The organism is Kitasatospora sp. NPDC096128 (assembly GCF_040303105.1).
Classification (GTDB): Bacteria; Actinomycetota; Actinomycetes; order Streptomycetales; family Streptomycetaceae; genus Kitasatospora.
On the sequence record NZ_JBEOSP010000005.1, the window covers coordinates 56,728 to 114,398 of the forward strand.

The following is a 57,671-nucleotide window of genomic DNA, read 5'->3' on the forward strand; positions in this document are numbered from 1 at the left end:
CACGACGTGATGTCCAGCCTCTACGTGCTCAGCCCGCTCGCCCCCGCCGCCCGGATCGCCGACACCCTCCACGAGGCGCTGGCCGACCGCGGCCTCCTGTACGGGGTCAGCGTGCTGCCGCAGGACAGCGGCGCCTGGCTGCGGCTGCTCGACTCGGACACCCGTGCCTGCGCCGCCGCACTGCGGGCGGCCTGGGACGCCGTCCGGCGGCTGCTGATCGGCGCCCCGGCGCCGGAGCTGCGGAAGACCTGACGGTGGGGACGGGCCTTCAGCGGCCGCTGTCGGTGAGCCGGGCGATCTGCCGGTGGCTGAGTTCGACCGTGCGGTTCATGTGCCGGAGGAGGAAGGCCAGTTCGTCGGCGCTGTCCTCGGCGAAGACGGCCGCCCAGTCGCGGCCGAGCTCGCGCCACACCTCGCCGAAGCGCTCCAGGGCGTCGGGGAGGACGGCGACCAGCACCCGGCGGCGGTCGGCCTCGTCCCGCTGCCGGGTCACCAGGCCCGCCTTCTCCAGCCGGTCGACGAGTCGGGTCGCCGAGCCGCTGGTGAGCCCGGTCAGCTCGGCGATGCGGCCGGTGGTGACCGGGCCCTCCTCCAGGGTGAGCAGGTTGAGGCACTGGACGTCGGTCGGGTGCATGCCCAGGTGGTCCGCGACGGCCTGGTTGAACAGCACGTAGGAGGCCAGGTAGCGGCGGGAGGCCGGCCAGAGCTGGGCCATCAGTTCGTCGCGGAGGGGCGTCATGGAGCCAGGGTAGCCGGAATCAAGCCAATCGGTTGCGCCGCGCAGAGATCTCTTCCTATGTTGTCTGCATGACGCAGACAATTGATCGACTCCCCGTTGCCGTCACCGGTGCCACCGGCGCCCAGGGCGGCGCCGCCGCCCGCGCCCTGCTCCTGGCCGGACGCCCGGTCCGCGCCCTCACCCGCGACACCGGCTCCCCGGCGGCCCGCGAACTCGCCTCCCTCGGAGCCGAGTTGGCCCGCGCCGACTTCGACGATCCGGCCTCGCTCGGCACCGCCCTCGACGGTGCCGGAAGCCTCTTCGCGATGTCAACCCCGTTCGGAACCGACTTCGACACCGAGGTCCGCCAGGGGATCGCCCTGCTCGACGCCGCCCGCGCCGCCGACACCGTCCGCCACGTCGTCTTCACCTCCGCCGCCAACGCCGACCGCCCCACCGGCATCGGGCACTTCGAGAGCAAGCGCCGCATCGAACAGCACCTCGCGGGCCTCGGGCTGCCGTGGACCGTCCTCGGGCCGGGCGCCTTCCTGGAGAACTACGCCAACGAGTGGACCCTCGAGTCGCTGCGCGAAGGCGTCTTCCGCCTGCCCATGCCGCCCGGCCTCCCGCTCCCGGTGATCGCCGCCGAGACCATCGGCGCCTTCGCCGCCCACGTCCTGACCCACCCGGACGGCTACGCCGGCCGCCGCATCGACATCGCCGCCCAGTGGCGCACCGGCGAGCAGATCGCCGCCGCCATCGCCGCGGCCGGCGGACGCCCGATCCGCTTCGAGGAGGTGCCGCTGACCGTCGTGGCCGGCCAGTCCGAGGACCTCGCCGCCATGTTCCGCTACTTCCAGGAGGTCGGCCTCGACATCGACACCGACGCCCTGCACGCCGAGCACCCGACCGTCGACTGGCGCACCCTGGAGGACTGGGCGGCCGGGCAGACCTGGGACCTCTGAGCCGGGCCGCACGGGAACCCGAGGGCTCCGCCGGACAGTCCGTAGAGTGGCCGGATGGGATCGAGGACACCGCGCGGCATCCACGTCGACGGCCGTGACTACCGCTGGACGGTCCGCCTCCGGGACGCCGCCCACGTGGACGTGCGGGTGTGGCTCGACCGGCCGGGCGGCCCCTACCGCCGGCTGATCGCGACCCGGCGCTTCGACGACCCGTGGCTGCACTACGGGGTCCTGCTGGGAGCCCCGCCGGAACGCATCGCCGAGGTCTTCCAGTTGGAGCCGGTCAAGCCGGCCCTGGTCGCCGACCTGATCCGGGCGGGCCACGCGGCCGGCTGGCGGCCCGAGGAGAAGGGCGCGGCGCTGCTCCTCCCGGCGGAGTGAGCAGCGGAGTGCGGGGCGGAGTGAGCGGCGGAGTACGGGGCGGAGCGGACGGCCGACGTGCGCCGGGAAGTGCCCCGAGTGAGCCCGGCGGGATCGCGCCAGCCCGGCGCGGCCCGCATCGGCACAGCTCAGGGCCGGTGCCGGGACGGTCGTGACGGGCCACGGCCGTCCCGGCACCGGCGCCCGGTGGCCGGTTCCGGTCGGAGCGGCCGTCCGGGTGCCGAGGATCCGCCCACGCACGTCCGCCCCCGCTGCTACACCCGATGGACGGGCAGCGGCGCATCGGGCGCCCGGGCCCGAACTCGGGAGGCACAGTGGCGAATCGGAGCGGAGACGACCGGATCCGGGTGCGCGGGCACTACCGCCGCCGACCCGCCCCCGGCGGCGGCGCCGTCAGGGGCAGCGGCTGGCTGATCGCCGGCGCGCTGGCCGCCTTCTGGTTGTGGGGCCACTTCGTCGGCTTCGCCGACACCCCACCGCAGCCCGCCCCGCAGCCCGCCCCGCAGGGCACCACCGCCCCGACCGCGGTCGGCGCCCCCTGATGGCCCGCCCGGTCCGCCCGGCACGGTCGACGCGTCCGGCCCGCCCGGCTCGGCGGGTGCGTCCGATCCGCCGCCCGCGCGGGGCGCGGGAGCAACTCGCCGCGCTCCTGGTGGCGGTGGCCGTCGCCGTCCTGGTCGTCTCCGCAGTCCAGACGCTGTTGCGGTCCTGGGTCTTCCTCGCGGTGGTCGCCGCGCTCGCCCTCGCCTCCGCCGCCTGCGGGCCCGTCCTCGACCGGGCCCGGACCCGGCACCTCGCCGCCCTGCGGATACCGCTCGCCACCGTGGACGCCATGGACGACCGGACCTTCGAGTACGCCCTGCGGGACCTGCTGGTCCGCGACGGCTGGAGCGCCGAGAAGGTCGGCGGGCAGGGCGACCAGGCGGCGGACGTGATCGGCCACCACCCGGACCACGGCCGCATCGTCGTCCAGGCGAAGCACACCAGGGTCGCGGCGAAGGTCGGCGTGCACGTCATGTACGAGGTGAAGGGCACCGCCGGCCCCGCCCACGGCGCCGACGTGGCGGTGGTGGTGACCAACGGCGGGCTCACCAGGAGTGCCATGGCCTGGGGCGACCGGCACGCCGTCCACTGGCTGGACCGGGCGCGGCTGGAGGTGTGGGCGGCGGCCGGAGTGCCGTTGGCGGAGGTGCTGGGCCTGCGCAGACGCCGGTGACCGGTCGGTGGGCGGCCGGTGACCGGTCGGTGCGACCCGGCGGTGTCACGGCTGACGGACGGCCCCCCTACGATGACCGTCATGAATTCTGGGGGGCCGGGGCTCCACATCATCGACGAACGCTTCGAACTGCTCGAGCGGCTGGGCGGCGGCGGCATGGGACTGGTGTGGCGGGCACGCGACACCCTCCTGCACCGCGAGGTGGCGTTGAAGGAGGTGCGTTCGCCCGATCCGGCCGAGCTCGCGGGCGACCCGAGGGCGGCGGCGGTGCTGCGCGAGCGGGTCCTGCGGGAGGCCCGGTCGCTGGCCCGGCTCAACCACCCCAACGTGGCGACGATCCACCACATCGTGGACCGGCCCGAGTACCCGCACCCCTGGCTGGTCATGGAGCTGGTGACCGGCGGCTCCCTGCACGACCGCCTCGCGCAGGGCCCGATGGCACCGCTGGAGGCGACCCGGCTCGGCCGCGGGGTGCTGTCCGCGCTGAGCGCCGCCCACGCGGCCGGCATCCAGCACCGCGACGTCAAGCCCGGCAACGTCCTGCTGCGCCCGGACGGCACCCCGGTGCTCACCGACTTCGGCATCGCCGCCCTGTCGGAGGCGCCGAGCCTGACCACCACCGGTGCCCTGATCGGCTCGCCCGAGTACATCGCCCCCGAGCGCGTCCGGGGCGAGGAGGGCAACCCGGCCTCGGACCTGTGGTCGCTCGGGATGATGCTGTACGTCGCGGTGGAGGGGTACCACCCGCTGCGGCGCGCCACCACCCTCGCCACGCTCGCCGCCCTGCTCGACGAGCCGGTGCCGGCGCCGGTGCGGTCCGGGCCGCTGGGCCCGGTGCTCGCCGGTCTGCTCGTCCGGGACACGGCCGCGCGGCCGGACGCCTGGCTGCTCGACCGGCAGTTCGCCGAGGCGGAGGCCGCGGCGGCGGCGGAGGCGCAGGCCGGCGCCGTCGGCACCATACGCCTGTACCCGCCCGCCGGCACCGTCCCGCCGCAGGCCGCCGGGCACCCCGCCGGCCAGACCTTCGGGCACCCCACCGGCCAGACCTTCGGGCACCCCGCCGGCCAGACCTTCGGGCCGCCGCAGACCGTCGTCCAGCAGCCGAGCGACGCGAGGCCCAAGGCCCGTTCCGTCAAGCTGCGGGCCGCGCTCCGTTCGGGCTCCGCACTCCTGGTCTCGGCGCTGATGCTGACGGTGGGCTACGTCATCCAGCACTACGCGGGCGGCAACAGCGGGAGCGACACCAGCGCCCCTCCGGCGGCCTACCCGGGCCTGCTCACGCCGGCCGGCGCCCGCAGCGTGATCCAGTCCATGGACCGGAAGTCGGGCGGCCGCGCCGTCCTGGAGTTCACGCTCCGCCAGGACTCCGGGGACGCCCTCGTCGCGACCGCGGCGAACCCGACCCTCTACGACAGCCTCTCCTACCGCGACGGCAAGGCCACGCCCGGCATCCGGACCGGCACCGTGGCCTTCGGCGAGAAGCCGCTGGACCTCCGGAGCGTCAACTGGGACGCCCTCCCGGCGCTCCTGCAGCGCGCCGACGCCGACCTCGGCGTCGCCCACCCGACCAGCCACTACATCACCCTGCACAACGCCCAGGGGATGGGCGACACCGAACCGTCCCTCCTGGTGTACGTGGCGGACGCCTACGGCGGCGCCTACCTCACGGCGGACTTCGACGGCACGGTCCTGAAGACGTACCCGCGCAGCACCGGCTGACGGTCCGTCAGGTACGGAAGGGGTCGGTCCAGCGCTCCACGAACTTCCGCTGCCAGGGCGTCTCCACGGCGTGCCGGCTGTAGTGCTCCCGCACGTACCGGACCGCCTCCGCCGCCGGCACGCCGTCCAGCACGGCGATGCAGGCGAGGGCCGTGCCGGTGCGTCCGCGGCCGCCCGCGCAGGCGAGTTCCACCCGCTCGCCCGGGCAGCGCTCCCAGGCCTCCCGGAAGGCGTCGGCGGCGTCCGTGCGGTCCGACGGCAGCCGGAAGTCGGGCCAGCGCACCCAGCGGCTCTCCCAGGGGAGCGGCTTCGGCTCGCGCCCCAGCAGGTAGACGCCGAAGTCGGGTCGGGGGCCGGGCGGCAGCGGGTTGAGCACGCCGCGGCCGCGCAGCAGCCGCCCGGAGGGCAGTCGGAGCACGCCCGGGGCGTCCGGGTCCCAGCTGGTGAGGGAGCCTTCGGTCATGTCGTTGGTGTCGCCTTTCGGGGTCGGCGGGTGCGGCCTTCCGGTGTTCGGCGGTCGCCGCTCGAGGGTCCGCGGTGTCTCCGCTCAGACGTCGGCGTGCCCGACGAGCTCCAGGCAGCGCGCCCAGAGTTCGGCCCGGGCCCGCAGGTCGTAGGCCTGGCGGTGGGCGCGGGCTTCGCGCAGCCGGTCGTAGTAGCGGCCGGTGGTGCCGGCCAGCTCCGGGTCGGTGACCAGCCGGTGGGTGGCGGCGAGGCCGTCCTCCAGGCTGTCGATGCTGTGGCCGATCTCCTGGAGCACCATCTTGGTGGGCATGTACGTCGAGGGGTGGAGGCTGTTGACGGTCACCTCGCCGGCCGGCACCCGGGCGGCGAGTTCCATGCCGCAGGCGATCTGGGCGAGCTTGCTGCGGCAGTACGCGCTGGTCCCGTCGTAGTCGCCGGTCAGCATGAGGTCGTCGAAGTCGATCTCCTCCTGCCCGGCGGAGGCGACGTTGACGATCCGGGCGGGCGCCGAGGCGCGCAGCAGCGGCAGCAGTTCGAGGCTGAGCAGGAAGCCGGCCAAGTGGTTGACCGCGAAGCGCAGTTCGTGGCCGTCCACGCTGGTGCGGCGGGTCCGGCCGTCGGGCTCGCCGGCGCCGATGCCCGCGTTGTTGACCAGGACGTGGAGCCGGTCGGTGGTGGCCCGGACCTCGGCGGCGAGGGCGCGGACCTGGTCCAGCTCGGCGAGGTCGGCGCACAGGGTGGCGGGGCGGTCGACGCCGTGGGCGTCGGCGATCTCCCCGGCGGTGCGGTCCAGTCTGCCCCGGTCGCGGCCGTGCAGCAGCACGGTGGCGCCCTCGGCGGCCAGGCGGTGGGCGAGGGCGCGGCCGAGGCCGTCGGTGGAGCCGGTGACGAGGACGGTCCGCGTCGGCGTGGACGGACCGGTCGGTCTGGACGGGGTCAACGGGACTCCTGGCATCGGATGTCGGCGGGTGCCGGCGGGTGTCGACGGGGGTGGCGGCGGCGGATCTTGATCAGGATGCCACGTGCAGCCGCGCGCCGCCGGGCATCCCGGCGCGGTGGGCGAGGGCGGCCGCCTCGCCGCGCGAGCCGACGCCCAACTTGGCCAGGATGTTGGCGACGTGGAACTTCACCGTGGACTCGCTGATGTGCAGCGCCGCGGCGATGTCCCGGTTGCGGCGGCCCTGGGCCAGCTGGTCGAGCACCTCCAGTTCGCGGGGCTGGAGCCCGTCCAGCGGATCGGTGACGGCGGCCGGTGAGGGCAGGCCGAGCGGCAGCTCGACCGTCACGGTGGTGCCCCAGTTGGGGACGGACTCGACCTGGTAGCGGCCGCCCAGGGCGGTGATCCGGTCGGCGGTGCGGTGCACGGCGAGGGCGTCGGCGGCGAGCAGCCCGAGCCCGTCGTCGCGCACCACGGTGCGCAGCGCGCCGTCCGCCGTGAACTGCCAACTCAGGTGCAGCCGTTCGGGCTTCTCCTGCTCCATCATCAGCATGACGGCGCACTGCACGGCGGCCCGGGCGGTGTGCGCGGTGTCCGCGGGGATGGACCGGGCGCTCTCGGACGGCGGCGCGAGGTCGAGCCGTACCCCGGTGTGCCGCAGCAGCGGGCGCAGTTCGCGGGCGAGCCGGGCGAAGGCGGCGTCGGCGGGCTCCTCGCTGAGCACGCGGTCCAGGTCGGCGGCCCGGCGCAGGTCGAGCAGGGCGGTGACGGCCAGGTCGGTGGCGGCCCGGCGGGCGGCGGCGTCGTCCAGGTCGGCCGAGCGCAGCGGGGCCAGGACGGCGGTCAGGGCGGCGCTGTGGGTGCCGGTGAACTCGGCGATGGTCCGGGCGCGGGTGACGGCGGCGGTGCGGGAGACCATCGCCTGGGTGGGCGCGGCGTCGGTGGCGCGGTGCCCGGTGTGGGCGATCACCAGCTCGCACAGTCGCTGGAGCACGGCGAGCGCGCCGGCGGGAACCGGCGCGGCGTCGCTGCGGACCAGGACCAGCAGCACCTCCTTGTCGTCGGCCGGTGCGGCGATCACCACCACCGGCCGGGTGCGGCCCGCGAGTTCGGCCTCGCCCTGCCAGGGCCGGCCGGCCGAGGTGGTGCCGGCGGCCCGCTCGGCGAGCCCGGACAGCTCCAGTCCGGTCAGGCTGCCGACCAGCTCCGGTGAGCCGTGGGCGTGGGTGGGGGAGTAGGTGCAGACGCCGCTGAGGTGGGCGATCGCCGTGTGCGGGACGAGCGTGCTGATCGCCTCCGACAGGCGCGGCACCACATCGGGCCGGGGCGCGCGCAGCACCTCGACGGCGCGGGCCAGCGCGTCCTCCGGGCGGCCCCAGTGCTCCTGCCAGGCCTCGGCCGGGCCGTCCACGTCCTGCGCGCCCTGCGCGTTCTCCACGTCCATGCCGTCCACCCTAGTTCGGGGGCCGTCGTCCGCAGCCCCTCCCTTCGGCCAGGTCGAACTGTCCGAACGGCCGGCCGGGGAGGTGCGTCCCGCGCCGCAGGATGGATCCCGTCGGAGCGAACAACTCCCGGACGGGACAACGTCCGGACGAAGCGAGGATCTTCCATGACCAAGGCCATCGCCTTCCCCCAGTACGGCGGCGCGGACGTGCTGCGCCCGATCGAGCTCGAACTGCCCGCCCCCGGGCCCGGCCAGGTGCGGGTCGCGGTCCGCGCCGTGGGCGTCAACCCGCTGGACCACAAGGTGCGCAGCGGCGAGCTGGACGGCTTCTTCCCCGTCACCTTCCCGGCCGTGCCCGGCTACGAGATCGCCGGGGTGGTGGAGGCGGTCGGCGCGGAGGTGACCGGCTTCGCCCCCGGTGACGAGGTGTTCGGCGCCCTGATGGGCGGCGGCTACGCCGAGCACGCGCTGCTCCACGCCGACCTGCTGACGGCCAAGCCGGCCACGCTGAGCTGGGAGGAGGCCGCGGCGATCCCGGTCGCCGCCGAGACCTCCGAGCGGGTCCTCGACCTGCTGGGCGTGCGGTCCGGCGAGACGCTGCTGGTGCACGGTGCGGCGGGCGCGGTCGGCACCCTGCTGCTCCAGTTCGCCCGGGCCCGCGGCATCACCGTGATCGGCACCGCGAGCGAGGCCAACCACGACTACCTGCGCGAACTCGGCGCCGTCCCGGTGACCTACGGCGAGGGCCTGGCCGACCGGGTGCGGGCGGTCGCGCCGGACGGGGTGGACCGGGTGCTGGACGCGGCGGGCAAGGGCGACGTGCTGCCGCTCTCCATCGAACTGACCGGCAGCGCCGAGCGGGTGGTGACGATCGCCGACATCGCGGGCTCGCAGCAGCACGGCGTGCGCTTCTCGGGCGGCGCCGAGGACGGCCGGTCGTACCACGGGCACGCCTTCGCGGCCGCCCTCGCCCTGCACGCGGCGGGCACCCTGCGGCTGCCGCTGCACCGGGTTCTCCCGCTGGCGGAGGCGGCGGAGGCGCAGCGGATCAGCGAGGCCGGGCACGTGCGGGGGAAGATCGTCCTCACCGTCTGAACGGTGGTCCCCGCCGGGCCCCGTCCGGACTCGCGTCGCGGAAGCCCGGCCCCGCAGCGCCGCGCTCGGTAGAGTCCCGCCATGGTGACTTCGAGTGCGGCGGGGCGGCTGGCCGGCCGTTCCTGCGTGGTGACCGGCGCGGCCAGCGGCATCGGCCGGGCCGTCGCGGAACGCTTCGTCCGGGAGGGTGCGTCGGTGGTCGCCACCGACCTCGACGCCGAGGGGCTGGGCCGGTTGGCCGGGCGGTTCCCGGCGGCCGTCAGCACGGTGGCCGGTGACGTGTCCGTCGACGCGGACGCCCGCCGGATGGTCGGGGCGGCCGTCGAACGGCACGGACGGATCGACGTGCTGGTGGCCAACGCCGGGGTGATCCCGCTGATGGACATCACCGAGGCGAGCGCCGAGGACTGGGACCGGGTGATGGCCGTGGACGGCCGCGGCATGTTCCTCACCTGCAAGTACGCGATCGAGGCGATGCTCGCCCAGGAGCGGCCCGGCGGCTCGATCGTCTGCCTGTCCTCCATCTCCGGCGAGGCCGGCCAGCGCGGCCAGGCGGTGTACGGGCCCGCGAAGTTCGTCGCCTCCGGGCTGACCAAGCACCTCGCCGTCGAATGGGCGGACCGCGGCATCCGGGTCAACGCCGTCGCCCCCGGCACCATCGGCACCGAGCGGGTCGCCCGGCTGCGGGACGAGCCCGGCGGGCCCGAGTACCTCGAGGCGATCGAGAAGCTCCATCCGATGGGCCGCCTCGGCGACCCGGCCGAGGTCGCCGCCGCCGTCCTCTTCCTCGCCTCCGACGAGGCCTCCTTCATCACCGGCGCCGTCCTGCCGGTCGACGGGGGCTACCTGGCGCAGTAGCGCGCGGGGAGGGCGTCCGCCCGGCGGGCAGGCGGGAGGAAGGCCCCGTCAGTCGGATGGTCGGTCAGTCGGCCGCGGGGTGTTCCGAGCCCGGTCGGATCTCCGCAACCGCCGTTCCGACGTCACGGAACCAGACGGGGCCGGGGCCGGGGCCGGGGCCGGGGCCGGGGCCGGGGCCGGGGATCCTCACCCGGTGGGCGTGAACCGCCCCGGCACCGGCTCCCCGGGCTCGCCCGAGAACACCACCTCGCCCCGGTGCAGCAGGTGCACCACGGCCGCCCCCGCGAGCGAACGCGGCAGCGACTGCGCGGCCAGCACCACCGTACGGCCCCCGGCCGCACCGGCCAGCAGCACGGCGTGCAGCCGCGCCGCCACCGCCGGAGCCAGCCCGCGCTCCGGCTCGTCGAGCAGCAGCAAGGCGGGCCGGGCCGCCAACGCCCGCCCCACCGCGACCAGTTGCTGCTGGCCACCGGACAGTGTGCCCGCCAGTCGGGACAGCAGTGCGGACAGCTCGGGGAACGCCGCCAGCACCTCCGCCCGCCCGGCACCGCCCAGCTCCAGGTGCTCGGCCACGGTGAGCGACCCGAACACCCCGCGCTCGGCCGGCACCAGCCCGAACCCCATCCGCACCCGCCGGTGCACGGACAGACCGGTGACGTCCCGCCCCCGCCAGCACACCCGCCCCCCGGACAGCGGCACCACCCCCGCCAGGGCGTGCAGCGCACTGGTGCGCCCCGAACCGTTGCGGCCCAGCAGGACGGTGACGGCGGCGGCGGGGAAGGCGAGGTCCACGCCGTGCAGCGCCTCCAACGGGCCGTACCGGACCCGGGCGGCGTGCAGGGCGGCGGCTACGGGCATGCGGCCACCTCCCGATCGGCCGAGCAGGCCTCGCTGAACGCACGTTCGGCGCTCACGGCCGACCGCCCCAGGCCTCGGCGACCCGGGCGTCCGCCAGCACCGCCGCCGTCGGACCGGCCGCCACCACCCGGCCCTGCGCCATCGCGTAGACGGAGTCGGCGAGTTCGGCCACCAACTCGGCATCGTGCTCCACCAGCAGCAGCGCCATCCCGCGCTCCGCGAGGCCGCGCAGGACGGCCACCAGGCGGCCCGTCTGGGCGGCGTCCAGCCCCGCCGCCGGCTCGTCCAGCAACAGCACCCGGGGCCCGCCGGCCAAGGCCCGGGCCAACTCCACCAACCGCAACACCCCGGTGGGCTGCACCCCCGCCGGCTCGTCCGCGAGACCCGACAGCCCGAACAGCCCCAGTGCCCGCTCCGTCCGCTCCAGCACCGTCCGGGCCGCCACCCTGCCCCGCCGCTGCTCCGCCCCCACCCGGACGTTGTCGGCCACCGAGAGGGTGGGGAAGACGGCGATCTGCTGGAACGTCCGCGCCAACCCGAGCCGCACCCGCCGGTGCGCGGCCAGCGCGGTCACATCCCGTCCACCCAGCAACACCCGCCCGGCATCCGGCCGGACCGTCCCCGCCAGACAGTCGAACAGGGTGCTCTTCCCCGCCCCGTTCGGCCCGATCAACGCCGTGATCCGCCCACCCGGAGCCACCAGATCCACCCCGCCCACCGCCTCGATCCCCCCATAGCGCCGCACCACCCCCCGCACGGTCAACCGCGCCCCCCTCACGACGCCCCACCGTGGGCCGCCGTCCTCGACGTCCGGGCGGTGCAGGGGGGTTGGCACGTCCGCGGTTCCTCGGGGCCGGCTGCGCCCCGTGCACCTGCGGCCCGGGGTGCGGGAATCCTGTCGACCCGCTTCCTTCCGGGTGGAGTTCCGGCTGCCGCTGCTCCGTTCCGGTTGCGGGTCCGCTCGGCGTTCACGGGCGGCGCTCCAGGTCGGCCCGCAGGCGTTGCCCGGTCGGGCTGAGGTGTCCGGGTGGCAGGGGTGGGACCGCCCGTGTGCGGCCCCGGCGACGGGTGGGGAGGGCGGCGAGGCCGCCGGGGAGGCGGCCGATGGCGGCGGCGAGGGCGCCGACCGCGACGGCCGAGACGCCGGTGACGGTGCCCGCGTCGAGGCCGATCAGCAGGGCCGCGGCGAGGACGGCGGCGAGGGCGCTGTCGGCGCCCGCGACGACCACGGCGGCGAACCAGAGCAGGCCGCGGACGGGGTCGAAGGAGGCCGCGTCGAAGGCGCGGCCCGCGAGGCCCATCAGGCCGCCGCCGAGTGCGGCGAGTGCGGCGCCGGCCACGAAGGCGAGGAGTTTGAGGCCCGGTACGTCGACGCCCGCCGCGACCGCCCCGGCCTCGTGGTCGCGCATGGCGGTGAGGGCGCGGCCGAGGCGGCCGCGGTGGAGGGCGCGGACGATGAGCAGGCCGAGGCCGAGGAGGAGGAGTTCGGCGAGGTAGAAGGCGCGGTCGCCGGTGAGGTAGGAGGGGCGGTCGAGGGTGAGCCCGGTGGTGGCGTAGGGCTGCTGGAAGACGAAGCGGCTCACGGCCGTGCCGACGGCGAAGGTGACGAGGGCGAGCGCGAGTCCGCGGCGGCGGATCGCGGGCCAGCCGGTGAGCAGGCCGAGCGGGGCGGTGGCGAGGACGGCGAGGAGCAGGGCGGGGGCGGCGGGCAGCGCGGGCAGGCCGGGGACGCGACCGCTCATCAGCAGGGCGGTGCCGAGCGCGCCGAGGCCCGCGTAGCCGGCTTGGCCGAGGGAGATCTGCCCGCCGTAGCCGGTGACGACGACGATGGACAGCAGCACCAGGGCGAGGGCGGGGACGAGCAGGGCGCTGCGCAGGTCGTTGCCCCGGAAGCCGAACGGCATCAGGAGCAGCACCAGGCAGACGGCTCCGGTCAGTCGGCTCCCGCCGGCGCCCCGGCCCGCCCGGCGGGGCGGGGCGGCGAGCGGCGCGGTGGTGCCCGGCCCCCCGGTGGTGCCGGGCCCGGCGAGCAGGGCCGCGGCGAGCAGCGCGATCACGAACAGGTTGGACTGCACGGCCTCGACCAGCGGAAGGAGCTGACCGGACGGGCGCAGCCGGGTGAGTTCGGACTGGGCGATGCCGAGGCCGAGTCCGGTGGCGACGGCGACGGGGATGCTGCGCAGCCGGGCGGCGACGGCGACGGCCATGGTCTCCATGACCAGCAGTGGCAGCCCGTACGGGTCGAGCAGCAGGTAGGGCGCGAGGGCGACGCCGACGAGTCCGGCCGTGAAGGTGCCGAAGGCCCAGCCGGTGGCGGAGACCCGGTCGGCGTCGACGCCGGTGAGGGCGGCGAGCCGGCGGTCGTCGACGACCGCGCGCAGGTGGAGGCCGAGGCGGGTCCAGCGGGTGGTGGCGGCGACGGCGAGGCCCAGGACGAGGATGGCGGCGAGTTGGGCGACGGTGTCGGGGCGCAGGGTGTGTCCGCCGGGCAGCCGGATCGGGGCGCCGCCGAACGGGCTGGGGGCGCCGGCCACCGGGGCCGGGCCCCACAGCAGGACGGCGACGCCGATGAGCAGCACGAACACGCCGAGTCCGGCGACCATGGTCTCGGCCGGTCCGGCGCCGCGCCGTTGCAGCGGGCGGTGGACGAGGACGTCGAGCAGCACGCCGAGCGCGGGGGCGACCACCAGCAGGCAGCAGGCGACGGCGGGCCAGACCGGCCAGTGCCGGACGACCACGAGGTCGCGCAGCAGGTAGGCGACGGCCATGGCCTGGGCGCCCTGGGCGATGTTGAGCACGCCGGTGGCGCGGTGGCAGACGACGAGTCCGATGCCGCTGAGGGCGGCGGCGCTGCCGACGGTGAGTCCGGCGAGGGCGAGGTCGAGGGTGAGGCCGAGCGAGTCGGGCGCGGTGAGCGGTACGGTCATCGGTTCAGCCGCTCGGCGGGGCGGCTTCGCCCGGACGGGTGGGCTCGCCGGGCTCGGTGGGCTCGGTGGGCTCGGTGTGCTCGCCGGGCTCGGTGGGAGCGCCGGGGGCGCCGGGGGCACTGGGCTCGCCGGGGGCGCCGGGGGCGCCCGGCGAGCAGAGCGGGCAGGGCGTCAGCCCCCGTTCCCCTACGGCGGCCGCGTCCACCGGTGCGGCCCGGGCCTTGCCGGTGACCAGCGGGCAGTCGGGCCGGTGGTAGCGGGTGCCCTCGGGGACGGCGAGCAGGCCCGGCCGGTCCGCCGGGGTCGGGTCCGGCGCAGGCCCCGGCTCGGTCCCGGGTTCCACCAGCAGGTCGTACAGCCGCTCGACCCGCCGGTCGGTCAGTTCGCCGCGCGCGGGCGGCGGTCGCAGCGCGACCAGCACGGCGCCGGCCACGATCAGGGCCGCGCCGGGGACGGTGGACGAGGCCAGATAGGGGACCTGCTGTTCGACGAAGCGCTCGCCGGAGACCCCGTACCAGCCGAGCACGCACAGCACGGCCCCGACCGCGACGAGCAGCCAGCCGGCCCAGTCGCGCCCGCCCCGGGCGGTCCGCAGCAGCCGGGCACCGCGCCGGACGGGGGAAACCCTCGGGGCGTTACGGGTGATTTCTCCGTCGGATTGCGATTCGTCCATGGATCCGCCTTCATGGTGTCACTTGAGACGTTTCCAGGATCGGCCTGGAACAGCATCCGGGGCACCGCACAGGGGGCACCGCGACCGGCCCGGGCGGCGCAGTCGAGAGGGAACACAGCATGCGCGTGACGCGAAGCGGCACCCACGGGGGCGGCAGCCCCCTCCTGCGGACGGCGGCCGGGCTGCTCGCCCTGCTGCTGGCGGGCACGGCGGCCGGGTGCAGCAGCAGCAAGTCCGGTTCCTCGGCCTCCTCGCCGGCCGGAACCCCGAGTGCCCCCGCCGCCGGCGCCAGTGCCACGGAAAGCGCGAGCGCGAGCGCCGGTGCCACCGCGAGCGCCACCGGCACCGCCCCCGCCGATCCGGCCGCCGCCACGGCGGAGATCACCGCCAACTGGGAGAAGTTCTTCGACCCGGCGACCCCGATCGCCGACAAGGCCAAGCTGCTCCAGGGCGGCGACGCGCTGCTCCCGGTGCTCCAGGGCTTCTCGCAGGACCCCCGGGTGGGCCAGGTGCAGGCGAAGGTGAACGGCGTCGCCTTCACCGACGCCGCCGACGCGACCGTGACCTACGCGCTCTCGCTCCAGAGCACCGTGGTCGAGCCGAGCGCGAGCGGCCAGGCCGTCCTCGACAACGGCACCTGGAAGGTCTCCCGCTCGACCCTGTGCGGGCTGCTCACCCAGGCCGGCGGTGCGAGCGGCACCCCGGTCCCCGGATGCAGCTGACCGCACCGCCGCCCGGCCGGGCCGCCGACGCACCCCCGCGCCGGCGGCCCGGCCGCGTGCGGATGCTGATCTCCGTCCTGGTCCTGCTGCTCCCGCTGCTCCCGCTGCTCGCCGGCTGCGGCACCCGGCTGCCGGACGGCGCCTTCGCCGCCCGTGCCACGCCCGCCCCGGGGGCGGGCTCCCCGGCCTCCGACACCGGGGTGTCCGCCACCGAGATCCGGATCGGCATCGTCACCTCCCTCACCAGCCCGGTCGGCAGCGAGGTGTTCAGCGGCCCCCGTTACGGCGCCCAGGCGTTCTTCCAGGCCCTCAACGACCGCGGCGGCCTGCACGGGCGCACCGTCCGGCTGGTGACCTGCGACGACGGCGGCAGCGGCATCGGCAACCAGGACTGCGTGCACCGGCTGATCGACCAGGCCCACGTCCTCGCCTTCGTCAGCGGCAGCGTGCTGGACTACGCGGGCGCGCCGTACGTGAGCGGCAAGGGGGTGCCGGACGTCGGCGGCCAGCCGATCGGGACGGCCTACGACCGCTGGCCGCACCTGTACGGGATCTACGGCAGCGCGGCCCCGCGCGACGGCCGGGCGGTCGGCTGGAACGGCACGCTCTACCAGAGCACCGAGGTGTTCCGTTTCTTCAAGCAGCGCCTGGGTGCCGGCAGCGCCGCCGTGGTCGCCTACAACCAGGCCGACTCGGCCCGCTACGCCGGACAGCTCAAGGCCGGGCTGGAGGCGGAGGGCTACCGCGTACTGCTCCAGACGGTGGACTTCGCGCTGCCGAACTTCCAGGCGGTGGCCGCGGCCGTGCGCGCCGACGGCTCCCAGCTGCTGTTCGACGCGATGGACTCGCGCGGCAACGCGGCGCTCTGCCGGGCCCTGGACGAGGCCGGGGTGGCGGTCGCGGCGAAGGTGACCACCGTGCAGAACTGGTCGGAGTCGGTGCGCACCGACTACGCCTCCTCGCCGAACTGCCGCAACGCGCTCTGGGCGACGTCGTCCAGCCTGAACTACGAGGACGAGCAGTACCCGGCCGTGCACGACTTCCGCGCCGCGATGGCCCGCTACTTCCCGGACCGCGCCGGGCAGCTGTCCGCCTGGGAGCTGGAGGGCTGGGCGGGCGCCCAGTGGCTCACCGACGCGCTGGACTCCTGCGGGGCCGCGCCGGCCCGGGCCTGCGTCGAGGCCTTCCTGGACCGCGCCGAGCCCTACGACGCGCACGGGCTGATCCTGCCCGCCTCCTTCGTGCCGCGGCCGCCGCCGAGCGGGCCGACCCGGGCCTGCCTGAACGTCGCCCGCTGGCAGGACTCCGCCGGGGGCGGGCCGGGCGGCTGGGTCACCCAGGTGCCGGCCATGACCACCGACTGCTTCGAGGTGCCGCAGCTGCCGTACCGGCCCTGACCGTTTGCCCACCCCCGGCGGTCAGGGGAGCCGCTCGACCACCACCATCGCCGCGTCGTCGTCCAGCCGGCGGCCGACGTGGGCCAGCAGGTCGCGGCGCAGGCGGCTCAGCAGAACGCCGGGGCGCTCGGACTGCCAGGCGGTGACCCGTTCGGTCAGCGGGTAGAAGCGGCGCTGGGCGTCCCGGGCCTCGATCACCCCGTCGGTGTAGATCAGCAGCCGGTCGCCGGGGTGGAACGGGAAGGTCTGCACCTCGTACGAGACCGGGGCGAGTTCGCCGAGGCCGAGCGGCGGTGCGGGGTTGCGGGTGGTGAGCGTGGTGACGCCGTCCGGGCGCAGCAGCAGCGGGGGAGGGTGGCCGCAGTCGATCAGGTGGACTCGCGTGCCGTCGTCGGGGATGTCGATCAGGACGGCGGTGATGAAGGACTCGCCGCCCTCGTCCGGATCCTCCTCGTCCGGGTCCGGGTCCGGGGCGGGGTGCTGGTGCTGGTGCTGGTGCCGGGAGCGTTCGGCCCGGCGGGCTTCGGCCAGCTGGGCGAGGTCCCAGCAGACGCTGCCGTCCAGGTACTCGGCCAGGCCCGGCAGGTCGGCGTGCAGGTGGGCGGCGGCGCGGAAGGCGCCGAGCAGCAGGGCCGCGTCGCCGAGCGAGGACAGCCCCTTGCCCCGGACGTCGCCGACCAGCAGCCGGGTGCCGTCGGTGGTCCGGGCGGCCGCGTACAGGTCGCCGCCGACCTGGGCCTCGGCCTCGGCGGCCAGGTAGAAGGAGGCCAGGTGGAGCGGCCCGATCCGGTCCGGCAACGGGCGCAGCAGCACCCGCTGGGCGGCCTCGGAGACCGAGCGCACCCGGGCCAGTTCGCGTTCGTGCCGGTCGCGCAGCACCCGCAGGCCGACGATCAGCGCCGAGACGACCACCTGGGCGCTCAGCTGGGTCTCGATGTTGGCGCTGGTCAGGCCGTCCCGGACGGAGCCGATGACGGTGAGCGCGGCGAGGGCCAGCAGGGCGACCCCGGCGGTGGCCCGGGGGCCGGCGATGGAGGCGGTGAGGGCCGGGGCGACGATCAGCAGCGGGCCGAGGTGGATCTCCGGCGGGGAGAGGATGTCGACGACGGTGATCACGACGATCAGTGCGAGCGGCAGCGCCGTCATCACTCGGCGGTCGGGCCGCCAGGAGCGGCGGCGGGCGCGGGGACGCGGGTCATCGGGACGCTGCCGGAGGGGCACCTCTCCTCTGTACACCGTGGGGGCGGTGGGGCGCACCCCGGGGCGGGGGCGGGCGTCGGCGCGGGGCGGGTGCGGGCGTCGGCGCGGGCGGGGTGCGGGGCCGAGGGTTCAGCCCTGGGGTCAGCCCTCTGTGCCGTAGCGGGCCAGGTACGCGGCGAAGCGGGCGACGTCCTCGTCCGACCAGTCGGTGAAGCGGGCGGTGAAGGACATCCGGCGCTGCTCGTTGGCGTCCCGCAGCAGGGTGAGTCCGGCCTCGGTGGCGCGCAGGATCTGGCCGCGCTGGTCGTCCGGGTCGGTCTCGCGGCGCAGCAGGCCGAGCTTCTCCAGGGCGGTGACCTGGCGGCTGACGGTGGATTTGTCGAGCATGAAGTGCGCGGCCACGTCGGCGGCCCGGCAGCCGCCGCGCTCGGTGATCAGGTCGAGGATGCTGTACGTGACCAGGGAGAGGTCGGGGTGCAGCTGGGAGGCCTTGTGCCGGGCACGGCGGGCGAAGGCGGTCAGCTCGCGCTGGATGATGTCGATGGACGACTCGCGGCCGGGCACGGCGTTCCTACCTCCTCAGGATTTGTTGCACTATACAACGGATTCACTCCGGGGTCGGGCGCGCCTCCGCCGCCGGCCCATCGGCCGCGGGGCCCGCCGCCCGGCCCCGCCCGGCCTGCCAGGCGCGGGCGGCCGCGATCCGGCGGGTCGCACTCGGGTGAGTGGCGAACAGTAGCTCAAGCAGCCGCGGCGGGTCGACATCCGAGACGTTCACCACCGCCAGTCTGCGCTGCATCGCCACGAACTGCTCGGCGTCCCCGGTCAGTTCGAGTGCGTGCCGGTCCGCCCTGGCCTCGATCCGGCGGCTCACCGCACACTGCGCCGGCCCCGACAGGGCGCCGAGCAGCGCCGCCAGCGCGGCCAGCAGCGGCAGCGCCCGGGGGTCGGCCGCGTCGTCCGCCCCGGCGGCCGCCAACAGCGGGGGCCAGTCCGCCAGCAGGCCCAGCACCGCCACCGCCACGGCGGCACCCACCGCGCCGAGCGCCGTGCCGAGCGGCACGTCCCGGTGTTTGACGTGCCCCAGCTCGTGCGCCACCACCAGCTCCACCTCGCGCGGCTCGGCGGCCGACAACAGGGTGTCGTACGCGACGATCCGGCGGGTCGCGCCGAACCCGGATACGTAGGCGTTCAGCGCGGTGGTGCGCCGGGAGGCGTCCGCCACCAGGACGTCCCGCACCCGTACGCCGTCCCGCTCGGCCAGCGCCAGCAGCGCCGTCCGCAGCTCGCCCGGCGGCATCGGGGCGAAGCGGTTGAACACCGGCTCGATCAGCAGCGGGTGGAGGAAGGACAGCGCGACCGTCAGCAGCGCCGCCGCCCCCGCCGCCGGGAGCCACCAGCGCCGCGGCGACCACGCGGTCAGCGCGAACAGGCCGAGCACCAGCGGCAGGACCAGCAGCAGCGCCAGCCCGAGCGAGCGCACGGCGTCCAGCGCCCAGCCCGCCCAGCCCTGGGTCACCAGGCCGAACCGGGCCCGGACGGCGCGTGCCCCCGCCCCGAAGGGCAACTGCAGCGCCTGGCCCAGCACCACCAGGGCGGCCGCGCCGGCCAGCACCCCGGCCGTGCGGGAGCCGCCGAACCAGCGGCCGGTGGCGGTCACCAGCGCGGCACCGGCCGGGGTCAGGCCCAGCACCAGGGTCAGCGCCAGGCCCGCCAGCCGGCCGCCGAGCGCCCACAGCAGCTGGGCGCGGCGCAGCGCGCGGCCGCGGGCGCGCTCGGCGGGGGTGAAGTCGGGGGCGGGGCCGGCGGAGGTGGGGTCATCGGGGGCGGGAGTGAGGTCGGGGGCGGGGCCGGGGGTGGGATCCGGCGCGGGCTCGTTCATCGGCAGGGAGGCTCCGGCGAGGGCGGGGTGAAGTGAGGCGGGTCCAGCATGGACCACCGCAGGCGGCCGGTGCCCGTGCCGGACCCGAGACGGGTGGGTGCCCGTGCCGGACCCGTCACCGGGGCGCGCCCGGAGCTCACCCCTCCGACTCCGCCGGACCGGTGGCGCCGTGGACACCGGCCCGCAGCAGCTGGTGGCCGAGGTCGACCAGGGCGCGGCCGACCGCGAACTCGTCGCCGACCGCCGGGGCCGGGGTGTCGCGCGGGTTGCGGCGGGCCATGGCGTCGCTGTGCAGGAGGGTGCCGTCGGCGTCCAGCACGGCGTGCACCCGGGTGGTGTCCCGGTCCTCGACCACATGCAGGCTGAGCTGCCAGTCCTTGGTCCGCTCGTCCGCCGGGGCCCGCTCGTCCGCCGCGACCGCACCGACCGCACCGACCGCACCGACCGCACCGACCGCCGTGCCGGCCGTCGACCGCCGCGGCGTGGCGGCCGTACCGTCCGGCCGGACGATCACCACCGGGCAGACCCCGTGCACCGCGCAGCGGGTGGACACCGAACCGAGCAGCGTCCGGGCGAAGGTGCCCCGGCCCCTGCTGCCGAGCACCAGCAGGTCCGCGTCCTCGGCCGCGTCCAGCAGCACCTCGGCGGCGTGCCCGAGCACCAGGCTCTCCCGGACCTCCGCCGGGCGCTGCGCCCCGACCACCTCGTTGACCTCGGCGGTCAGCGTGCGGTGGGCGGCCTGCTCGAAGCCCTCGTCCACCATCGGCGCGAACCACCCGTACAGCGAGGGGTACTCCCAGGCCGCCACCGCGTGCACGACGGCCCCGGTGAGGACCGCCTGGCCGACCGCCCAGCGCAACGCCGCCTTCGACGGCTCCGAACCGTCGATCCCGACCACGATCCGGCGCTCCCGGCCGGGGGCCGTCCGGTTGACGGCCGTCTCGTCACCGGCCGTCCGGTTGCCGGCCGTCTGGTTGCTGGCCATCACGAACCTCCTCCGGCGGCCGGGCGCGGCCGGGCGGTCCCGCCGGCGGCCTCCTCCTCCACGCTGCGCGCCGCCGGGCGGGGGCGCCAGGGACGCGGTGGCCCGGTGGGGCGGGGGACCGGGACGGACGGGCCCGGTCGGCGCGGGGCCCGGTCGGGGTTGGGCCCGGTCGGGGTTGGGCGGGGCTCGGCCTGGTCCGGGCTGGGCGGGGCGGGGTGCAGATGTCCGGTGCGACCGATGGTGCCCTTTTGTGTCCGGAATGTTGTGGGGACGGGCTCAAGCGGTGCCGATTCGGTGGCGTAGGCTGACCGCCTTGCATCGACCTCCGGGGGGAACCACTCATGCGCCGTGCCGCGGCCGCCGTTGCCGTGTTCGTCGGGCTGACCGCCGTCGCCGCCTGCGGGCCGGACGATCCGGCGCCCCGCCCGGCGGCGACGGCCCCGTCCGAGGCCGCACCCCCGGCAGGAACCGCCGCCGCGACCACCGGCACGGCCCCCGCCGCCGCCCCCACCAAGGGCGGTGCGCCCCGCCCCGACGGCACCATCACCGTCGCTTTCGCCGGGGACGTCCACTTCGAGGGCCGTACCCAGTCCCGGTTGTCCGTCCAGCCGCCCGAGCCGGCCCTCGGCCCGATCTCCCACACCCTTGCCGACGCCGACCTCTCCGTGCTCAACCTGGAGACCGCGATCACCGGCCGCGGCGCGCCCGAGCCGAAGACGTACACCTTCCGCACCGCGCCCAAGGCGCTGTCCGTGCTCAAGGACTCCGGCGTCGACGTCGTCTCGATGGCCAACAACCACGCCGTCGACTTCGGCGCCGACGGCCTCGCCGACACCCTGGCCGCCAAGGACTCCTCGCCCATCCCGGTGATCGGCGTCGGACACAACGCCAAGGAGGCGTACGCCCCGTACCTGACCACCGTGCGCGGGGTGAAGGTCGCGGTGGTCGCCGCCAGCCAGGTCGAGGACATCACCAACCAGAAGTGGCGGGCCGGCGCCAACAAGCCCGGCATCGCCTCGGCCCTGGATGTCCCCGCACTGGTCTCGGCGGTGCAGGCGGCCAAGCAGCAGGCCCCGGTCGTCCTCGTCTACCTGCACTGGGGCGAGGAGGGCAAGGCCTGCCCGACCGGCGCGCAGACCGCCGTCGCCAAGAAGCTCGCCGCCGTCGGCGCCTCCGCTGTGGTCGGCACCCACGCCCACACCATGGTCGGCTCGGGCATGCTCGGCAACACCTACATCGGGTACGGCTTCGGCAACTTCCTCTGGTACGGCACCTCCAACTACGCCTTCTCCAACGAGACCGGCGTCACCACCCTCACCCTCGCCGCCGACGGCAAGGTCACCGGCGAGGCCTTCGCCCCGGCCACCATCGACGACAAGGGAATCCCCCAGCCGGTCACCGGCGCCGCCGCCGAGGCCGCCCTCAAGCGCCGCGACGGCCTGCGCGGCTGCGCCGGCCTCACCCCGCCCCCGGCCGCGCACTGAGGCCGCCGGTGCCGTCGTGGAGTGGTCCGCCGCCCACGTCCCCGGCCTGCCCCTGATCGCCCGCATCCGCCCCGACAACCTCGCCTCCCAGGGCGTCGCCCTCCGCGTCGGCCTGCACCGCGCCGAGCACCTGGACGGGCCGGGGTACGACGGCTTCGACTGGATCTACACCGCTGGGCCGCTGGGCTGACGCACCCGCCGGAGGCCGGTGCCGGGGCTCGGCGACAAGGACCTGAGGCCGTCCGACCCGTTCTCGGGGCGGGCGGCCTCTTCGCGTGCCCGGGTGGATTGACGAGGGGCCAGGTGTCGAAGGGTCCGGCTGAAGGGCCGTCGGACGGTCCGTCGGAAGGCCGGTCGAACGAGCTCTCGGCGTAGGCGAACAATTGTGTTAGGTTAGGCTTGCCTAACAATGCTGGTCGGAGGGAATGTCCTGTGGAGCGGTCCGAATTCGACGGTGTCGTCGCGATGGTCACCGGGGCCGGGCAGGGGATCGGTGCGGCCGTGGTCCGGGCGCTGGTCGCGGAGGGGGCCGTCGTCGCGGCGGTGGACCGGAACGCCGGTCCGCTCGCCCGGCTCGCGGCGGAGTCCGACGCGGTGCACCCGTATGTGCTGGATGTCGCCGACGGGCAGGCGATCGACAGCGGAGCCGAATTGATGGAGCATCAACTCGGGCCGATCGGAGTGCTGGTGAACGTCGCCGGTGTCCTGCGGGTCGGGCCGATCGTGGAACTCACCGACGCCGACTGGGCGGAGACCTTCGCCGTCAATGCCACCGGGGTGTTCCACGCCAGCCGGGCGGTCGGCCGCCGGATGGCCGGGCGGGGCAAGGGTGCCATCGTCACCGTGGGCTCCAACGCCGCCGGGGTGCCCCGGGCCGGGATGGCCGCCTATGCGGCGTCCAAGGCGGCGGCCGCCATGTTCACCCGCTGCCTCGGGCTGGAGCTCGCCCGCTCCGGGGTGCGCTGCAACGTGGTCTCGCCCGGGTCGACCGACACGCAGATGCAGCGCGGACTGTGGGGCGAGGACGCCGAGGCGGCCGAACGGCGCGTGATAGAAGGCGACTTGGCAGCCTGGCGGGTCGGCATCCCGCTCGGCCGGATCGCCGAGCCCGCCGACGTCGCGGAGGCGGTGCTCTTCCTGGCCTCCGACCGGGCCCGGCACATCACCATGCACGACCTGTACGTCGACGGCGGCGCGACCCTGCGCGCCTGAGACGCCCCCGGCCGTCCGCTGTGCGGCAGCCCCGCCGACCGGCGTTCCCCCAGGCCGGCATCCCCGCCGACCGGAATCCCCGCTGACCGGGGTCCCCGCCGACCGGCGTCCCCGCAAGCCGGGGTCCGCGCAGGCCGCTGGACCGCAAGACCGGCAGACCGTAGACCTGTCCCAGACTGGAGAGAACACCGTGACCACGGTGCACCACGCCCCGCCGACCCCCACCGACGGCGGCCCCGACCGGACCGCCATCGGCGCGGCCAGCGGCCTGCTCGGCCAGTACCGGGCCGCCGAGGACGAGGCGTTCCTCGCCTCGCCGACCCGCACCCTGCTCGCCGCCGGCGTGCACGCCCGGGTGCCGCAGGACGCGCGTCCGCTGCCCCTGCGGGTCGCCGAGACGCTGGCCCAGGCCCGCCGCGCCGGGATCGAACGGCCCCTGGTGGTCGGGGCGATGGCCTTCGACCGCGACAGCCGGGTCGAACTCGCCGTCCCCGCCCGGGTCCGGTCCGCCGGGGCGCTGGGCGACGACCCGCTGATCGCGCTGCCCGCGCCGCCGGTCGCGGAGACCGACTGGCGGATCCGTCCGGTCCCGGCGCCGGAGGCATACGGCGCGGGCGTCGCGGCGGCCGTCGAGCGGCTGCGCGGCGGGGAGTTGAGCAAGGTGGTGCTGGCCCGCACGCTGGAACTGAGCGGCGACCGGCCGCTCGACCTGCCGGCCGTGCTGCAGCGCCTGGCCCGGCGCGACCCCGGCGGCTACACCTTCGCGGTCCCGGCCGGCGGCGGCCGCACCCTGATCGGCGCCAGCCCCGAACTCCTGCTCTCCCGGCGGGGAACAGCCGTGCTGGCCAAGCCGCTGGCCGGCTCGGTGCCGCGCAGCGAGGACCTGGGTGAGGACGTCCGGCGCGCCGCCGCGCTGCTGGAGTCGCCCAAGGACCTCCACGAGCACGCCGTGGTGGTGGACGCCATCCGCGCGGCGCTCGCGCCGTACTGCCGCAGCCTGGACGTGCCGCAGCAGCCCACCCTGGTGCGGACGGCCGCGATGTGGCACCTGGCCACCGCGATCAGCGGCGAGCTGGCCGATCCGGCGGTCTCCGCCCTGGAGTTGGCCTGCGCGCTGCACCCGACCCCGGCGGTCTGCGGCACGCCGACGGACGTCGCCCGCCGGGTGATCGGCGAGGTCGAGCCCTTCGACCGGGGCCTCTACACCGGCATGGTCGGCTGGGGCGACGAGACGGGAGACGGCGAGTGGGTGGTGACCATCCGCTGCGCCGAGGCGGAGGGGCGGACGTTGCGGGTGTACGCGGGCGCCGGGGTGGTCGAGCAGTCCCGGCCCGAGGCCGAACTCGCCGAGACCAGCGCCAAGTTCCGCACCTTCCTGGACGCGGCCGGGGTGGCGCTGTGACGCCCCTGGACGACGTGCTGGGCGGATTCACCCCGTACCCGGCCGAGTTCGCCGAGCGCTACCGGGCCGCCGGCCACTGGCGCGGCGAGACCTTCGGGCGGATGCTGCGCGAGCGCGCCGCCGCGCACGGCGAGCGGATCGCCGTCGTCGATCCGGGCGGCCACTCGGCGGCGGCGGGGGAACGGCGCTGGACGTACGCCGAACTCGACCGCCGGGCCGACCGGATGGCCGCCGGGCTGCTCGCCCGCGGGGTCCGGGCCGGGGACCGGGTGGTGGTCCAACTGCCCAACGCCGCCGAGTTCTTCGAGGTGGTCTTCGCGCTGTTCCGGATCGGCGCCCTGCCGGTCTTCGCGCTGCCCGCGCACCGGTACGCGGAGATCTCGCACTTCTGCTCGTTCACCGGCGCGGTGGCGTACGTCGTCCCGGGCGTCGAGGGCGGCTTCGACCACCGCGAACTCGCCGACCGGGTAAGGGTGGAGAACCCGGATCTGCGGCTGGTCCTGGTGGCGGGCGAGGACCCGGGCGGGCACGTCCGGCTGGCGGACGTGCCCTGCGACGGGCCCGGCCCCGCGTGCGGACCCGAGCCTGGGGACGTCGCCTTCCTCCAGCTCTCGGGAGGCAGTACGGGCGTGCCGAAGCTGATCCCGCGCACCCACGACGAATACATCTACTCGCTGCGCGGCTCGGTCGAGCTGTGCGCGCTGGACGCCCGCAGCGTCTACCTGTGCGTGCTGCCCGCCGCCCACAACTTCCCGCTCAGCTCGCCCGGTTCGCTCGGCACGCTGTACGCGGGCGGCCGGGTGGTGCTCTGTCCCCGGCCGAACCCCGAGACGGCGTTCCCGCTGATGGGGCGCGAGGGTGTGACCGTCACCGGACTCGTCCCGCCGCTCGCGCTGCTCTGGCTGGACGCCGCCGAGCGCGGAGCCCGCGGGTACGAGAGCCTGGAGGTGCTGCTGGTCGGCGGCGCCAAGTTCAGTACGGAGGCGGCCCGGCGGGTGCGCCCGGTGCTGGGCTGCACGCTGCAGCAGGTGTTCGGGATGGCCGAGGGCCTGGTCAACTACACCCGGCTGGACGACCCGGAGGAGCTGATCACCACCACCCAGGGCCGCCCGATCTCCCCCGACGACGAGGTCCGGGTGGTCGACGACGAGGGCCGCGACCTGCCCGACGGCACCACCGGGCACCTGCTCACCCGCGGTCCGTACACCATCCGCGGCTACTGGAACGCCCCCGGGCACAATGCCGACTCCTTCACCCCGGACGGCTTCTACCGCACCGGCGACCTGGTCCGCCGGCTGCCCAGCGGCCACCTGGTGGTCGAGGGCCGGGCCAAGGACCAGATCAACCGGGGCGGGGAGAAGGTCGCCGCCGAGGAGATCGAGAACCACCTGCTCGCCCACCCGGCCGTGCACGACGCGGCGGTGGTGTCGATGCCCGACCCGTACCTGGGCGAGCGCACCTGCGCGTATGTCGTGCTCCGCACCGAACACCGCGAACGGCCGCCGAGAAGCGTCGAGTTGAAGCGCTTCGTCCGCCGGCGCGGACTGGCCGACTACAAGGTGCCGGACCGGGTCGAGTTCGTCGACGCCTTCCCCGCCACCGGGATCGGCAAGGTCAGCAAGAAGGACCTGCGGGCCGCCATCGCGGCCTCCCTCACCCACCCCTGAAACCCGCCCCTGAAACCCGCTCCTGAAGCCCGTCAACACCCCTGCCGCCAACACCCCTGTACAGCTGAGGAGTCCGACCATCGTGGGCCTGCCCCGCATTCCCTCGTATCCGCTGCCCGCCGCCGAGGAGCTGCCCGCCAACCGGGTCTCCTGGACGGTGGACCCGGCCCGTGCCGTGCTGCTGGTGCACGACCTGCAGAACCACTTCCTGGACGCGTTCCCGGCCGATGCCGCCCCGGTGCCCGAACTCCTCGACAAGGTCGTAGCGTTGACGGCTGCGGCCCGCGCGAGCGGGGTGCCGGTCGTCTACTCGGCGCAGCGCGGCGGGCAGAGCGCGGCCGAACGCGGACTGCAGCAGGACTTCTGGGGTCCGGGCATCCCGGACGACCCGCGCGCCACGGCGATCGCTGCGGCCGCCGCGCCGGTGCCTGGCGACGCCGTGCTCACCAAGTGGAAGTACAGCGCCTTCGTACGCACCGAGTTGGAGCGACTGCTGCGCGAGCAGGGCCGCGACCAGCTGGTGATCACCGGGGTGTACGCCCACATCGGTGTGCAGGCCACTGCCTGCGATGCCTGGATGCGGGACGTCCAGGCCTTCGTGGTGGCCGACGCGGTCGCAGACTTCGGGCCGGACGAGCACCGCGCGGCGCTGGAGTGGATCGCGGGGCGATGCGGGCTGGTCACCACGGCGGACGCCGTACTCGGCTCGCTGGACGGTCCGTCGGACGGTGCGCTGGTCGGTTCGTCGGACGGGGCGCTGGAAAGGACGGACGGGAAGTGACGGGCATGGACCACACAGGCTTCACCGTGGAGCGGATCCGGGCCGAGGTCGCCGACCTGCTCGGCGAGGACCCGGCGGACATCCCGCTGGACGAGAACCTGGCCGACTGGGGCCTCGACTCGATCCGGCTGATGACGCTCGCCGAACGCTGGCGGGCCGAGGGCTCCGAGGTGGCGTTCGTGCGGCTGGCGGAGCGGCCGTCCGTCGAGGCCTGGGCCGAACTGCTGGGTGTGGTGGCCTGATGGGGGCGGTCGTACGGGAGGCGGGCGCGGGCGGGATCGGTGCGGGCAGAGCTGACGCGGGGGATGTGACCACCGTGCCGGCGATGCTGGCGGCGGAGGGGCTGGTCCTGCCGGGGCCGCTGCGCGCCGGCCCGGCGGTCGAGCACCCGGCCACCACCGTGGTCGGCCCGGTCGAGGCCCAGGCGGCCCGGAGCCCGGAGGCCCCGGCGCTGCTGCTCGCGGACGGCGGGGTGGTGACGTACCGGGAGCTGAACACCGCGGCCAACCGGCTGGCGCGGGCCCTGGCCCGGCGCGGCGCCCGGCCGGGCACGGTGGTCGGGCTGGCGCCGGCCCGGCGCTCGGAGGAGATGCTGACGGCGCTGCTCGCGGTGGCCAAGTCCGGTGCGGCGTACCTGCCGTTGGACCCGGCGGACCCGCCCGGGCGACGGGACCGGCTGCTCGCCGAGAACGAGCCGGTGTGCGTGCTGGGGGAGGCGGTGCCGGGGGCGCTGACCGGGCTCGACACCACGGGCGAGCTGGACACCGACCCGCCGCGGGCCCTCACCCCGCAGCACCTGCTCAGCGTCGGCTACGGCCCGGGCGGGCGCCCGGCCGCCGTCCGGCTGACCCACGGCGAGGCGGACCGACGGGTGCGCGAGCTGCAGGCCGCCCACCCGCTCGGGCCGGGGGACCGGGTGTTGCAGCTGCGGCTGCCGCACTGGGGCTTCCTCTGGCCGCTGCGGACCGGCGCGGCCGTGGTGCTGACGGGGGAGTGAGGGGGCGGCGGGGCGGCGCGGGGCGGCGGGCTGCGAACAGCTGGCGGCTGACAGACGACAGCGAACAACTTTCAGATTTCAACTTTCAGCGAACAGATAATGAAAGTTGAAATCCGTTCGCTGAAAGTTGTCATCTGTCAGCCGTCAGCCGTCAGCTGCCGACCGCCACCCGAGCGCCAGGTCCACCGCCGTCCACGCCATCGCCACCGCGCCGTCCAGCAGCGCCCGTTCGGCCTCCGCCCCGACCGCGGCCGCCGCGAACGCGGCCTCGTGCGGCGCGCAGGCGCCCCCGGTGATGTCCAGGACCGGATGGATGGAGGGCACCACGTGCGAGACGTTGCCCATGTCCGTACAGGCGAACGGCCCGCGCTCCACCGGCTCGGGCCGCCCCAGCGCCGCCGCGTTGGCGCGCCAGTGCGCGAGCAGAGCCGGGTCGGAGCGCATGTCCAGGTAGTCCGGCTCGGGCCGGCTCAGTTCCATCTCGCAGCCGGTGGCCAGCGCCCCGGCCCGGAAGCAGTCCTCGACCCGGGCCCGCAACTGAGCGAGGTCCTCGGCCGCCGAGGCCCGGATCTCGTACTCGGCGCTCGCGCTGTCGGGGATCAGGTTCGGGGTAGTCCCGGCCGCCGTGGTGATGCCGTGCACCCGCCACTGGGGCGGCAGTTGCTGCCGCAGCAGCCCGAGCGCGACCTGGGCGACGGTGAGCGCGTCGGCGGCGTTGCGGCCCTCGTGCGGGTTGAGGCTGGGGTGGGCGGCGCGTCCGGTGTAGCGGACGGACAGGGTGCCGAGCGCGAAGGAGCGGAAGTCGGCGACCTCGACCGGGCAGGGGTGGACCATCATCGCCGCGTCCACCCCCGCGAAGGCCCCCGCCTCCAGCAACAGCGCCTTGCCCGCCCCGCGTTCCTCGGCCGGAGCGCCGATCACCCTTACGCTGAGCCCGAGTTCGGCCGCGTACGGGGCGAGCCCGAGTGCCGCGCCGACGCCCGCGGCGGCGATCAGGTTGTGCCCGCAGGCGTGCCCGAGGCCGGGAAGGGCGTCGTACTCGCAGACCAGCGCGACGGTGACCGGCCCGCTGCCGAGACTCGCGGTGAACGCGGTGGCCAGGCCATGGGCGGGTGCGGTGACCGAGTAGCCGTGGGAGCGCAGCAGTTGGGTGCACCGGGCGGCGGCCCGGTGCTCCTCGAAGGCGGTCTCGGGGTGGGCGTGGATGCGGTGGCTGAGCGCCAGCAGGTCTGCCCCGTGGGCGTGGATGCGCTCGCGGACGGCCTGCTTGGCCGCGTTCGGGGCCTCGAGTGCCTGGGGCGCGGCTTGGGGCTGGGGCATGGGGGCGTCTCCGGGTGTCAGGGGCCCGGCGGCACCGGGCTGTTGACCAGTTCGTATGAAGTTAGATTAGGCTAACCTAAGTAATGCGTTCCGGATCCCCGAGGAGCTCTCCGCACCATGCCCGCCGTCGAAACGCAGCCCGCCGAAGCGCAGCCCGCCGTCGAAACGCAGCCCGTCGAAACGCAGCCCGTCGATCAGCAGCCCACCGGGGCCCGGCCCGCCGACGTCCCGCTGCTCGCCGCCCAGGCCGCCGTCTGGTACGCCCAGTCGCTCGACCCCGCCAGCCCGGTCTACAACACGGGCGACGCCGTCGAGATCACCGGAGCGCTCGACGAGGAATCCTTCGAAGCGGCCCTGCGGCAGACGGTCGACGAGGCCGAGGCCCTCGGTGCGGTCGTCGTCACCGGCTCGGACGGCATCCCGTACCAGCGCCTGAACCCCGGCCACCGCTGGCCGCTGCACCGCCTCGACCTGCGCGCCGCCGACGACCCGGCAGCCGAGGCCGAGGCCTGGATGCGGGCCGACCTCGCCCGCCCGGCCGACCTCGCCCGCCCGGCCGACCTCGCCACCGGCCCGCTGTTCACCCACGCGCTCATCCGGCTCGCCGACGACCACCGGATCTGGTACCGCCGGATCCACCATCTCGCCGTCGACGCCTACGCGTTGGCCCTCCTCGGCGACCGCGTAGCCGCCCACTACACCGCCCGCACCAGCGGAGCCGAACCGGGCCCCAGCCCCTTCGCGAGCCTCGCCGAGGCCGTCGCCGAGGAGACCGCCTACCGGGCGGGCGAGGACTACCGGGCCGACCGCGCCCACTGGTCCGCCCAGCTCGCCGGTGCCGAAGCCCCGGCCACCCTGCCCGGCATCCCGCCGGGCACCCCCGCCGAGGCTCCCGGGCCCGCGGCCGCCCCGCTGCGCCTGACCGCCACCCTCCCCGCCGGCGCCCGCGAGCGTCTGGAGCGCGCCGCCACCGCCGCCCGCGCCACCTGGGCCGAGCTCCTCCTCGCCGCCACCGCCGGCTACCTGCACCGCCTGACCGGCGCCGAGGACGTCCTGCTCGGCCTCCCGCTCGCCAACCGCCGTGGCCCGGCCGCCCTGCGCACCCCCGTCGCCGCTGCCAACGTCCTCCCGCTGCGCCTCGCCGTCCGCCCCGCCGACGCCGCCGAGGACCTGCTGCGCCAGGTGGTCCGGGCCGTGCGCGCCGCCCGCCGCCACCAGCGCTACCCCCTGGAGGACCTGCGCCGCGACCTCGGCGGCACCGGCGGGCGCCGTGCCCTGTTCGGCCCGATGGTCAACATCAAGGCCTTCGAGGGCGACCTCGACCTGGCCGGCCTGCCCGGCGTGGTCCGCAACCTCGCCGCCGGGCCCGTCGACGACCTCGCCGTGAACGTCTCGCCCGGCCCCGACGGCGCCCTGCGCCTGTCCCTCGACGCCGACCCGGCCCGCCACGGCGCCGCCTCACTGGCCGCCCACCGCGACGGCCTGCTGCGCTACCTCGACGCCCTCGCCGAGCTGCTGCTCGCCGACCCGAGGACCCCGATCGGCCGGATCGACCTGCTGGACGCCGAGGCCCTGCGTCGCGCCACCGAAGGCCGGACCGAACCCCCGGTCGAGCGGACCGTGCCCGAGCTGTTCTCCGCCCAGGCCGCCCGCACCCCGGCCGCCGTCGCCGTCCGCTGCGGCGAAACCGCCCTCACCTTCGGCGAGTTGGAGCGCCGCTCCGACCGCCTCGCCCGCCGGCTGAGCGCCCTCGGCGTCCGGTCCGGCGCACCGGTCGCCCTCGCCCTGCCGCGCAGCGCGGACACCCTGGTCGCGATGCTCGCCGTGCTCAAGGCCGGCGGTGCCTGCGTCAGCCTCGACCTGACCCACCCCCGGCAGCGGCTCGCCGCGGTGCTCGCCGACGCCCGTCCGGTCTGCGCGGTCGGCACCCCCGAGGCGCTCGCCGCCCTCGACCTGCCGCCCGGCCTGGCCATCCTCCGGCCGCAGGACGGCGAGGACTCGCCGGAGGCCCCCGAGGAATCGCCGGAGGCCCCCGAGGCCCCCGAGGAATCGCCCGAGGCCCCCCTGGTGCCCCCGCAACTCCACGACGCCGCCTACGTGTTGCACACCTCCGGCTCCACCGGCCGCCCCAAGGGCGTGGTCGTCACCCATGCCTCGCTCGCCAACCTGCACGCCGGCCACGCCGAGGACCACATCGCCCCCGCCGTCCGCCGCGCCGGCCGCGAGCGCCTGCGGATCGCCCACAGCGCCTCCTTCGCCTTCGACGCCTCCTGGGACCCGGTGCTGTGGATGGTCCACGGCCACGAACTCCACCTGCTGGACGACGCCACCTACCGCGACCCGGCCGCCCTCGCCGCCCACCTCCACCGCGAGCGCATCGACTACCTCGACCTCACCCCCTCCTACCTCGAAGTCCTCCTCGCCGAAGGAGTGTTGGACGAGGGCCGGCACCGCCCGTCGGTGCTCGCGGTCGGCGGCGAGGCCACCCCGCCCGCGCTCTGGCAGCGCCTGGCCGCCGTCCCCGGGCTGCACCCGATCGACCTCTACGGCCCCACCGAGACCACCGTCGACGCCTACGCCTGGACCCCGGGCCCGGACGGCGCCCCGATCGGACGGGTGGTGCGCGGCTCCCGCGCCTACGTCCTGGACGGCTCGCTGCGCCCTGCGCCCGACGGCGTGACCGGTGAACTGTACGTGGCCGGCGCCTGCCTGGCCCGCGGCTACCTCGGCCGCCCCGACCTCACCGCCGAACGCTTCCTCGCCGACCCCTACGGCCCGCCCGGAGGCCGGATGTACCGCACCGGCGACCTCGCCCGCCGCCGCCCCGATGGCACCCTGGAGTTCCTCGGCCGGGCCGACGACCAGGTGAAGATCCGCGGCTTCCGGATCGAGCCCGGCGAGATCGCCGCCGTCCTGGCCCAACTCCCGGGCGTCGCGCAGGCCGTGGTGATCGCCCGCCCCGGGCCGCAGGGCAAGCGACTGCTCGGCTACGTCGTCCCGGCCGCGGGTGGGCTCGCCGCCACCGATGGCCACCCCGTCGCCGGTCACGCGCCCGACCCGCAGGCCCTGCGCGCCGCGCTCGCCGCCCGGCTGCCCGCCCACATGGTCCCGGCGGCCGTCCAGGTGCTGGACGAACTGCCGCGCACCGCCCACGACAAGCTCGACCACCGCGCCCTCCCGGAGCCCGCCGCCACCGCCCGCGGCGCGGCAGCCGCCGGCCCGCAGGAGGAACTGGTCTGCGCACTGTTCGCCGACGTCCTCGGCCTGCCCGAGGCGCCCGGGCGGGAGGACTCCTTCTTCGACCTCGGCGGCCACTCCCTGCTCGCCGGCCGCCTGGCCGCCCGGCTGCGTGAGACCTTCGCCGCACCGGTCGCCTTCGCCGACGTGTTCCGCCACCCGACCCCGGCCGCCCTTGCCGCCCTGCTCCAGGGCGAACCGCAGGTCGAACGGCCCGAGCCCCGTCCGGCCCTGCTGCCCGTACCCCGCGCCGACCGGATGCCGCTCTCGCCCGCCCAGCGCGGCCTCTGGTTCCTGCACCGGCTCGAAGGCCCCAGCCCCACCTACAACATCCCGCTCGCCCTGACCCTCACCGGCCCGCTCGACCGCGCCGCGCTCACCCTCGCCCTCGGCGACCTCACCGCCCGCCACGAAGTCCTGCGCACCGTCTACGGCGAGGAACCGGACGGCACGCCGTTCCAGCGGATCACGTCCCCCGCTCCGGTCGAACTCCACGACGGTGCAGGGGAGCCGGCCGACGCCGTCCGGTACGCCTTCGACCTCGCCGCCGAACCGCCGCTGCGCGCCACGCTGTTCGGCCACGGCCCCGAACGGCACACCCTGCTCCTGCTGCTCCACCACATCGCGGGCGACGGGGCCTCCACCACCCCGCTGCTGCGCGACCTGGCCGCCGCCTACGCCGCCCGGCAGGCCGGTCGCGCGCCCGAACTCGAACCACTGGCGGTCCAGTTCGCCGACCACGCAGCCTGGCAGCGGCACCTGCTCGGCACCGCGGACGAGCCCACGCCGCTCGCCGTACGGCAGAGCGCGCACTGGCGCACCGCGCTCGCCGGACTGCCCGACCAGCTGGACCTGCCCACCGACCGCCCCCGCCCCGCCGTGGCCGGGCACGACGGCGCCACCGTCCCCTTCGCCCTCGGCGCCGAGGCGCACGCGGCCCTCGCCGGGCTCGCCCGCTCCACCGGCAGCACGGTGTTCATGGCCGTCCAGGCCGGCCTCGCCGCCCTGCTCACCCGGCACGGCTGCGGCACCGACATCCCCATCGGCACCCCGCTCGCGGGGCGCGAGGACGGGCAGACCGCCGCCCTGGTCGGCTACTTCGTCAACTCCGTGGTGCTGCGCACCGACACGTCCGGTGACCCGTCCTTCCGGGAGCTGCTCCAGCGCGTGCGCGGCACCGTACTGGCCGCCCACGAGCACGCCGACCTGCCCTTCGACCGCCTGGTCGAGGAGCTCAACCCGGCCCGCTCGCTCGCCCGCCACCCGCTGTTCCAGGTGATGCTCGCCTGGCAGAGCCGCGCCGACGAACCCGTCGCGCTCGGCGGCGGCCTGACCGCCGAGATCGCCGCGATCCCCAGCGGCACGGCCAAGTTCGACCTCACCCTCAATGCGGGGGAGCGGCCCGACGGCGGCATCGGCGGCTTCCTGGAGTACCGCACCGACCTCTTCGACCCCGCCACCGCGACCGCCCTCGCCGACCGCCTCACCCGGCTGCTCGCCGCCGCCGCCACCGACCCGGACACGCCGATCGGCCGACTGCCGCTGATCGGCGCGGCGGAGCGCCGGCGAGCCCTGGTCGAGTGGAACGGCGCCCCGGAGCCCGCTACCCCTCGGTCCACCGTCGACCCGGCCGCCACCCTGCCCGAGCTCTTCGAGGCCGCGGCTGCCGCCAACCCGTTGGCCGTAGCGGTCAGTTGCGGCGACGACCGACTCGACTACACCCGACTCGCCGCCCGCGCCGACCGCCTGGCCCGCCTGCTGGCCGCCCACGGCATCGGCCCCGGCACCATCGTCGCGCTCGCCCTGCCCCGCTCGGTCGACCTGGTCGTCGCCCTGCTCGCGGTGGCCAAGTCCGGCGCCGCCTACCTCCCGCTCGACCCCGACTACCCGGCCGACCGCCTCGCCTACATGCTGGCCGACGCCGCCCCCGCCGCCCTGCTCACCGATCGCGCCACCGCCCCCCGGCTGCCCGAGCACTCCGTACCCCGACTCCTCGTCGACGGACCGGAGTCGGCGAAGTACCCGGCCACCCCGCTCGCCCAGCACGAACGCACCCGCCCGCTGCGCGCCGAGGACACCGCGTACGTCATCTACACCTCCGGTTCCACCGGCCGGCCCAAGGGCGTGCCCGTCACCCACCGCAACGTCGCCCGGCTGTTCAGCTCCACCGACCACTGGTTCGGCTTCGGCGCCCAGGACGTCTGGACCCTCTTCCACTCCTACGCCTTCGACTTCTCGGTCTGGGAGCTGTGGGGCGCCCTGCTGTACGGCGGCCGGCTGGTCGTCGTCCCGCACCTGGTCAGCCGCGACCCGGCCGCCTTCCTCGACCTGCTCGCCCGCGAGCGCGTCACCGTGCTCAACCAGACCCCGTCCGCCTTCTACCAGCTCAGCGCCGCCGACCGGGACCGGCCCGGCAGCGAACTCGCCCTGCGCTACGTGGTGTTCGGCGGCGAGGCGCTGGAACTCGGCCGCCTCGACGACTGGTACGCCCGCCACCCGCAGGACGCGCCCACCCTGGTCAACATGTACGGCATCACCGAGACCACCGTGCACGTCTCGTACATCGCCCTCGACCGGGCGAGCGCCGCCGCCACCAGCAGCAGCACCATCGGCGTCAACATCCCCGACCTGCGGGTCTACGTCCTCGACCAGCACCTCCAGCCCGTCCCGCCCGGCGTCACCGGGGAGATGTACGTCGCCGGGGCCGGCCTGGCCCGCGGCTACCTCGGCCGCCCCGGACTCACCGCCACCCGCTTCGTCGCCGACCCGTACGCCGGGCTGTTCGGCGAGCAGGGCGCCCGGATGTACCGCTCCGGCGACCTCGCCCGGCGCCGCGCGGACGGCGTGCTGGAGTACTTCGGCCGCGCCGACCAGCAGGTCAAGCTGCGCGGCTTCCGGATCGAACTCGGCGAGATCGAAGCCGTGTTGGCCGCCCATCCGGGTGTCGCCGACGCCGCCGTGGTGGTCCGCGAGGACACCCCAGGCGACCAGCGCCTGATCGGCTACGCGGTGGGCACTGCCGGACCCGAGGAGCTCAGGGCCCACGCCGCCGCCGAACTGCCCGCCCACATGGTGCCGTCCGCCGTGGTCCCGCTCGACCGGCTGCCACTGACCGCCAACGGCAAGCTCGACCGCCGCGCCCTGCCCGCCCCCGACGCCCCCGCCGCCGGAGCCGGCCGCCCGCCGCGCAGCCCGCGCGAGCAGCAGCTGTGCCAACTCTTCGCCGAGGTGCTGGGATTGGCGGCGGTCGGGGTCGAGGACGACTTCTTCGCGCTCGGCGGCCACTCCCTGCTGGTGGTCCGGCTGGCCGGCCGGATCCGCGAGGTGCTCGGCCTGGAGGTCGGTATCGGCGCGCTGTTCCAGGCCCCCAGCGTGGCCGCGCTCGACGCCGCGCTGTCCGACGGCGCCCCCGGTGCCGACGCCCTGGACGTCCTGCTCCCGCTGCGGCCCACCGCCCCCGGCCGCCGCGCTCCGCTGTTCGCCGTCCACCCGGCCGGCGGCCTCAGTTGGTGCTACACCGGCCTGATCCGCCACCTCCCGGCCGATGTTCCGCTGTACGGCCTCCAGGCCCAGGGCGTCGGCGCCGCCACGGTCGGCGAGCCGCTGCCCGCCACGATGGAGGAGCTGGCCGCGCACTACGCCGACCGGCTGCGCGAGGTCCAGCCCGAAGGCCCGTACCGGCTGCTCGGCTGGTCCACCGGCGGGATCATCGCCCACGCCGTGGCCGTCCGGCTCCAGGAGCTGGGCCAGCGGGTCGAATTGCTGGCGATCCTGGACGCCTACCCGGCCGAGGGCTTCCGCGACCTGCCCGTCCCCGACCAGGCCGAAGCCCTGGAGGCACTGCTGACCATGGGCGGCTTCGGGCCCGACGACCTCGCCGGGCAGCCGCTCGAACTCGACGCCGTCATCGCGCTGTTGGGGCGCGAGGGCAGCCCGCTGGCCGGCCTCGACCGGGCGACCGTGACGGCGCTCAACGAGATCTACCTCAACACCAACCACCTGGTGCGCGGCTACGACCACCGTCCCTTCCACGGCGACGTGCGGTTCTTCCGCGCCACCGTCGACACCATCGACGAGACCCTGGTGCCCGAACTGTGGGCCCCCTACGTGACCGGCCGGATCGACAACACCGACGTGGCCTGCTCGCACAAGGACATGACCCTGCCCGCCCCGATCGCGCACATCGCGGGCGTGATCGCCGACCGCCTGGAGAACCCCGACCATGAGTGACGCCCCCGCCAACCCCTTCGACGCCGACGGCGAGTTCCTGGCCCTCGTCAACGGCCAGGGCCAGCACTCCCTGTGGCCCGCCTTCGCCGCCGTCCCGGCCGGCTGGACCGTCGCCCACGGCCCCTGCGCGCGCCCCGACGCCCTGGCCTGGATCACCGCGCACTGGACCGACCTGTGACCCCTCCGGCCGTCGCGTCCCCGGCGCGCCCCCTGCTCGCGGGGCGCACCGCGGTGGTCGTCGTGTACACCGCCGCGATGTGCATGAACGGCCTCGACTCGACCATCGTCAACCCCGCTCTCTACCGCATCGCCGAGGACTTCGGCCGGCCCGTCGCGGCGGCCAACTCCGTCGAGACCGCCTTCCTGGTCGGCCTCGCCCTCGGCCTGCCGGTGGCCGGCTGGCTGGGCGACCGGTACGGCGTGAAGCGGGTCTTCCTCGGCGCGCTCGCCGTCTTCACCCTCGCCTCCGCCCTCTGCGCCTCCGCCCCCGGCCTCGGCGCCCTGGCGGCCGCCCGCGCCGTCCAGGGCGTGGCCGGCGGCCTGCTCACCCCGGTCGGCATGACCCTGCTGTTCCGCGCCTTCGAACCGCGGGAACGCCCGCGCCTCGGCCGGATCCTGATCGTGCCGACCGCCCTGATGCCCGCCCTCGGGCCGCCGCTCGGCGGCTTCCTCACCGAACACCTTTCCTGGCACTGGCTGTTCCTGGTCAACCTGCCGGTCGGGATCGCCGCCGTGGCGATCGGCCTGGCCGCCCTGCGGACCGCACCGGAACCCTCGGCGGGCCGCTTCGACACCCGGGGCTTCCTGCTCGCCACCCCCGGACTCGGCCTGCTCACCTACGCCCTCGGCTTCGGCCCGGCCCACGGCTGGACGGCACCGGCGGTCTGGCTCGGCGGGCTCGCCGGGGCGGTCCTGCTGGCGCTGGCCGTTCGGAACCAACTCCGCGCCCCCGAACCGCTGGTGGACCTGCGACTGCTCGCCGACCGGTCCTACGGCGCGGCGAGCTGGCTGGCCCTGCTCACCTCGGCCGCACTGATGGGCGCCCTGTTCGTGCTGCCCCTGCTCTACCAGGCCGCCCGCGGCGCCACGGCCCTGGACGCCGGGCTGAGCGTCTTCCCGGAGGCGATCGGCCTGATGGCCGCCTCCCAGCTGGTCGACCGCCTGCTGCCCCGGCTCGGCCCCCGCCGCCTCGCCCTGCCCGCCCTGCTGCTGGCCGCGGCGATCCTCGCCGCCCTCGGCCTCGCCGAGAACCCGTGGGCCGTACGGGCGTTGATGTTCGCGGTCGGGCTGGTGCTGGGCACCGCCGTGCTCACCGTCCAGATCGCCGGCTTCGCCGACGTCCCGCCGCCCGCGATGGGCCGGGCGATGGCGCTGTTCACCATCCTGCGCACCCTCGGCGGCGCCCTCGGCATCGCCGCCACCGCCGCTCTGATCGGCGCCCTCGGTGACGGCGCCGACCCCGCCCCCTACCGGGTCGCGCTGGCCCTCACCGCCCTCCTGGTCGCCGCCGGCACCCTCCTTGCCCGCCGCCTTCCGCGCGCGGCCTGAGCGTCACCCCGTCCGGCCGGGCGCCACCACCGCCCGGCCGGACCGTCACCCGGTTCTCCGAGCCGAACCGCGACCGGTACCGCACCCGCACCGAGCGGGAGTTCGGCGAGACGATCCGGATCCCCGAACCGTTCGGCTTCGAACCGGACCTGGCGAGGCTCGTCCCCTTACCGGGACTGACCCGGTTTCACCCGTTCGCGGGAACCTGGCGGACCGGTGCCGCGCGGCGGGCGGGGCGGTACTGCATTGGGCTGGCACCTTGCAGGCTGACGCCCGGGACCCGGGCCGCCTCTGGAGGTTCCTCATGACCGTTTCGCTTCCCGAGCTCACCGGGGACTACGTCCTCGACCCCGCCCACTCCCGGATCGGCTTCGTCGCGCGGCACGCCATGGTGACCAAGGTGCGGGGCTCGTTCGGGCGGTTCGAGGGCAGCGCCCACCTGGACGGCAGCGACCCGTCGAGGTCGACCGGACAGGTGGTGATCAAGGCGGAGAGCATCGAATCCGGCGTCGAGCAGCGCGACCAGCACCTGCGGACCAACGACTTCCTCGACGCCCCCAACTTCCCCGACATCACCTTCCGTTCCACCGCGGTCGAGGCGAAGTCCGACACCGAGTACCGGGTGACCGGCGACCTCACCATCAAGGACACCACCCGCCCGATCGGCATCGACTTCGAGTACACCGGCAACGCCGTCGACCCGTACGGCAACCTGCGGGTGGGCCTGGAGGGTTCGGTGACGATCAGCCGCAAGGAGTTCGGGGTGACCTGGAACGCGGCGCTGGAGGGCGGCGGGGTGCTGGTCGGCGACAAGGTGGTGCTGGAGTTCGACCTGTCCGCGATCAAGCAGAGCTAGCAGGGCCGGCGGTGCCCACGGCTGAGGCGGTGGGCACCGCCGTCAGGTGTTCGGGCAGAAGGCCGGGAGCGGCGCACCTCTCGTCCGGGGCGGGCGCGGTCGCGCCGCCGACGGCGGCACGAGGCCTGTCCGGTGCCTCAGCCCGGGGCGGAAGAAGCGTTCTGGGTGAACCATGCGAATCGACCCTAAACCGTCCTGGTGGGTGACCCCAGCAGGTGCGCCAGCCCGTCGGCCAGGCCGCCGCGCCAGCAGGCGTAGTCGTGGCCGCCGTTGAACTCGCGGTAGCGGAGGTCGTAGCCGCGGGCGGTGAGGACGTCCCGCAGGTGGCGGTTCTGGGTGAGCAGCATCCACTCCTGGAGGCCGACCTCGACGTAGAACCGGGCCTCCCGTCGTGGTTCGGCGGCGAAGCGGCGGGTCAGCCATTCGCTGCCCTCGTCGAACTCCGTCTCGTCCGGCCACCAGAAGGAGCCGGACTGGGAGAGCGCGTTGCCGAAGCGGTCCGGCCGCCGGAAGGCCGCGTAGGCGGCGGTGAGGCCGCCCGCGCTCTGGCCGGCGACAACGGTGCGGCGCGGGTCGGTGGTCGCGCCGAACTCGGCCCCGGCCCAGGGGAGGAGGCGGTCGGCGAGGAGGTCGACGAAGGCCGGGTTGCAGCTGAGGTCGTCGGGGCGTCCCGGCCCCATGGTGTGGACGAGCAGGGTGACGGTGGGCGGGATGGCGCCGTCCGCCGCCAGGTTGTCGAGGGTGTCGCCGACGGACAGCACCTGGCCCCACATCTCGCCGTCGAGCAGTACCGCCACCGGGTACGGGCCGTCGCCGCCGTGTCCGGCGGGGAGGTGGACGTCGACCCGCCGGCCGGCCACCGTACGGGGGATCGTCCGCCCGCGCGGCACGCCCTCGCGCCGCCGGACGTACGGCTGGGCGGGGGCCTCGGGCAGGCTGAGCACCGAGGAGGGGTGGCGGCCGTCGCGGGCCGGGAGCCGGGGTTCGGTGTCGTGCGGGTCGGGGCGGGCGTGGTCGAGGACGTGCAGCCAGTCGGCCCGGGTGGTGCCGGGGGCGTCGCCCCGGAACGGGTGGAACTGGTAGGAGGCGCGGTGGTCGGCGCGCAGCCGGTGGGTGAGTTCCCAGCGGTCGTCGCGGCGTCGCATCAGGTGCGGGGTGAGGTCTCCGGCGTGCCGGTCCCGGTCGGTGACGGTGTGCACGAGGGCGAGCACACCGTCACAGTCCTGGTCGGTGGCGACGAAGGTGACCAGCCGGTACGCGGGGTCGTCGGGGTCGGTCTCGATCAGTGGAAAGGCGTTCACGGTTTCCTCGTTGCTTTGTCAGTCGGTCCGGCGGGAGAGCAGCACCCAGAGCAGGAAGGGCCCGCCGAGCACGGTGGTGACGATGCCGACGGGGATCTCCACCCCGCCGATCAGCACCCGGCCGAGGGTGTCGGCGAGCACGACGAGCAGTGCGCCGGTGAGTGCGGAGCCGAGTACGGGGACCCGGGTCGGTCCGGCCAGTCGTGCGGCCAGCACCGGCGCCGCGAGGGCCACGAAGCCGACCGGCCCGCAGACCCCGACGGCGAGCCCGGCGAGGGCGACGGCGAGCAGCAGGCAGGCGAGCCGGACCCGCCCGGGGTCGACGCCCAGTGAGGCGGCCACGCTGTCGTCGAAGCGCAGCACCGCCAGCCGTCGGGCGAGCACCAGGGCGGTCGGCACCAGTACGGCGAGCCCGATCAGTACGGGCGTGGCGATGGCGTAGTCCCGCCCGTTGAGGCTGCCGGAGGTCCAGACGTACAGCGAGCCCGCGGAGTTGAGCGAGCGGCGGGCCAGGGCGACCTGGACGACCGCCGAGGCGAGCGCCGACATGGCGAGTCCGACGACCAGCACCCGGTAGCCGCGGGCGCCGAGCCCGCCGGAGACGAGGGTGACGACCAGGACGGCGGCCAGCGCGCCGAGCGGTCCGGCCCACCAGGCGCCGAAGGTGCCGGAGGCGGTGGCGGAGATCAGCACGGCGGCGGTGGCGCCGTCGTTGACGCCGAGCAGTTCGGGGGTGGCGAGCCGGTTGCGGGCGAGGGTCTGGGTCAGGCAGCCGGCGAGTCCGAGGGCGGCACCGGCGGCGAGTCCGGCGACGATCCGGCCGAGGCGGAACTTCTGCACCAGCAGGACGTCCAGTCGGTCGCCGTAGCCGAACACGGCCTGGAAGGTCCGGCCGAGGCCGAGTCCGCTCTGCCCGGCGTGCGCGGAGACGACCACGGCGGTGAGCAGGGCGGCGGCCAGCCCGAGTCCGCAGAGCAGCGGTCGGCGCGGGACCAGCAGGGACCAGGCGCCGTAGCGCAGCGCCGGGTCCGCCTTTACCGGGCGCGGTTCGGACCGCTGGACGGGTGGGGCTTCGGAGGCGGCGTCGGTGAGCACGAGGGCGGCGGAGCGGCGGGAGCGGACGATGGCGATCAGGGCCGGGGCGCCGACCAGGGCGACGATCACCGAGACCGGCGCCTCGAAGGGCCGGGCCGCCACCCGGGCGAGCACGTCCGCGCCGGTGAGCACGGCGGCGCCGAACAGCCCGGCGAGCAGGGTGAGTCGGCCGATCCGGGGCCCGGCGAGGGCGCGGGCCAGGAAGCCGGCGAGCAGGCCGAGGAAGGAGATCGGCCCGGCCAGGGCGACGGCCGAGGCGGTGAGCAGGGTGACGGCGGCGGCGACGGCCGCGCGGGTGGCGCCGGGGCGGTGGCCGAGGCCGCGGGCGAGGTCGTCGCCGAGGGTGAGGGCGGTGAGCGGGCGGGTGGTGAGCAGGGCGAGCAGGAAGCCGGCGCCGAGGACGGGGGCGAGTTGGCGCAGCGTCGTCCAGCCTTCCACCCCGGCCAGTGAGCCGAGCACCCATACCCGGTAACGGTCGTACGCCTCAGGCGAGTTGACGATGAGGACGCCGGTGATGCCGCCGAAGGTCGCGCCGACGGCGGAGCCGCCGAGCACCAGGCGCACGGGGGAGCCGCCGCCCCGGCCGCCGGCGATCAGCAGCACCAGGGTGCTGGCGACGACGGCGCCGCCGAAGGCGAAGGCGAGGTACCCGTAGGAGGTCTGCACGCCGAGCACGGCGATGCCGAGCACGACCCCGAGCGAGGCGCCCGCGTTGACGCCGAGCAGGCCGGTCTCGGCCAGCGGGTTGCGGGTGACGGACTGGAGTTGGGCGCCGGCGACGCCGAGGGCGGCGCCGACCAGCAGGGCGGTGAGGGTGCGGGGCAGGCGCAACTCGCCGACGACCAGGGCGAGACGGCCGTCGGCGCGGGCACCGTCGCGGTCGAGCAGGTAGTCCAGGACCTTTCCGGGTCCGACCTCGCCGGCGCCGACCGAGAGCGAGAGCGCGGTGAGCGCGAGCAGTACCGCGACCGCCCCGACGGCGACCGCCCAGGCGCTGCCGCGGCGGGCCCGGGCCGGTGGGGGATGGGCGTCGGGCGCGGTGGCGGCGGGCGGTTCGTGGGCGCCCACTTGCGACAATGTCATAAGGTAAGGCTAACCTAATGAACGGGGCGTCCCCTCGGCACCGCCGTCGTGCCGGACCACCCGGACGCCGCCCAACTCCCGTACCACCCCGCCCCGGAGGCACCCATGCCGTACGCCCAGAGCCCGCTCCGCCCTGTCCGCCGCCGCGCGGCCCGGGTACTGGCCGTCACCGGGGCGGCCGCCCTCCTGCTCACCGGCTGCGGCTCCTCGGGCTCGAACTCCGGGAAGTCCTCGAACTCCGCGTCCGCCGCCCCGGGCGGCGCGGCGGACGCGGCCGACGGCGGCAGGCGCACCGTCAAGGACGCCACCGGCAGGGCCGTCGAGGTCCCCGCCGAGCCCAAGCGGATCGTCACCCTCACCCAGGAGGACCTCGACGCGGTGCTCGCCCTCGGCGTCAAGCCGGTCGGCATCACCAACGGCCAGGGGCTCAACGAGCCGCCCGCCTACCTCAAGGACAAGGTCCAGGGCGTGCCGGTGGTCGGCAACCTGCTCCAGCCGGTGATGGACAAGGTGATCGCCGCCAAGCCCGACCTGATCCTGGCCGGGGACATGCAGGACGAGCAGGTGCTCAAGCAGCTGCGCGAGATCACCCCCGCCACCCTCGTCACCATGGCGCCCACCGACGACTGGAAGCTCGCCTTCCGCGGCATCGGCAACGCCGTCAACAAGCTCGACCAGGCCGACAAGGTGATCCACGACTACCAGGCCAAGGCCGCCGAGGCCGGCGCCGGCCTCGGCAGGAACAAGGGCGCCGCCGTCTCCATCGTCCGCTGGAACCCCACCGGCCCGAGCTGGATGGAGAAGAAGCAGTTCGCCAGTGGCGTCGCCCTCGACATGGGCCTCACCCGCCCGGCCGCCCAGGACAAGGACGGCAACGCCCACAGCCCGGCGCTCAGCCTGGAGAAGCTCTCCGAGATCGACGGCGACTGGCTGTTCCTGTCCACCCTCACCGACGACGGCAAGGCCGCGCTCAAGGACGTCCAGTCCAAGCCCGCCTACCAGCAGCTGGGCGCGGTGAAGAACGGCCGCGCCGTCACCGTGGACGGCTCGGTCTGGTCCACCCGGGGCGGTCCGCTGGCGGCCGACGCCGTCATCGGCGACCTCGGCAAGGCCCTGGCCGGATCCTGAGCGCGGCCGGAACCGGGGGACTGTGAGATGGAGTTGACGATCCAGGGCGTCACCGCCGGGTACCGGCCCGGCCGCCCGGTGCTCGGCGGCATCGACCTCACCGTGCCCGCCGGGCAGGTGGTGGCCGTGGTCGGCCCCAACGGCTGCGGCAAGTCCACCCTGCTGCGGGCGGTGGCCCGGCTGCACCGGCCCGACGGCGGACGGATCCTGGTCGGCGGCGAGGACATCTGGCGGCTGCGCCCGCGCCGGGCCGCCCACCGGGTCGCGCTGCTCCCGCAGAGCCCGCAGGCCCCCGAGGCGGTCACCGTGGCGGGCCTGGTGCGCTACGGGCGCCACCCGCACCAGGGGCTGTTCCGCCAGTGGTCGGCCGACGACGAGCGGCTCACCGCCGGGGCCCTGCGCGCCACCGGCGTCGACGCGCTCGCCGACCGCCGCCTGGACCAGCTCTCCGGCGGCCAGCGGCAGCGCTGCTGGCTCGCCATGGTGCTCGCCCAGGACGCCCCCCTGGTGCTGCTGGACGAGCCGACCAGCGCGCTCGACCTCGGCCACGCGGTGGAGGTGCTGGAGCTGGTCCGGGCGGTCGCGGCCGGCGGGCGCACGGTGGTGATGGTCCTGCACGACCTCGCGGCGGCCGCCCGCTACGCCGACCTGCTGGTCGCCCTGCGGGACGGCGCGGTGGTGGCCTGCGGGCCGCCCCGGGAGGTGGTGGACGCGCCGCTGGTGCGGGCGCTGTACGACATCGACAGCCACGTCCTGGCCGCCCCGGACGACGGGGCCCCGGTCATCGTCCCCCGGGCGCCGCTGGGCTGAGCGTCCGGCTGTCCGCGCAGGCGGCGTCACCCCGGGCGGGGTGACGCCGCCTTCTCACGCGGCCGAAGGGCCGGCGCTGTCCGGCGGCCTCCGGGCGCCCCCTGCGTACCCGATCGACCACCCGTTCGAGTGGTTTCGAAGCGTCCGCCTCCCACCGGCCTCCACCCCGCCCGTCGCGTTGTCAGTGACCCTCGCTACGTTCCTCGCATCGCTGGTCAGCGGGGCGATCGAACGACGTTCCCCGGTGGGAGGAGTACGGCTGTGGCATGGGTGGAAACGGGCGCGGGAGGGTACCGCGTCGCGCTCGACGGGGACGGCAGGGTGGTGTGCCGCAACGCGGCGGGCCGCGACCTCAAGTCCGTCCCGTCGAAGCTCGCTGACGACCCCGTGGTCGCCCAGCTCAAGCAGCTCTCCGAATGGCTCGCGGCGCACGAGCGGCGCTGCCAGGAGGACGTCGAGCGGTGGATGGTGCGCTCGCTGCCGGTGCCCGCCGCCGTGCTCGCCGCCGTCTGGCCGGACGAGGCGTGGCAGGCCGTCCTGCGGGACGTCGTGGTCACCGGCGCGGACGGCGCCGTGGCCGGCTTCCTGCGCGACGCCGACGCCGAGCGCGGCCTCGGTCTGGTCGACCTGGACGGCGACACCGTGCGCCTCACCGACGGCGAGGTCCTGATACCCCACCCGGTGCTCCTCCCGGACCTCGACGACCTGCGCGAGTTCGCCGTCGAACTCGGCGTCTCCCAGCGCGTCCAGCAGCTCTACCGCGAGGTCTGGCACCGGCCCGCCGAGCCCCCGGCCGGCACCGGGCTGAGCACCTACGCCGGCGGCCGCTACCGCGAACTGCGCGAGCTGGTCGGGCGCTGCACCCGGCTCGGCTGCCGGGTCCGCGGCGGCTCCGCCGTCCAGCCGATCACCGAGGGCGGCCGCACCGTCGAGGCCCGGGTGTGGGTCGGCGACTACTACGAGTACGACGCCTGCGAGACGGGCGCGCTCAGCTGGGCCGGCCCCGACGGCCGGTCCCTGCCGCTCGCCGAGGTCGGACCGGTCGCCTGGTCCGAGGGCATGAGGATGGCCGCCGCCCTGTACGCGGGCCGCACGATCGAAGGGGAGGACGCCGCATGACCACCACCGTCCCGCACCAGGGCGCCGCGACGCCCGAGGCGCTGCTCGACGCCGGCGCCGTCCTGCCGCCCGGCACCCTGCCCGGGGCCGGCCGCCCCGACAGCGCCGCCGACGTGCTGACCGCCCGCGGCTACGCCCACCCCGCCCTCGACGGCCGCCGGATCGTCCGGCTCGTCCCCGGCGCGCTCGGCCCCGCCGAGGACCTCGCGCTGGAGTTCCTCGGCCTCGCCCCCGAGGGCGGACCCGCCGAGGTCGGCCAGGTCCGCCAGGAGGCGCTCGGCTTCCCCGCCTGGGCGCTGGTCCACGACCCCGCCAACGGGCACCACGCGCTCGCCCTCGTCAAGGACCTGGAACGGCTGGCCCGGCAGGCCCGGTCCAAGCCCGGCGCCGCCAAGGACGGCTTCGACGAGCTCGCCACCCGGCTCGGCCGCGCCGTCCCGCACTTCCTGCCCACCTTCTGCGAGGAGGTCGGCCGGATCTTCCTCGCCCACGGCAACCAGACCTACGCCGCCGCCTGGTTCGGCAAGGCCCGCGAGGCCGAGCGCACCCACACCCTGCCCGTCGACGAGGAGCGGCTGCGCGCCGTCTTCCTGGAGTTCGCGCTGGCCGGTGCGCTCACCGTCAAGTCCCTGCGCCAGTACGTCAAGGAGCTCGCCCGGCGGCTCGACCCGCAGACCGCCTGGCAGCGCTTCCGCCAGCTGTGCACCGAACGCTCCGCGGCCGGCATGGCCCCGTACGCCGGGGTCGCCGAGGACGCCCGCGCGCTGATCCGGGCCGCCGGGCTGGACCGCGCCGAGCACGAACAGGCCCTGCTCGCCGAACTTCTGGAGTCCCCGGCCGTCAACCGGGCGCCCGCCGCGTTCTGGACGTCCTGGCACGGCGCCCTCGTCGAACTGGGCCGCCGCGACGCCCGGATCCGCGCCCGGCTGCTGGAACTGCTGCCCGACCCGGCCACCGGTGGCACCGACGCCGCCGCGCAGGACGCCGCCTGGCTGGCGGTCCTCGCCGACACCGGCGCCGAGGAACTCCTCACCGGCCCGCGCGCCGAGGGCGCCGAGCCCGCCGCCGCCTGGCTGCAGCGCTGGTGCCACCACCTCGGCCGCGGCTACCGCACCAGGCCCAGCTGCCCGGACACCGTCGCCCTGGCCGGGCGGATGGTCGAGCGGCTGCGCGCCGACGCCGTCCCGGTCGACCTCCTCACCGGCACCAACGCCGGCCTCACCCGGATCGACCTGCTGGAACTCCTGCTGGCCGCGGGCATCCCGGTGGCCGACCCGCCGGCCGGCCTCGGCCTCGACCTGCGCCAGTGGGTCTCCCAGAGCGGCACGGAAGACCGGCCGGATGCGGCCGGCGCCTCACTCGCCGCCATCGCCGCCGACGCACGCTTCCGGCCGCTGCTGCGCCGCGCCGCCCCGCCCGCCTGGGAGCCGGCCGTCACGCACCGCTCTGCCGCCCTGCCGCTGCTGAACGAGCTGTTCCGGGAGTGGGCCGAGGAGCGCGCCGAGGACCTCGCAAGCATCCGCGGCCTGGTCGGCGCCGACGACCTGGTCCGCTCGCTGACCCTGCACCGCACCGCCATCCGCACGGTCGCCCCGGCCGCCGCCGAGAAGATCGCCGCGCTCGACGTCACCGGGCTGCTCACCCGCGCCCTCGGCGCCGGCATCCTGGATGAACTCGGCTGGCCCGCCCTGGAGGACGCGCTCGCCCGGCTCGCCGACCCGCCCGCCCCCGACGCCCACCCGCGCACCGCCCCCGGCCACCGCCGCCAGGGCCTCGACGACCTGATCGTCGAGGACGCCTGGCCCCACCTCGTCCTCGCCCGCCACGACCGGGCCCTCGTGGTCGGCCCGGACGGCATCCTGCTGGAGCACACCCTGCGGGTGCCCCCGCTGCCCGGCACGTACAACCGGCCCCGGCTGCGGTTCGTCGACGGCGAACTCCTCGTCGTCTGGCAGGAGGCCGGCGACCAGAAGGCCTACTGGTCCAGCCGGCCGGAGCAGGTCTTCGAGCTCACCGGCCGCAGCATCGCCGGCCACCACTACGGCGACCGCCACCCCGACGACACCTCCCTCCCGCTGCCCGGCGGCGGCCGCACCACCGGCGCCCGCCCGCTGCACCCCGGCGACACCCGACTGCCCGAGGCACACCCCGTCCTCGGCGACGGCACCGGCCACTGGACAGTGCGCCACGCCCCGGACGGCACCGCGGTCCTGCACGAACTCGACCCGGCCACCGGCGCCCTGGGCCGGGCCGCCGAACCGCCGGTGATCGCCGCCACCGCGGCGGCCGGCCGGCTCGTCCTCGACAGCACCCGCCTGCTGCCGCTGCAGCCCGGTCTGGAGGGCACCCCGCTCGGCACCGACGGCACCGTGCTCGGCAGCTGGGTCCGCCGCGACGCCGGACGCGCCGTCACCACCTTCACCGCCGACGGGCAGCGGATCGTCCTGCCGCCGGACAGCATCGACGACACCCAGGCCCACATCGTCCCGGTCGGCCGGCTCGCCCTGCCCGGCGCGCAGGGCCCGGTGGTCACCCGCACCGGCGAGTTCCTCTTCCTCAACCTGCCCGGTCTCGCGGGCGGCGCGGACCGCACCGCGGGCGTGCGCTCCTGCCGGTCGGGCGAGCTGGCCGCCGCCGGCACCGCGCTGATCCCGCCGTACGACCACTGGCACGCCCTGCGGCCCCGCGACGAGGCGGGCTCCCGGGTGCTGCGCGCCCTGACCACCGAGCAGGCCGCCCGACTGATCGACCTCGCCTGGCCCGTCGACACCGAACCCCTCCCGGCGGACGAGCAGCGCTGGCTCACCGTCCAGGGAGTGCGGCGCCCGCTCGCCCAGCACGGCGAGGCCCGCGACAGCCTGCCGGTCGAGGCGGTCGGCGCCGCCCTCCCGGGGATCACCCACCCGCTGCTGCTGGCCGGCGTCGCCGGGTTCGCCCGCACCGCCGCCGACCTGCTCGACCGGGTCGCCCGGTTCCTCCCCCAGCCGGAGGCCGAGCGGCCCAGCAAGGCCCAGGCCGCCGAGTTCCGTCCCGACCACGGCCGCGACCACCAGCTGCGCGACGCGGTCGGTGCCGTCCTGCCCGAAACGGCCGGCCTCGGCAACAGCTGGGGCACGACCGCGCAGTACCACGTGCTCAACAACCTGCGGGCCGTCAGCGCCGCGCTCGTGGCCCCGACCGTCCCGGCCGGCGAGGGCCCGGCCGGCGAGGGCGCAGCCGACGGCGGTGCGGGCGACGGAGGCTGGACCGCCCAGGGAACCGTCACCCTGCGGGGCGGCGACGCCCACAACGGCTGGCGGCACCTGCTCGGCCGGGTGGACGTCCTCGCCCACGCCGTCGCCAACCCGCTCACCACGGCTGCGCACCGCTCCACACTGGTCCTGCTGCTCGGCGAGCTCACCAGGGGGCCGCTCGCCGACCGCGGCGCCACCCTGCGCCAGGTCGTCCTCGCCGAGACGGACGAACGCGCCAAGGGCCGACGGCCGGAGCCCTACCGGCAGGGCGAGGTGCTACGGCACGGCGACCGCACCGTGGTGATCCTCGACTACCGCTACCAGCACGAGGACGGGACGGTGCACTGGCGCGCCGTCGACCACGACCCGAGCGGCGAGTTCGGTCCCGTCGCCCACTTCACCACCGTCGAGGAGCGCGGCACCGAGGAGCGCGTCAGCGCCGCCTGGGTCGCCAAGTTCTGTCGGGTCGCCGCCCTGCGCGGCACCGTCCCCTGGCAGCCCGCCCGCGCCGCCGCCTTCGCCGAACTCACCGGCATCGGCACCGCCCGCGCCACCCTGCTGCTCTGCCCGCCCCCCGGCCTCCTGCACTGGGGCACGGTCGAGGTGCCCGCCGAACACGGCCTCAAGGCCGCCGAGGTCAAGGCCGCCCACGCCTGGCTGCGCGCGCACGCCCACTACGCGATCGCCGACGTCTGGGGCGCCCTGCTGCCCACCGACGACCCGAAGCGGCTGTGGACGGAGGGCCCCGACGTCCAGGCCGCGGCCGCGGTGTGGAACCGGCACTTCGGACAGCTCGTCACCCTCCCCGAGGACGTCCTGCCCGGCGTCCGGGGCGTGTCCATCAGCCAGATCGAGGAGATGCTCAACCCCGGCCGGGCAGCGTGGCTCACCCGCACCACCACCTACCGGTTGAACCCCGACAGCGGCCGGGGCTTCACCCAACTGGAGCCCGAGGACGCGAGCGCCGTCCCCGCCGCCCTCGTCGGCGCGATCGACGCCCTGCGCTGGCTCGCCTACCACCTGCCGGCCGACAGCCCGCTGCGCCCGCCGCTGGCCGGCACGGCCACCGCGCTGCGCGACCGGCTCGCCGACCCCGAGCTGCTGATCGGCTTCGGCCTGGTCCGCACCGCCAAGGGCGCCCCGGTGGCCGCGGTCCTGCGCGAACACTTCGGCCTGCCCGCCGAGGGCGGAGCCGACCCGGACGGCCTGGTCCGCTGCGGCCCGGCGCTCGTCCTCAGCCCCTACCACGCCGAACTCGAACAGGTCTGGCTGCGCCCCGCCGGCCTCACCGGCGCCGACGACCCGCTGCTCGACCTGCTCCTCGGCCTGGGCGACGGCTACTGGATCGTCAACGACCTGACCGCCGTCCGCTCCGTCCTGGACGGCGAACCGGAGCGCCTGGTCGCCCCCGCCGCCCTCCCGGCCACCGCCGACGGCCAGACCTGGCTGCAGAACCCGCAGTTCAGCGTCCCCGAGCTGGTCGCCGAGGCGGCCCGCACCCACGGCCTGGGAGAGGACGCGGCCGCGCTCTACCTCCAACTGCTCGCCCTGCCCGACCCGACGGACCGCAACACCGCCCGCTGGACGGGCTGGAAGCCCGCCCGGCTCAAGCGGGCCCGCGCCGAACTCGCCGCCGCCGACGCACTGGTGCTGGAGGCCAAGCGGGCCCGGGCCGGCCGCACCCTCTTCCTGCCCGGCGGCTGGCAGGAGGCCAAGTCCCCCGCCCTGCCGGTGGAGACCTGGAAGGCCGCCCTGTACCCGCTGCCCGCCCACCAGCCGGCGCTGCCGCGGCTGCCCGTCCCCGAACTGTTCGCCCGCGCCTGGCAGCGCACCCTCGACGGCGACGCCCCCGGCTACGAAGAGCTCCAGACCAGCAAGCGCAGGAAGGCCCGCCGATGACCGGCACCGAAACCACCGCCACCGCAACCCGGCAGATCGTCCCGCCCGAGGAGAAGCACGCCGCCGAACTGGAGTTCCTCGCCGCCCACGACAGCGGCCCGCGCCCGCCCGGCTGGCGCCTCACCCCGCGCGCCGTGGTCACCTTCGTCATGGGCAGCGGCGGCGAGAAGCTCAAGGCCGGGCGCCGCAGCCTGGCCGTCGAGCCCAAGTTCGTCGGCGAGCGCGCCCTGGTCGAACGCTGCGTCGTCACCCTCGCCGGGGAGCGCGGCCTGCTGCTCGTCGGCGAACCCGGCACCGCCAAGTCGATGCTCTCCGAACTGCTCGCCGCCGCCGTCTGCGGCACCAGCGCGCTCACCGTCCAGGGCACCGCCGGCACCACCGAGGACCAGCTCAAGTACGGCTGGAACTACGCCCTGCTGCTCGCCAAGGGCCCCAGCCGCGAAGCCCTCGTCCCCTCCCCGGTGCTCACCGCGATGACCACCGGGGCCGTCGCCCGGGTCGAAGAGGTCACCCGCTGCCTGCCCGAGGTGCAGGACGCCCTGGTCTCCCTGCTCTCCGAACGCCGCATCGCCGTCCCCGAGTTGGCCGGCACCCCGGACGGGCAGCTGCACGCCGCCGCCGGCTTCACCCTGATCGCCACCGCCAACCTGCGGGACAAGGGCGTGAGCGAGATGTCCGCCGCCCTCAAGCGGCGGTTCAACTTCGAGACGGTCGGCCCGATCGGCAGCCTCGCCGCCGAGGTCGAACTGGTCCGCCGCCAGTCCACCGTCGCCGTCGCCCGGGCCGGCGCCGGCTACGCCGTCGACGACGCCGTTCTGGAGGCACTGGTCACCGCCTTCCGGGACCTGCGCACCGGCCGCTCCACCGAGGGCTGGGAGGTCGAACGCCCCTCCACCGTGATGAGCACCGCCGAAGCGGTCTCCGTCGCCACCGCCCTCGGCGTCACCGCCGCCTACCTGCCCGACGGCGGCGACCTCCTCGGCCGCCTCCCCGGCCAACTCCTCGGCGTGGTCCGCAAGGACGACCCGGCGGACGCGGCTCGGCTGCTCGGCTACTGGGACGGCCCGGTCCGCCGCCGGGCCGAACAGGGCGCGGCCACCTGGCGCACCCTGTGGGACCTCCGCTCGGCGCTGGAGGCCTGACGATGACGAGCAGCGCGGTGAGGGCCACCACCCCGGACGGCCCCGCCACGGCCCGCGCCGACCTCGACGCCGACCTCCGAGCCGGAGCCGGTGCCGGAGCCGTCCGCGCCGAGACGGACCGGCTGGCCGGCTCCGGCACCGACCGGCCCGGGCCCTACCTGATCGGCGTGCGCCACCACGCGCCCTCCCTCAGTGCGGTCCTCCCCGCGCTGCTCGACGCCGCCCGGCCCGAGGCCGTCCTGGTCGAACTGCCCGCCGAGTTCCAGCCCTGGCTCGACCGGCTCGCCGACGAAGCCACCGAGGCCCCCGTCGCCCTCGCCGCCGCCCCGGCCGGCCCGGACGACGCGCACGGGCCCTCCGGCGGGCTCGCCTTCTACCCCTTCGCCGACTTCTCCCCGGAACTCGTCGCCCTGCGCTGGGCCCGGCGCAACGGCGTCGAAGCCATCGCCTGCGACCTCCCGCTCGCCCACCGCACCGGCGGCGCGGGCGCCCGGGACCGGCACCCGGCCGCAACCCCGGCGGGCCCCGGCGTCGCCGACGCGCTGCGCCACCGCCTCACCGGCCGCGCCGGCGACGACGACCTCTGGGACCGCCTCGTCGAGACCGCCGCCCCCGGCTCCACCCCGGAGGCCGTCCGGCGCGCCGCCCTCCTGGTCGGCTGGGCGCTGCGCCACGACGCCGAGACCGGCCCCGGCGTCGACCCGTACGACCTGCGCCGGGAAGCCTGGATGCGCGCCCGCATCCGGGCCGCCTCGGCCGGCGGACGCCGGACCGCCGTGGTGGTCGGCTCCTTCCACGCCCCCGCGCTGCTCGACGGACCGACCGTCCCCGAGGAGCCGTCCCGTCCGGGCGAGCCCGGGCACGTGCTCTCCCTCATCCCGTACACCTACCCGCTGCTCGACGCCCGCTCCGGCTACCCGGCCGGCATCCGCGACCCCGAGTGGCAGCACACCGTCCTCGACGCCGGGGGCGACCCCGAACGCCTCACCGAGGCGCTCACCGCCACCGCCGTCCGGATCTGCGCGGCCCTGCGTGCCCAGGACCACGCCTCCGGCCCCGCCGACGCCCGCGAGATCGTCCGCCTGGCCGGCGACCTCGCCCGGCTGCGCGGCCACGCCGCCCCCGGCCGCGGCGAACTCGTCGAAGCCGTACAGTCCGTGCTCGCCCAGGGCGAACCCCTCGGCCGCGGCCGGGCCGTCGCCCGCGCCCTCGAACAGGTCCTGATCGGCACCCGCACCGGGCGGCCCACCCCGGCCGCCCCGCGCAGCGGACTCGGCCCCGCCGTCGAAACCCTCCTCGCCGAACTCGGCCTCCCCGGCCCCACCGAGCCGGGCCCGCGCGAAGTGCGCCTCGACCCGCTGCGCAGCCCCCTCGACCGGCGCCGCGAGATCCTCCTCCACCGCCTCACCGCCTGTGGCGTCCCCTACGCCGACCCCCTCCCCACCGCCGGCCCCGGCGGCACCGAAACCCTCGGCACCCGCTGGCGCCTGCACTGGACCCCCACCGTCACCGCCCTCCTCACCGTCGCCGGCACCCGCGGCGTCACCCCCGCCCAAGCCGCCGAGGGCACCCTCCGCACCCGCCTCACCGACGACCCCACCCCCCGCGAGATCCTCGACGGCCTCACCGCCGCCGCCTCCTGCGCCCTACCGGCCCTCACCACCACCCGCCTCACCCAACTGACCACCACCCTCCCCACCACCGCCACCCTCCCCGACCTCCTCGCCGCGCTCACCCTCCTCGACCGCCTCACCGCCGGCCACTTCCCCGGCCTCCCCACCCCGACCCCCGACAACCCGCAGGACCCCACCCGACCGACGCCACCCACCCCGGACGATCAGACCCCCGACCGCCAGGCCGAGGGGTCGGTCTGCGCCGGGGTGCCGCTCGGTGGGGCGGTGGAGTTGCTGACCGCTGTGGCGGTGCGGCAGGTGGAGGGGTTGGGCGGGTCGGATGATCCGGCGGATGCGCGGGCGCTGGTGGAGTTGGCGCGGCGGGCGGATCGGCTGGGCGGGGTGCGGTTGGGGTACGCGCTGGGCGAACTCGCCGAGCGGGGGAGTCCGTTGGTGCGGGGCGCGGCCGGGGCGGTGCGGGTGCTGCTCGGGCAGGAGCCGGCCGAGGTGTTCGGTGTGCGCGCCGCGTCCTGGGTGGACGGGGCTACGGACGTGCCGGCGCGACAGGTGCTGGGGCGGGCGCTGGTGGGGGTGCTGACCGCCGCCGAGGGGCTGTTCGACAGTGCGCCCGAGGCGCTCGCTCCGGTGCTGGAGCGGGTCGGTTCGCTCTCGGACGCCGCGTTCCTGGACCGGCTGCCCGCGCTGCGCGGCGGCTTCGACACGCTCAGCCCGGCCGCCCGCGACCGGCTGCTGTCCCTGGTGGAGGAGCGCCTGGGCACCCGGTTGGCCGCTCTGCCGGAGCAGACCGACCCGGCCCTGGTGGCCCGCTGGGTCCGCGCGGACCTGGCCGCCCGCCGGGTGCTGGCCGGCAGGGGACTGCTGCCGGCCGCTGATGCGGGGCAGGGGCAGGAGCAGGGGCAGGAACAGGCCCCGGCCCCGGCACCCGCCGGAGGGCTGCCGCACCCGGGCCACGCCCTCACCCCCGCCGAGCGCTGGCGCCTGCTGCTGGGCCGCCCCGGCGCGGGCGGCCTGTCCGGTCGTGGCGCCCGACTCGCCACCGCGCTCGACGAGTTGTACGGCAGCGGCCACGGCGAGGGTTCCGGCCCGGGCCTGGACGACCGGGGGAGCGGGAGAAGCGGTGGCAGGGGCGGCCGCGAGGCGTCCTTCCCCGGAGTGCGCGAGTGGGCGGAGGAGTTGGAGGCGCTGTTCGGCCCGGGCGTGCGGGAGGAGGTGCTGGCGGCCGCCGTCGCCCACGGCCGTACGGACGTGCTGGAGGCGATCGACCCGTCCGCCGTCCGCCCGTCCGTGGACCTGCTGCGCGCGGTGCTGGACCACGCGGGCGGCCTGCCCGAGGCCCGGGTGGCGCGGCTGCGCCCGCTGGTGCGGCGGATGGTGGACGAGTTGAGCCGCGAGCTGGCGACGAGGCTGCGCCCGGCGCTGACCGGGATCAGCGTGCCGCGCCCGTCGCGGCGCCCGGGCGGCGGGCTGGACCTGCACCGGACGATCCGGGCGAACCTCGCCACGGCCCGTCCGGCGCCGGACGGTTCGGGCACCGTGATCGTGCCCGAGCGCCCGGTGTTCCGGACCAGGGCGCGGCAGGCCAACGACTGGCGGCTGATCCTGGTGGTGGACGTGTCGGGGTCGATGGAGGCGTCCACGGTCTGGGCGGCGCTCACCGCCTCGATCCTGGCGGGGGTGCCTTCGCTGACCACCCACTTCGTGGCCTTCTCGACCGAGGTCCTCGACCTGACGGAGCAGGTGGCGGATCCGCTGAGCCTGCTGCTGGAGGTGAGCGTCGGCGGCGGCACCAGCATCGCGACGGGCCTGCGCTACGCGCGGGAGCTGGTGACGGTGCCGTCGCGGACGCTGATCGCGGTGGTCAGTGACTTCGAGGAGGGCGGCCCGGTCAACGGGCTGATCGCCCAGACCAGGGCCCTGGTGGACTCCGGCGTGCACCTGCTGGGCTGTGCGGCGCTGGACGACTCCGGGAAGGCCCGCTATTCGAAGGCGGTCGCGGGCCGGCTGGTCGCGGCCGGGATGCCCGTGGCGGCGCTGAGCCCGCTGGAACTGGCCCGCTGGGTGGGGGAGAAGGTGCGATGAACGCCACGACGCAGACAACGCAGAAAACGCAGACAACGCAGGCGGTGCAGGCGGTGCAGACAACGCAGGCGGTGCAGGACCGGCAGGGGGACGGCTGGCCGGGCGTCCGGCCCGAGGTGGTCGCCGAGGTGGTGTCGGCGCTGAGCGCCCGCCTCCAGAAGCGGCTGGACGGCGCGGCGGCGAAGCTCGCCGAGCGGCCGATCAGCCGTGACGGCGACGAGTGGCGGGTCCAGGTGGACGAGGAGGCCGTGCTCGTCCTGCACGCCCCGGGCGGGGTGGTCCTCGGACCGGCCGACGTCCGGTGCGGCTGCCTGCTCGCCCCGGCCTGTGTCCACCGGGCCGCCGCCGTCACCCTCTGCCCGCTGGCGCAGGCCGACGGTCTTGAGGCCGCCGGAACCCCGGCCGCGGCGACCCCCGAGGCACCGATCACGGCCACAGCGACAACCGGGACCCAGCCCGAACCGGCACCTGTCGCCCTCACCCCGGCCGAACGCGCCGCCGCCCGTCAGCTCCACCGGGCCGCGTGCGCGCTGCTGGCCGCCGGGGTGAGCGGAGCGGGTGCGGTCGCCCAGGCGGAGCTGCTGCGGTCCGGCCACGGGGCGCGGGTGGCGGGGCTGTACCGCCCGGCTGCGGCGGCGGTCGCCGTGGTGACCAGGATCCGGGCGGCGCGTTCCGGCGCGCCCGACCACCGGCTGGCGGACCTGGTGGCGGGCCTGCGCGAGCTGCTCGGCCTCACCACCGCCCTGACCACCACCGCCCTGACCACCGCCGCCGGAGCCCCCGCCGGAGCCCCCACTGGCACCCCCACCCCGCTCGCCGCGCTGCGCGGCACCGCCCGCCAGGCCTACGCCGAGGAGGGCGGCCTGCGGCTGTACGGACTGTTCGCCGAACCGGTGCTGACCGCGACCCATGCGGGCGCGGTCAGTTGGGCGGTGGACGCGGGTGGCCGGCTCAGCACGGTCGCCGAGGTGACCCCGCACGGCGATGCCGCGACCGCCGCCCCGCTGGCGGTCGGGGCGGGCAACCGGACGGTGCGGCTGGGCGATGCCGCGCTGACCCACCGCGAGTTCAGCCGGGCCGGGCTGGCGGTCCAGGGCGCGACCAGGTCCACGGGCGGGCGGCTGGGCGCCGGGGCCTCGGTCCGGGCGGTCCGCGCGACGGGCGCGGCCTGGACGGCGGAGCCGGTGGCCCGGCTCTGGGCCGAGCCGCCCACCGCCCAAGTGGCGCGGGCGCTGGCGGCCCAGGAGCTGCCGTACGAGAGCCGCCCGGCGGGGAGCGACCTGTTGTTCCTGGACGTCGTCCTGCTGGGCGCGGCCCCGACCGGTCCCGGCGGGGCGCTCCAGCTGCTCGCCCGCCCGGCGGGGAGCGGGTCGGTGATCGCGCTGCGCCCGGGGCACGAGCACCCGGACCTGGCCTTCCGGGCCAATCTGGCCCTGCTCGCCACGGTCCCGGGCCTGCGGCTGCGGCTGATCGGCCGGCTGGAGCGTGCCGACCGTCCGGAGCTGCGGGTGCTGGCTGTCGGTACGCCCCCGGGTGCGCCCGACCGGGACACCACCGACGGCCTCGCCCTCCCCGCCGACCGGGCGGACCGGGTCAACCTCGGCCTGGAGCGCCTGCAGACCGCTGATCTGCCGGCCGACCTGCCCGCCACCCCGTCCACCGACCCGTCCACTGACTCATCCACCGGGCGACCGGCGGAGCCCACGGCAGGCCCCTCGGCGGAGCTCCCCACCGCGCCGCCGGTCGGCCCGCCGACACACGTGCTCGGCCGCCGGGTCGAGCAGGCCGTCACCACCGGCCGGTCCGCCCTCGCGCCGAGCGCGGCCACGGCGGCGGCGGACCGGGGCCTGCTGCGTGCGGCCGGGCTGGCGACCGCCGCCGAACTGCTGGACGGCCTGCGGGCGGCTGCGGCGGACCAGCCGCGCGATGTGTTCGGCCGGATCGTCGCGGACGACCACGAGTCCTTCGCCAC

At 76.0% G+C, this 57,671-nt stretch carries 44 protein-coding genes and 1 pseudogene (2 of these 45 only partly in view); 29 read left to right on the forward strand and 16 right to left on the reverse strand.

The window, feature by feature from the left end; genetic code table 11:
- Nucleotides 1-252, forward strand: partial view of an urease accessory protein UreD gene (locus ABTY61_RS07765; RefSeq protein WP_350504040.1) — the 3' end only. Its footprint begins 702 nt before the window's first position; only the last 252 of its 954 coding nucleotides appear in the window; the start codon falls outside the window, past its left edge; its stop codon occupies nucleotides 250-252.
- Between the two features lie 16 nt (nucleotides 253-268).
- On the opposite strand, the gene ABTY61_RS07770 is transcribed toward ABTY61_RS07765, so the two are convergent.
- Nucleotides 269-739 (reverse strand): MarR family winged helix-turn-helix transcriptional regulator, encoded by a 471-nt coding sequence (locus ABTY61_RS07770; RefSeq protein ID WP_350504041.1) that lies wholly within the window; start codon nucleotides 737-739, stop codon nucleotides 269-271.
- A gap of 68 nt (nucleotides 740-807) precedes the next feature.
- Here ABTY61_RS07770 and ABTY61_RS07775 point away from each other — a divergent pair, with 68 nt between their 5' ends.
- The 5 genes from ABTY61_RS07775 (at nucleotide 808) to ABTY61_RS07795 (ending at nucleotide 4,999) form a co-directional block, all read left to right on the forward strand.
- Nucleotides 808-1,683 (forward strand): NmrA family NAD(P)-binding protein, encoded by an 876-nt coding sequence (locus ABTY61_RS07775; RefSeq protein WP_350504042.1) that lies wholly within the window; start codon nucleotides 808-810, stop codon nucleotides 1,681-1,683.
- Between the two features lie 54 nt (nucleotides 1,684-1,737).
- Nucleotides 1,738-2,064, forward strand: a complete 327-nt coding sequence (locus tag ABTY61_RS07780) for a hypothetical protein (protein WP_350504043.1) — start codon at nucleotides 1,738-1,740, stop codon at nucleotides 2,062-2,064.
- A gap of 314 nt (nucleotides 2,065-2,378) precedes the next feature.
- Nucleotides 2,379-2,606 carry a hypothetical protein gene (locus ABTY61_RS07785; RefSeq protein ID WP_350504044.1) on the forward strand — a complete coding sequence of 76 codons (228 nt, stop codon included), beginning with the start codon at nucleotides 2,379-2,381 and terminating at the stop codon, nucleotides 2,604-2,606.
- 56 nt (nucleotides 2,607-2,662) lie between these two features.
- The gene (locus ABTY61_RS07790; RefSeq protein ID WP_350504045.1) at nucleotides 2,663-3,280 is read left to right on the forward strand and encodes a restriction endonuclease; all 618 of its coding nucleotides are present in this window, start codon (nucleotides 2,663-2,665) and stop codon (nucleotides 3,278-3,280) included.
- A gap of 81 nt (nucleotides 3,281-3,361) precedes the next feature.
- Complete coding sequence (locus ABTY61_RS07795; protein WP_350504046.1) at nucleotides 3,362-4,999, forward strand: serine/threonine-protein kinase; 1,638 nt, start codon at nucleotides 3,362-3,364, stop codon at nucleotides 4,997-4,999.
- Nucleotides 5,000-5,006: 7 nt separating this feature from the next.
- Here the strand turns inward: ABTY61_RS07795 and ABTY61_RS07800 are convergent, their stop codons facing one another.
- The 3 genes from ABTY61_RS07800 to ABTY61_RS07810 form a co-directional block, all read right to left on the reverse strand.
- A complete protein-coding gene (locus tag ABTY61_RS07800) occupies nucleotides 5,007-5,462 on the reverse strand; it encodes a protein-tyrosine phosphatase family protein (RefSeq protein ID WP_350504047.1) in 456 nt (151 codons plus the stop codon).
- 84 nt (nucleotides 5,463-5,546) lie between these two features.
- A complete protein-coding gene (locus ABTY61_RS07805) occupies nucleotides 5,547-6,404 on the reverse strand; it encodes an SDR family NAD(P)-dependent oxidoreductase (RefSeq protein WP_350504048.1) in 858 nt (285 codons plus the stop codon).
- Nucleotides 6,405-6,474: 70 nt separating this feature from the next.
- The gene (locus ABTY61_RS07810) at nucleotides 6,475-7,845 is read right to left on the reverse strand and encodes a helix-turn-helix transcriptional regulator (RefSeq protein ID WP_350504049.1); all 1,371 of its coding nucleotides are present in this window, start codon (nucleotides 7,843-7,845) and stop codon (nucleotides 6,475-6,477) included.
- A gap of 165 nt (nucleotides 7,846-8,010) precedes the next feature.
- On the opposite strand from ABTY61_RS07810, the gene ABTY61_RS07815 reads away from it, so the two are divergent.
- Both ABTY61_RS07815 and ABTY61_RS07820 read left to right on the forward strand, forming a co-directional pair.
- Nucleotides 8,011-8,940: an NADP-dependent oxidoreductase gene (locus ABTY61_RS07815; RefSeq protein ID WP_350504050.1), complete on the forward strand. Its 930-nt coding sequence runs from the start codon at nucleotides 8,011-8,013 to the stop codon at nucleotides 8,938-8,940.
- A gap of 81 nt (nucleotides 8,941-9,021) precedes the next feature.
- A complete protein-coding gene (locus ABTY61_RS07820) occupies nucleotides 9,022-9,798 on the forward strand; it encodes an SDR family NAD(P)-dependent oxidoreductase (RefSeq protein WP_350504051.1) in 777 nt (258 codons plus the stop codon).
- A 186-nt stretch (nucleotides 9,799-9,984) separates the two neighbouring features.
- Here the strand turns inward: ABTY61_RS07820 and ABTY61_RS07825 are convergent, their stop codons facing one another.
- The 4 genes from ABTY61_RS07825 to ABTY61_RS07840 all read right to left on the reverse strand — a co-directional run bounded on the left by ABTY61_RS07825 (nucleotide 9,985) and on the right by ABTY61_RS07840 (nucleotide 14,256).
- Nucleotides 9,985-10,656 (reverse strand): ATP-binding cassette domain-containing protein, encoded by a 672-nt coding sequence (locus ABTY61_RS07825; RefSeq protein WP_350504052.1) that lies wholly within the window; start codon nucleotides 10,654-10,656, stop codon nucleotides 9,985-9,987.
- 52 nt (nucleotides 10,657-10,708) lie between these two features.
- On the reverse strand, nucleotides 10,709-11,491 hold the full coding sequence (locus ABTY61_RS07830; protein ID WP_350504053.1) for an ABC transporter ATP-binding protein: 783 nt from the start codon (nucleotides 11,489-11,491) through the stop codon (nucleotides 10,709-10,711).
- A 133-nt stretch (nucleotides 11,492-11,624) separates the two neighbouring features.
- Nucleotides 11,625-13,583, reverse strand: a complete 1,959-nt coding sequence (locus ABTY61_RS07835; protein ID WP_350504054.1) for an ABC transporter permease subunit — start codon at nucleotides 13,581-13,583, stop codon at nucleotides 11,625-11,627.
- Between the two features lie 4 nt (nucleotides 13,584-13,587).
- Complete coding sequence (locus ABTY61_RS07840; RefSeq protein WP_502895236.1) at nucleotides 13,588-14,256, reverse strand: hypothetical protein; 669 nt, start codon at nucleotides 14,254-14,256, stop codon at nucleotides 13,588-13,590.
- A 119-nt stretch (nucleotides 14,257-14,375) separates the two neighbouring features.
- Here ABTY61_RS07840 and ABTY61_RS07845 point away from each other — a divergent pair, with 119 nt between their 5' ends.
- Both ABTY61_RS07845 and ABTY61_RS07850 read left to right on the forward strand, forming a co-directional pair.
- Entirely contained in the window at nucleotides 14,376-14,978 is a 603-nt protein-coding gene (locus ABTY61_RS07845) for an MTB12 C-terminal domain-containing protein (protein ID WP_350504055.1), read from the forward strand.
- The gene (locus tag ABTY61_RS07850; protein WP_350504056.1) at nucleotides 14,969-16,375 is read left to right on the forward strand and encodes an ABC transporter substrate-binding protein; all 1,407 of its coding nucleotides are present in this window, start codon (nucleotides 14,969-14,971) and stop codon (nucleotides 16,373-16,375) included. The genes ABTY61_RS07845 and ABTY61_RS07850 overlap by 10 nt, the downstream gene beginning before the upstream one ends.
- A gap of 21 nt (nucleotides 16,376-16,396) precedes the next feature.
- On the opposite strand, the gene ABTY61_RS07855 is transcribed toward ABTY61_RS07850, so the two are convergent.
- The 5 genes and pseudogenes from ABTY61_RS07855 to ABTY61_RS41965 form a co-directional block, all read right to left on the reverse strand.
- Nucleotides 16,397-17,521 carry a PP2C family protein-serine/threonine phosphatase gene (locus tag ABTY61_RS07855; RefSeq protein ID WP_350504057.1) on the reverse strand — a complete coding sequence of 375 codons (1,125 nt, stop codon included), beginning with the start codon at nucleotides 17,519-17,521 and terminating at the stop codon, nucleotides 16,397-16,399.
- A gap of 195 nt (nucleotides 17,522-17,716) precedes the next feature.
- Nucleotides 17,717-18,139 (reverse strand): MarR family winged helix-turn-helix transcriptional regulator, encoded by a 423-nt coding sequence (locus ABTY61_RS07860; RefSeq protein ID WP_350504058.1) that lies wholly within the window; start codon nucleotides 18,137-18,139, stop codon nucleotides 17,717-17,719.
- 43 nt (nucleotides 18,140-18,182) lie between these two features.
- Nucleotides 18,183-19,457, reverse strand: a complete 1,275-nt coding sequence (locus ABTY61_RS07865) for a M48 family metalloprotease (protein ID WP_350504059.1) — start codon at nucleotides 19,455-19,457, stop codon at nucleotides 18,183-18,185.
- 136 nt (nucleotides 19,458-19,593) lie between these two features.
- On the reverse strand, nucleotides 19,594-19,974 hold the full coding sequence (locus ABTY61_RS41960; protein WP_502895249.1) for a dsRBD fold-containing protein: 381 nt from the start codon (nucleotides 19,972-19,974) through the stop codon (nucleotides 19,594-19,596).
- Nucleotides 19,960-20,358: pseudogene (locus tag ABTY61_RS41965) on the reverse strand (universal stress protein); the annotation flags it as partial. The pseudogene ABTY61_RS41965 and the gene ABTY61_RS41960, both read right to left, overlap by 15 nt.
- Nucleotides 20,359-20,783: 425 nt before the next feature.
- Here ABTY61_RS41965 and ABTY61_RS07875 point away from each other — a divergent pair.
- The 8 genes from ABTY61_RS07875 (at nucleotide 20,784) to ABTY61_RS07910 (ending at nucleotide 27,985) form a co-directional block, all read left to right on the forward strand.
- The gene (locus ABTY61_RS07875) at nucleotides 20,784-21,926 is read left to right on the forward strand and encodes a CapA family protein (RefSeq protein WP_350504061.1); all 1,143 of its coding nucleotides are present in this window, start codon (nucleotides 20,784-20,786) and stop codon (nucleotides 21,924-21,926) included.
- Nucleotides 21,927-21,942: 16 nt separating this feature from the next.
- Nucleotides 21,943-22,116 carry a hypothetical protein gene (locus ABTY61_RS07880; RefSeq protein ID WP_350504062.1) on the forward strand — a complete coding sequence of 58 codons (174 nt, stop codon included), beginning with the start codon at nucleotides 21,943-21,945 and terminating at the stop codon, nucleotides 22,114-22,116.
- 242 nt (nucleotides 22,117-22,358) lie between these two features.
- Nucleotides 22,359-23,138 carry a 2,3-dihydro-2,3-dihydroxybenzoate dehydrogenase gene (locus ABTY61_RS07885; RefSeq protein WP_350504063.1) on the forward strand — a complete coding sequence of 260 codons (780 nt, stop codon included), beginning with the start codon at nucleotides 22,359-22,361 and terminating at the stop codon, nucleotides 23,136-23,138.
- Between the two features lie 190 nt (nucleotides 23,139-23,328).
- A complete protein-coding gene (dhbC, locus tag ABTY61_RS07890; RefSeq protein ID WP_502895237.1) occupies nucleotides 23,329-24,540 on the forward strand; it encodes an isochorismate synthase DhbC in 1,212 nt (403 codons plus the stop codon).
- Nucleotides 24,537-26,207 carry a (2,3-dihydroxybenzoyl)adenylate synthase gene (locus ABTY61_RS07895; RefSeq protein WP_350504064.1) on the forward strand — a complete coding sequence of 557 codons (1,671 nt, stop codon included), beginning with the start codon at nucleotides 24,537-24,539 and terminating at the stop codon, nucleotides 26,205-26,207. Before dhbC ends, ABTY61_RS07895 begins: the two co-directional genes overlap by 4 nt.
- Before the next feature lie 82 nt (nucleotides 26,208-26,289).
- Entirely contained in the window at nucleotides 26,290-26,988 is a 699-nt protein-coding gene (locus ABTY61_RS07900; RefSeq protein WP_350504065.1) for an isochorismatase family protein, read from the forward strand.
- Nucleotides 26,989-26,993: 5 nt separating this feature from the next.
- Nucleotides 26,994-27,230, forward strand: coding sequence for a phosphopantetheine-binding protein (locus ABTY61_RS07905; RefSeq protein ID WP_350504066.1), 237 nt, complete (start codon nucleotides 26,994-26,996; stop codon nucleotides 27,228-27,230).
- Nucleotides 27,230-27,985, forward strand: a complete 756-nt coding sequence (locus ABTY61_RS07910; RefSeq protein ID WP_350504067.1) for an AMP-binding protein — start codon at nucleotides 27,230-27,232, stop codon at nucleotides 27,983-27,985. The genes ABTY61_RS07905 and ABTY61_RS07910 overlap by 1 nt, the downstream gene beginning before the upstream one ends.
- Nucleotides 27,986-28,129: 144 nt before the next feature.
- Here the strand turns inward: ABTY61_RS07910 and ABTY61_RS07915 are convergent, their stop codons facing one another.
- Nucleotides 28,130-29,305, reverse strand: coding sequence for an amidohydrolase (locus tag ABTY61_RS07915; RefSeq protein ID WP_350504068.1), 1,176 nt, complete (start codon nucleotides 29,303-29,305; stop codon nucleotides 28,130-28,132).
- 117 nt (nucleotides 29,306-29,422) lie between these two features.
- Between ABTY61_RS07915 and ABTY61_RS07920 the strand changes: the two genes are divergently transcribed.
- From ABTY61_RS07920 to ABTY61_RS07935, 4 genes are all read left to right on the forward strand, one after another.
- Nucleotides 29,423-36,772: a non-ribosomal peptide synthetase gene (locus tag ABTY61_RS07920; protein ID WP_350504069.1), complete on the forward strand. Its 7,350-nt coding sequence runs from the start codon at nucleotides 29,423-29,425 to the stop codon at nucleotides 36,770-36,772.
- Nucleotides 36,765-36,950 (forward strand): MbtH family protein, encoded by a 186-nt coding sequence (locus tag ABTY61_RS07925; RefSeq protein ID WP_350504070.1) that lies wholly within the window; start codon nucleotides 36,765-36,767, stop codon nucleotides 36,948-36,950. Before ABTY61_RS07920 ends, ABTY61_RS07925 begins: the two co-directional genes overlap by 8 nt.
- The gene (locus tag ABTY61_RS07930; RefSeq protein WP_350504071.1) at nucleotides 36,947-38,320 is read left to right on the forward strand and encodes a DHA2 family efflux MFS transporter permease subunit; all 1,374 of its coding nucleotides are present in this window, start codon (nucleotides 36,947-36,949) and stop codon (nucleotides 38,318-38,320) included. The genes ABTY61_RS07925 and ABTY61_RS07930 overlap by 4 nt, the downstream gene beginning before the upstream one ends.
- 304 nt (nucleotides 38,321-38,624) lie before the next feature.
- The gene (locus ABTY61_RS07935) at nucleotides 38,625-39,176 is read left to right on the forward strand and encodes a YceI family protein (RefSeq protein ID WP_350504072.1); all 552 of its coding nucleotides are present in this window, start codon (nucleotides 38,625-38,627) and stop codon (nucleotides 39,174-39,176) included.
- Nucleotides 39,177-39,361: 185 nt separating this feature from the next.
- On the opposite strand, the gene fes is transcribed toward ABTY61_RS07935, so the two are convergent.
- Together fes and fhuB are read right to left on the reverse strand one after the other, a co-directional pair.
- Complete coding sequence (gene fes / locus ABTY61_RS07940; RefSeq protein WP_350504073.1) at nucleotides 39,362-40,477, reverse strand: enterochelin esterase; 1,116 nt, start codon at nucleotides 40,475-40,477, stop codon at nucleotides 39,362-39,364.
- 18 nt (nucleotides 40,478-40,495) lie between these two features.
- Nucleotides 40,496-42,655 carry a Fe(3+)-hydroxamate ABC transporter permease FhuB gene (fhuB, locus tag ABTY61_RS07945; protein WP_350504074.1) on the reverse strand — a complete coding sequence of 720 codons (2,160 nt, stop codon included), beginning with the start codon at nucleotides 42,653-42,655 and terminating at the stop codon, nucleotides 40,496-40,498.
- Nucleotides 42,656-42,760: 105 nt separating this feature from the next.
- On the opposite strand from fhuB, the gene ABTY61_RS07950 reads away from it, so the two are divergent.
- From ABTY61_RS07950 to ABTY61_RS07980, 7 genes are all read left to right on the forward strand, one after another.
- Nucleotides 42,761-43,783 carry an ABC transporter substrate-binding protein gene (locus tag ABTY61_RS07950; protein WP_350504248.1) on the forward strand — a complete coding sequence of 341 codons (1,023 nt, stop codon included), beginning with the start codon at nucleotides 42,761-42,763 and terminating at the stop codon, nucleotides 43,781-43,783.
- Nucleotides 43,784-43,810: 27 nt separating this feature from the next.
- Nucleotides 43,811-44,593 carry an ABC transporter ATP-binding protein gene (locus ABTY61_RS07955; RefSeq protein WP_350504075.1) on the forward strand — a complete coding sequence of 261 codons (783 nt, stop codon included), beginning with the start codon at nucleotides 43,811-43,813 and terminating at the stop codon, nucleotides 44,591-44,593.
- Between the two features lie 261 nt (nucleotides 44,594-44,854).
- Nucleotides 44,855-45,712: a DUF4132 domain-containing protein gene (locus tag ABTY61_RS07960; RefSeq protein ID WP_502895238.1), complete on the forward strand. Its 858-nt coding sequence runs from the start codon at nucleotides 44,855-44,857 to the stop codon at nucleotides 45,710-45,712.
- Complete coding sequence (locus ABTY61_RS07965) at nucleotides 45,709-50,844, forward strand: hypothetical protein (RefSeq protein WP_350504076.1); 5,136 nt, start codon at nucleotides 45,709-45,711, stop codon at nucleotides 50,842-50,844. The genes ABTY61_RS07960 and ABTY61_RS07965 overlap by 4 nt, the downstream gene beginning before the upstream one ends.
- Entirely contained in the window at nucleotides 50,841-51,986 is a 1,146-nt protein-coding gene (locus ABTY61_RS07970) for an ATP-binding protein (RefSeq protein ID WP_350504077.1), read from the forward strand. The genes ABTY61_RS07965 and ABTY61_RS07970 overlap by 4 nt, the downstream gene beginning before the upstream one ends.
- 2 nt (nucleotides 51,987-51,988) lie before the next feature.
- Nucleotides 51,989-55,699: a vWA domain-containing protein gene (locus ABTY61_RS07975; protein ID WP_350504078.1), complete on the forward strand. Its 3,711-nt coding sequence runs from the start codon at nucleotides 51,989-51,991 to the stop codon at nucleotides 55,697-55,699.
- Between the two features lie 53 nt (nucleotides 55,700-55,752).
- Nucleotides 55,753-57,671, forward strand: partial view of a hypothetical protein gene (locus ABTY61_RS07980; RefSeq protein ID WP_350504079.1) — the 5' portion only. Its footprint extends 127 nt past the window's final position; only the first 1,919 of its 2,046 coding nucleotides appear in the window; it begins with the start codon at nucleotides 55,753-55,755; its stop codon lies off the right edge, out of view.

Coding starts and splice junctions, on each gene's coding strand:
- ABTY61_RS07935 (WP_350504072.1), top strand. CDS start 38,625: ATGACCGTTTCGCTTCCCGAGCTCACCGGGGACTACGTCCTCGACCCC.
- ABTY61_RS07910 (WP_350504067.1), top strand. CDS start 27,230: ATGGGGGCGGTCGTACGGGAGGCGGGCGCGGGCGGGATCGGTGCGGGC.
- ABTY61_RS07905 (WP_350504066.1), top strand. CDS start 26,994: ATGGACCACACAGGCTTCACCGTGGAGCGGATCCGGGCCGAGGTCGCC.
- ABTY61_RS07835 (WP_350504054.1), bottom strand. CDS start 13,583: ATGACCGTACCGCTCACCGCGCCCGACTCGCTCGGCCTCACCCTCGAC.
- ABTY61_RS07855 (WP_350504057.1), bottom strand. CDS start 17,521: ATGACGGCGCTGCCGCTCGCACTGATCGTCGTGATCACCGTCGTCGAC.
- ABTY61_RS07850 (WP_350504056.1), top strand. CDS start 14,969: ATGCAGCTGACCGCACCGCCGCCCGGCCGGGCCGCCGACGCACCCCCG.
- ABTY61_RS07815 (WP_350504050.1), top strand. CDS start 8,011: ATGACCAAGGCCATCGCCTTCCCCCAGTACGGCGGCGCGGACGTGCTG.
- ABTY61_RS07950 (WP_350504248.1), top strand. CDS start 42,761: ATGCCGTACGCCCAGAGCCCGCTCCGCCCTGTCCGCCGCCGCGCGGCC.
- ABTY61_RS07965 (WP_350504076.1), top strand. CDS start 45,709: ATGACCACCACCGTCCCGCACCAGGGCGCCGCGACGCCCGAGGCGCTG.
- ABTY61_RS07770 (WP_350504041.1), bottom strand. CDS start 739: ATGACGCCCCTCCGCGACGAACTGATGGCCCAGCTCTGGCCGGCCTCC.
- ABTY61_RS07795 (WP_350504046.1), top strand. CDS start 3,362: ATGAATTCTGGGGGGCCGGGGCTCCACATCATCGACGAACGCTTCGAA.
- ABTY61_RS07840 (WP_502895236.1), bottom strand. CDS start 14,256: ATGGACGAATCGCAATCCGACGGAGAAATCACCCGTAACGCCCCGAGG.
- ABTY61_RS07915 (WP_350504068.1), bottom strand. CDS start 29,305: ATGCCCCAGCCCCAAGCCGCGCCCCAGGCACTCGAGGCCCCGAACGCG.
- ABTY61_RS07845 (WP_350504055.1), top strand. CDS start 14,376: ATGCGCGTGACGCGAAGCGGCACCCACGGGGGCGGCAGCCCCCTCCTG.
- ABTY61_RS07975 (WP_350504078.1), top strand. CDS start 51,989: ATGACGAGCAGCGCGGTGAGGGCCACCACCCCGGACGGCCCCGCCACG.
- ABTY61_RS07970 (WP_350504077.1), top strand. CDS start 50,841: ATGACCGGCACCGAAACCACCGCCACCGCAACCCGGCAGATCGTCCCG.
- ABTY61_RS07925 (WP_350504070.1), top strand. CDS start 36,765: ATGAGTGACGCCCCCGCCAACCCCTTCGACGCCGACGGCGAGTTCCTG.
- ABTY61_RS07875 (WP_350504061.1), top strand. CDS start 20,784: ATGCGCCGTGCCGCGGCCGCCGTTGCCGTGTTCGTCGGGCTGACCGCC.
- ABTY61_RS07800 (WP_350504047.1), bottom strand. CDS start 5,462: ATGACCGAAGGCTCCCTCACCAGCTGGGACCCGGACGCCCCGGGCGTG.
- ABTY61_RS07865 (WP_350504059.1), bottom strand. CDS start 19,457: ATGAACGAGCCCGCGCCGGATCCCACCCCCGGCCCCGCCCCCGACCTC.
- ABTY61_RS07775 (WP_350504042.1), top strand. CDS start 808: ATGACGCAGACAATTGATCGACTCCCCGTTGCCGTCACCGGTGCCACC.
- ABTY61_RS07825 (WP_350504052.1), bottom strand. CDS start 10,656: ATGCCCGTAGCCGCCGCCCTGCACGCCGCCCGGGTCCGGTACGGCCCG.
- ABTY61_RS07955 (WP_350504075.1), top strand. CDS start 43,811: ATGGAGTTGACGATCCAGGGCGTCACCGCCGGGTACCGGCCCGGCCGC.
- fhuB (WP_350504074.1), bottom strand. CDS start 42,655: ATGACATTGTCGCAAGTGGGCGCCCACGAACCGCCCGCCGCCACCGCG.
- ABTY61_RS07820 (WP_350504051.1), top strand. CDS start 9,022: ATGGTGACTTCGAGTGCGGCGGGGCGGCTGGCCGGCCGTTCCTGCGTG.
- ABTY61_RS07810 (WP_350504049.1), bottom strand. CDS start 7,845: ATGGACGTGGAGAACGCGCAGGGCGCGCAGGACGTGGACGGCCCGGCC.
- ABTY61_RS07780 (WP_350504043.1), top strand. CDS start 1,738: ATGGGATCGAGGACACCGCGCGGCATCCACGTCGACGGCCGTGACTAC.
- ABTY61_RS07920 (WP_350504069.1), top strand. CDS start 29,423: ATGCCCGCCGTCGAAACGCAGCCCGCCGAAGCGCAGCCCGCCGTCGAA.